This window comes from Alcanivorax nanhaiticus (assembly GCF_000756665.1).
Classification (GTDB): Bacteria; Pseudomonadota; Gammaproteobacteria; order Pseudomonadales; family Alcanivoracaceae; genus Alcanivorax; species Alcanivorax nanhaiticus.
The window spans coordinates 1-57,397 of the sequence record NZ_ARXV01000003.1; the positions used below are offsets into that span (position 1 = coordinate 1).

Annotated in this window: 54 protein-coding genes and 1 pseudogene (1 of these 55 cut by a window edge); 38 read left to right on the forward strand and 17 right to left on the reverse strand. The window is 56.3% G+C overall.

Going from position 1 to position 57,397, the window contains the following annotated elements:
• Positions 1-894: pseudogene (locus Y5S_RS19825) on the forward strand (hypothetical protein); the annotation flags it as partial.
• Positions 895-1,287: 393 nt separating this feature from the next.
• Here Y5S_RS19825 and Y5S_RS04070 read toward each other — a convergent pair.
• Together Y5S_RS04070 and cobB are read right to left on the reverse strand one after the other, a co-directional pair.
• Entirely contained in the window at positions 1,288-2,361 is a 1,074-nt protein-coding gene (locus Y5S_RS04070; RefSeq protein WP_035230729.1) for a 3-deoxy-7-phosphoheptulonate synthase, read from the reverse strand.
• Between the two features lie 371 nt (positions 2,362-2,732).
• Positions 2,733-3,443: a Sir2 family NAD+-dependent deacetylase gene (cobB, locus tag Y5S_RS04075; protein ID WP_035230730.1), complete on the reverse strand. Its 711-nt coding sequence runs from the start codon at positions 3,441-3,443 to the stop codon at positions 2,733-2,735.
• 24 nt (positions 3,444-3,467) lie between these two features.
• Here cobB and Y5S_RS04080 point away from each other — a divergent pair, with 24 nt between their 5' ends.
• The 7 genes from Y5S_RS04080 (at position 3,468) to Y5S_RS04110 (ending at position 8,414) form a co-directional block, all read left to right on the forward strand.
• Entirely contained in the window at positions 3,468-3,842 is a 375-nt protein-coding gene (locus tag Y5S_RS04080) for a hypothetical protein (protein ID WP_035230732.1), read from the forward strand.
• Positions 3,843-3,875: 33 nt separating this feature from the next.
• Positions 3,876-5,411, forward strand: a complete 1,536-nt coding sequence (locus Y5S_RS04085; RefSeq protein WP_035230734.1) for a bifunctional GNAT family N-acetyltransferase/carbon-nitrogen hydrolase family protein — start codon at positions 3,876-3,878, stop codon at positions 5,409-5,411.
• A gap of 6 nt (positions 5,412-5,417) precedes the next feature.
• Positions 5,418-6,017, forward strand: a complete 600-nt coding sequence (locus Y5S_RS04090) for a class I SAM-dependent methyltransferase (protein ID WP_035230736.1) — start codon at positions 5,418-5,420, stop codon at positions 6,015-6,017.
• A 146-nt stretch (positions 6,018-6,163) separates the two neighbouring features.
• A complete protein-coding gene (locus Y5S_RS04095; protein WP_035230739.1) occupies positions 6,164-6,556 on the forward strand; it encodes an MAPEG family protein in 393 nt (130 codons plus the stop codon).
• Between the two features lie 30 nt (positions 6,557-6,586).
• Positions 6,587-7,198 carry a hypothetical protein gene (locus tag Y5S_RS19395; protein ID WP_081939660.1) on the forward strand — a complete coding sequence of 204 codons (612 nt, stop codon included), beginning with the start codon at positions 6,587-6,589 and terminating at the stop codon, positions 7,196-7,198.
• Positions 7,199-7,226: 28 nt separating this feature from the next.
• On the forward strand, positions 7,227-7,847 hold the full coding sequence (locus tag Y5S_RS04105; protein WP_081939661.1) for a DUF1287 domain-containing protein: 621 nt from the start codon (positions 7,227-7,229) through the stop codon (positions 7,845-7,847).
• A gap of 147 nt (positions 7,848-7,994) precedes the next feature.
• Complete coding sequence (locus Y5S_RS04110; RefSeq protein ID WP_035230742.1) at positions 7,995-8,414, forward strand: GFA family protein; 420 nt, start codon at positions 7,995-7,997, stop codon at positions 8,412-8,414.
• Between the two features lie 49 nt (positions 8,415-8,463).
• On the opposite strand, the gene Y5S_RS04115 is transcribed toward Y5S_RS04110, so the two are convergent.
• Entirely contained in the window at positions 8,464-8,694 is a 231-nt protein-coding gene (locus Y5S_RS04115) for a hypothetical protein (protein WP_035230744.1), read from the reverse strand.
• Between the two features lie 226 nt (positions 8,695-8,920).
• Between Y5S_RS04115 and Y5S_RS04120 the strand changes: the two genes are divergently transcribed.
• The 6 genes from Y5S_RS04120 (at position 8,921) to Y5S_RS04145 (ending at position 14,887) form a co-directional block, all read left to right on the forward strand.
• On the forward strand, positions 8,921-9,772 hold the full coding sequence (locus tag Y5S_RS04120) for a metal-dependent hydrolase (RefSeq protein WP_035230746.1): 852 nt from the start codon (positions 8,921-8,923) through the stop codon (positions 9,770-9,772).
• 14 nt (positions 9,773-9,786) lie between these two features.
• Positions 9,787-11,307: a flavin-containing monooxygenase gene (locus Y5S_RS04125; protein WP_035230747.1), complete on the forward strand. Its 1,521-nt coding sequence runs from the start codon at positions 9,787-9,789 to the stop codon at positions 11,305-11,307.
• 410 nt (positions 11,308-11,717) lie between these two features.
• Entirely contained in the window at positions 11,718-13,184 is a 1,467-nt protein-coding gene (locus tag Y5S_RS04130) for a metallophosphoesterase family protein (protein ID WP_035230749.1), read from the forward strand.
• 59 nt (positions 13,185-13,243) lie between these two features.
• A complete protein-coding gene (locus tag Y5S_RS04135; RefSeq protein WP_035230752.1) occupies positions 13,244-13,627 on the forward strand; it encodes a DUF4345 family protein in 384 nt (127 codons plus the stop codon).
• A 67-nt stretch (positions 13,628-13,694) separates the two neighbouring features.
• The gene (locus Y5S_RS04140) at positions 13,695-14,168 is read left to right on the forward strand and encodes a hypothetical protein (RefSeq protein WP_035230753.1); all 474 of its coding nucleotides are present in this window, start codon (positions 13,695-13,697) and stop codon (positions 14,166-14,168) included.
• On the forward strand, positions 14,165-14,887 hold the full coding sequence (locus Y5S_RS04145) for a pseudouridine synthase (protein ID WP_035230755.1): 723 nt from the start codon (positions 14,165-14,167) through the stop codon (positions 14,885-14,887). Before Y5S_RS04140 ends, Y5S_RS04145 begins: the two co-directional genes overlap by 4 nt.
• Here the strand turns inward: Y5S_RS04145 and Y5S_RS04150 are convergent.
• Together Y5S_RS04150 and Y5S_RS04155 are read right to left on the reverse strand one after the other, a co-directional pair.
• Positions 14,872-15,756 carry an oxygenase MpaB family protein gene (locus Y5S_RS04150; RefSeq protein ID WP_081939662.1) on the reverse strand — a complete coding sequence of 295 codons (885 nt, stop codon included), beginning with the start codon at positions 15,754-15,756 and terminating at the stop codon, positions 14,872-14,874. The genes Y5S_RS04145 and Y5S_RS04150 overlap by 16 nt on opposite strands.
• 388 nt (positions 15,757-16,144) lie before the next feature.
• On the reverse strand, positions 16,145-17,800 hold the full coding sequence (locus tag Y5S_RS04155; RefSeq protein ID WP_035230758.1) for an electron transfer flavoprotein-ubiquinone oxidoreductase: 1,656 nt from the start codon (positions 17,798-17,800) through the stop codon (positions 16,145-16,147).
• Positions 17,801-18,316: 516 nt separating this feature from the next.
• Between Y5S_RS04155 and Y5S_RS04165 the strand changes: the two genes are divergently transcribed.
• From Y5S_RS04165 to Y5S_RS04195, 7 genes are all read left to right on the forward strand, one after another.
• Positions 18,317-19,066, forward strand: a complete 750-nt coding sequence (locus Y5S_RS04165; RefSeq protein WP_035230762.1) for an electron transfer flavoprotein subunit beta/FixA family protein — start codon at positions 18,317-18,319, stop codon at positions 19,064-19,066.
• Positions 19,066-19,995, forward strand: a complete 930-nt coding sequence (locus Y5S_RS04170) for an electron transfer flavoprotein subunit alpha/FixB family protein (RefSeq protein ID WP_035230764.1) — start codon at positions 19,066-19,068, stop codon at positions 19,993-19,995. The genes Y5S_RS04165 and Y5S_RS04170 overlap by 1 nt, the downstream gene beginning before the upstream one ends.
• A gap of 376 nt (positions 19,996-20,371) precedes the next feature.
• Positions 20,372-21,148 carry an SDR family NAD(P)-dependent oxidoreductase gene (locus tag Y5S_RS04175; RefSeq protein ID WP_035230766.1) on the forward strand — a complete coding sequence of 259 codons (777 nt, stop codon included), beginning with the start codon at positions 20,372-20,374 and terminating at the stop codon, positions 21,146-21,148.
• 328 nt (positions 21,149-21,476) lie between these two features.
• Positions 21,477-22,916 (forward strand): circularly permuted type 2 ATP-grasp protein, encoded by a 1,440-nt coding sequence (locus tag Y5S_RS04180; protein ID WP_035230768.1) that lies wholly within the window; start codon positions 21,477-21,479, stop codon positions 22,914-22,916.
• The gene (locus Y5S_RS04185; protein WP_035230770.1) at positions 22,916-23,845 is read left to right on the forward strand and encodes an alpha-E domain-containing protein; all 930 of its coding nucleotides are present in this window, start codon (positions 22,916-22,918) and stop codon (positions 23,843-23,845) included. Before Y5S_RS04180 ends, Y5S_RS04185 begins: the two co-directional genes overlap by 1 nt.
• The gene (locus tag Y5S_RS04190; protein WP_035230772.1) at positions 23,842-24,639 is read left to right on the forward strand and encodes a transglutaminase family protein; all 798 of its coding nucleotides are present in this window, start codon (positions 23,842-23,844) and stop codon (positions 24,637-24,639) included. Before Y5S_RS04185 ends, Y5S_RS04190 begins: the two co-directional genes overlap by 4 nt.
• 31 nt (positions 24,640-24,670) lie before the next feature.
• Positions 24,671-25,393 carry a proteasome-type protease gene (locus Y5S_RS04195; RefSeq protein WP_035230773.1) on the forward strand — a complete coding sequence of 241 codons (723 nt, stop codon included), beginning with the start codon at positions 24,671-24,673 and terminating at the stop codon, positions 25,391-25,393.
• Positions 25,394-25,685: 292 nt separating this feature from the next.
• On the opposite strand, the gene Y5S_RS04200 is transcribed toward Y5S_RS04195, so the two are convergent.
• Entirely contained in the window at positions 25,686-27,725 is a 2,040-nt protein-coding gene (locus tag Y5S_RS04200) for an LTA synthase family protein (RefSeq protein ID WP_035230775.1), read from the reverse strand.
• A gap of 188 nt (positions 27,726-27,913) precedes the next feature.
• Between Y5S_RS04200 and Y5S_RS04205 the strand changes: the two genes are divergently transcribed.
• The 3 genes from Y5S_RS04205 to Y5S_RS04215 all read left to right on the forward strand — a co-directional run bounded on the left by Y5S_RS04205 (position 27,914) and on the right by Y5S_RS04215 (position 29,713).
• The gene (locus Y5S_RS04205) at positions 27,914-28,699 is read left to right on the forward strand and encodes an acyl-CoA thioesterase (RefSeq protein ID WP_035230777.1); all 786 of its coding nucleotides are present in this window, start codon (positions 27,914-27,916) and stop codon (positions 28,697-28,699) included.
• The gene (locus Y5S_RS04210; protein ID WP_035230779.1) at positions 28,696-29,328 is read left to right on the forward strand and encodes a 1-acyl-sn-glycerol-3-phosphate acyltransferase; all 633 of its coding nucleotides are present in this window, start codon (positions 28,696-28,698) and stop codon (positions 29,326-29,328) included. Before Y5S_RS04205 ends, Y5S_RS04210 begins: the two co-directional genes overlap by 4 nt.
• A gap of 118 nt (positions 29,329-29,446) precedes the next feature.
• Positions 29,447-29,713 (forward strand): acyl-CoA-binding protein, encoded by a 267-nt coding sequence (locus Y5S_RS04215; protein ID WP_035230783.1) that lies wholly within the window; start codon positions 29,447-29,449, stop codon positions 29,711-29,713.
• Here the strand turns inward: Y5S_RS04215 and Y5S_RS04220 are convergent.
• Together Y5S_RS04220 and Y5S_RS04225 are read right to left on the reverse strand one after the other, a co-directional pair.
• Complete coding sequence (locus Y5S_RS04220) at positions 29,690-30,889, reverse strand: tetratricopeptide repeat protein (protein WP_231552624.1); 1,200 nt, start codon at positions 30,887-30,889, stop codon at positions 29,690-29,692. The two genes, Y5S_RS04215 and Y5S_RS04220, sit on opposite strands and share 24 nt — an antisense overlap.
• 210 nt (positions 30,890-31,099) lie before the next feature.
• Entirely contained in the window at positions 31,100-32,035 is a 936-nt protein-coding gene (locus tag Y5S_RS04225) for a DMT family transporter (protein WP_197055104.1), read from the reverse strand.
• 146 nt (positions 32,036-32,181) lie between these two features.
• Here Y5S_RS04225 and Y5S_RS04230 point away from each other — a divergent pair, with 146 nt between their 5' ends.
• Positions 32,182-32,937 (forward strand): M90 family metallopeptidase, encoded by a 756-nt coding sequence (locus tag Y5S_RS04230; protein WP_035230787.1) that lies wholly within the window; start codon positions 32,182-32,184, stop codon positions 32,935-32,937.
• Positions 32,934-33,245 (forward strand): antibiotic biosynthesis monooxygenase family protein, encoded by a 312-nt coding sequence (locus tag Y5S_RS04235; protein WP_035230790.1) that lies wholly within the window; start codon positions 32,934-32,936, stop codon positions 33,243-33,245. The genes Y5S_RS04230 and Y5S_RS04235 overlap by 4 nt, the downstream gene beginning before the upstream one ends.
• 24 nt (positions 33,246-33,269) lie before the next feature.
• Here Y5S_RS04235 and Y5S_RS04240 read toward each other — a convergent pair whose 3' ends face one another.
• From Y5S_RS04240 to Y5S_RS04260, 5 genes are all read right to left on the reverse strand, one after another.
• A complete protein-coding gene (locus Y5S_RS04240) occupies positions 33,270-35,621 on the reverse strand; it encodes a hybrid sensor histidine kinase/response regulator (protein ID WP_156107572.1) in 2,352 nt (783 codons plus the stop codon).
• 412 nt (positions 35,622-36,033) lie between these two features.
• Complete coding sequence (gene minE, locus Y5S_RS04245; protein ID WP_035230795.1) at positions 36,034-36,291, reverse strand: cell division topological specificity factor MinE; 258 nt, start codon at positions 36,289-36,291, stop codon at positions 36,034-36,036.
• A gap of 3 nt (positions 36,292-36,294) precedes the next feature.
• Complete coding sequence (gene minD, locus Y5S_RS04250) at positions 36,295-37,110, reverse strand: septum site-determining protein MinD (RefSeq protein WP_035230797.1); 816 nt, start codon at positions 37,108-37,110, stop codon at positions 36,295-36,297.
• A 33-nt stretch (positions 37,111-37,143) separates the two neighbouring features.
• The gene (gene minC, locus Y5S_RS04255) at positions 37,144-37,872 is read right to left on the reverse strand and encodes a septum site-determining protein MinC (RefSeq protein WP_035230799.1); all 729 of its coding nucleotides are present in this window, start codon (positions 37,870-37,872) and stop codon (positions 37,144-37,146) included.
• Positions 37,873-38,257: 385 nt separating this feature from the next.
• Entirely contained in the window at positions 38,258-40,714 is a 2,457-nt protein-coding gene (locus tag Y5S_RS04260) for an acyl-CoA dehydrogenase (RefSeq protein ID WP_035230800.1), read from the reverse strand.
• A gap of 240 nt (positions 40,715-40,954) precedes the next feature.
• On the opposite strand from Y5S_RS04260, the gene Y5S_RS04265 reads away from it, so the two are divergent.
• From Y5S_RS04265 to Y5S_RS04280, 4 genes are all read left to right on the forward strand, one after another.
• Complete coding sequence (locus Y5S_RS04265; protein ID WP_035230802.1) at positions 40,955-41,824, forward strand: tetratricopeptide repeat protein; 870 nt, start codon at positions 40,955-40,957, stop codon at positions 41,822-41,824.
• Positions 41,825-42,172: 348 nt separating this feature from the next.
• Positions 42,173-42,511, forward strand: coding sequence for a P-II family nitrogen regulator (locus tag Y5S_RS04270; protein WP_035230804.1), 339 nt, complete (start codon positions 42,173-42,175; stop codon positions 42,509-42,511).
• Between the two features lie 10 nt (positions 42,512-42,521).
• Positions 42,522-43,808, forward strand: a complete 1,287-nt coding sequence (locus Y5S_RS04275; RefSeq protein WP_035230806.1) for an ammonium transporter — start codon at positions 42,522-42,524, stop codon at positions 43,806-43,808.
• 195 nt (positions 43,809-44,003) lie between these two features.
• Entirely contained in the window at positions 44,004-44,390 is a 387-nt protein-coding gene (locus Y5S_RS04280; RefSeq protein WP_035230808.1) for an SCP2 sterol-binding domain-containing protein, read from the forward strand.
• A gap of 243 nt (positions 44,391-44,633) precedes the next feature.
• On the opposite strand, the gene mobA is transcribed toward Y5S_RS04280, so the two are convergent.
• Positions 44,634-45,191, reverse strand: a complete 558-nt coding sequence (mobA, locus tag Y5S_RS04285; protein ID WP_035230810.1) for a molybdenum cofactor guanylyltransferase MobA — start codon at positions 45,189-45,191, stop codon at positions 44,634-44,636.
• Positions 45,192-45,278: 87 nt separating this feature from the next.
• Here mobA and Y5S_RS04290 point away from each other — a divergent pair, with 87 nt between their 5' ends.
• The 6 genes from Y5S_RS04290 to Y5S_RS04315 all read left to right on the forward strand — a co-directional run bounded on the left by Y5S_RS04290 (position 45,279) and on the right by Y5S_RS04315 (position 50,760).
• A complete protein-coding gene (locus tag Y5S_RS04290; RefSeq protein ID WP_052041394.1) occupies positions 45,279-47,264 on the forward strand; it encodes an ATP-dependent DNA helicase in 1,986 nt (661 codons plus the stop codon).
• Positions 47,261-47,947 (forward strand): tRNA (adenosine(37)-N6)-threonylcarbamoyltransferase complex dimerization subunit type 1 TsaB, encoded by a 687-nt coding sequence (gene tsaB, locus Y5S_RS04295; protein ID WP_035230813.1) that lies wholly within the window; start codon positions 47,261-47,263, stop codon positions 47,945-47,947. The genes Y5S_RS04290 and tsaB overlap by 4 nt, the downstream gene beginning before the upstream one ends.
• Entirely contained in the window at positions 47,944-48,378 is a 435-nt protein-coding gene (locus Y5S_RS04300) for an acyl-CoA thioesterase (RefSeq protein ID WP_035230814.1), read from the forward strand. Before tsaB ends, Y5S_RS04300 begins: the two co-directional genes overlap by 4 nt.
• 44 nt (positions 48,379-48,422) lie before the next feature.
• A complete protein-coding gene (locus Y5S_RS04305; protein ID WP_035230816.1) occupies positions 48,423-49,220 on the forward strand; it encodes an undecaprenyl-diphosphate phosphatase in 798 nt (265 codons plus the stop codon).
• Between the two features lie 3 nt (positions 49,221-49,223).
• Entirely contained in the window at positions 49,224-49,949 is a 726-nt protein-coding gene (locus Y5S_RS04310) for a class I SAM-dependent methyltransferase (protein ID WP_035230818.1), read from the forward strand.
• 115 nt (positions 49,950-50,064) lie between these two features.
• A complete protein-coding gene (locus Y5S_RS04315) occupies positions 50,065-50,760 on the forward strand; it encodes an outer membrane beta-barrel protein (RefSeq protein ID WP_035230820.1) in 696 nt (231 codons plus the stop codon).
• 158 nt (positions 50,761-50,918) lie between these two features.
• Here Y5S_RS04315 and plsB read toward each other — a convergent pair whose 3' ends face one another.
• Positions 50,919-53,390, reverse strand: a complete 2,472-nt coding sequence (gene plsB, locus Y5S_RS04320) for a glycerol-3-phosphate 1-O-acyltransferase PlsB (RefSeq protein WP_035230821.1) — start codon at positions 53,388-53,390, stop codon at positions 50,919-50,921.
• A 234-nt stretch (positions 53,391-53,624) separates the two neighbouring features.
• Between plsB and Y5S_RS04325 the strand changes: the two genes are divergently transcribed.
• Both Y5S_RS04325 and ccoM read left to right on the forward strand, forming a co-directional pair.
• Positions 53,625-54,494 (forward strand): Dyp-type peroxidase, encoded by an 870-nt coding sequence (locus tag Y5S_RS04325; protein WP_035230823.1) that lies wholly within the window; start codon positions 53,625-53,627, stop codon positions 54,492-54,494.
• 231 nt (positions 54,495-54,725) lie between these two features.
• Positions 54,726-54,854: a cytochrome c oxidase subunit CcoM gene (gene ccoM, locus Y5S_RS20080; protein ID WP_156107574.1), complete on the forward strand. Its 129-nt coding sequence runs from the start codon at positions 54,726-54,728 to the stop codon at positions 54,852-54,854.
• 109 nt (positions 54,855-54,963) lie between these two features.
• Here the strand turns inward: ccoM and Y5S_RS04330 are convergent, their stop codons facing one another.
• The gene (locus Y5S_RS04330; protein WP_035230825.1) at positions 54,964-56,559 is read right to left on the reverse strand and encodes an aldehyde dehydrogenase family protein; all 1,596 of its coding nucleotides are present in this window, start codon (positions 56,557-56,559) and stop codon (positions 54,964-54,966) included.
• A 299-nt stretch (positions 56,560-56,858) separates the two neighbouring features.
• Positions 56,859-57,397, reverse strand: partial view of an FUSC family protein gene (locus tag Y5S_RS04335; protein WP_035230826.1) — the 3' portion only. It continues 1,558 nt past the right edge of the window; 539 of the gene's 2,097 nt are visible here — the last part of the coding sequence; the start codon falls outside the window, past its right edge; the stop codon is at positions 56,859-56,861.

Consider the following 57,397-nt stretch of genomic DNA (forward strand, 5'->3'; position numbering starts at 1 on the left):
TTCTGCCCTGAAACTGCTCAAGCAGATCTTGGCCCGACCACACCGATCGACTGTCTGACCGAGGCCGGCGGTAACTTTGGTGACGTGCAGGACCTGCTGCTGGGTTCCAACCCGCTGACCGAGCAACTGTGTCCGGAAGCGGCAGCCAACAGCCCGATTGATCCTGCCGCCTGCTTTATGGAAGCGGCTGGTGGTTTCGCTCCGGGTGGCGGTGGTCTGCCGGGGGCTGATGGCAACCCGCTGGAGCCGGTACTGGCACAGTTCTGCCCGGTAACTTCTGGTGCAGATCTTGGCCCTACCACGCCTATTGACTGTCTGACTGAAGCGGGCGAGAACTTTGGCAATGTGGAGGAGCTGCTTCTGGGGCCCAATCCGCTGACAGAGACCTTGTGCCCGGAAGCGGCAGCCAACAGCCCGATTGATCCGGCTGCCTGCTTCATGGAAGCCGCAGGCGGTTTCGGTGAGCTGCCTGGTGGTGATGAAAATCCGCTCGCCCCGGTTCTCGAGCAATTTTGCCCGGAAGTGGCCAATGGCGAAATTGGTCCGACCACTCCACTTGATTGTCTGACGGAAGCCGGCGCAGGTCTTGCCGCTCTCGAAGAACTGCTGGGCCCGCTGAGCGAGCCGAACCCGCTCACCGAGCAGGTTTGCCCAAATACCTCGGCTACCGGTAGCGTGGATCCAACCGCCTGTTTCATCGAGTCGCTGGATGCGGTGGAGTTCCTGGATATCCCGCTGTCTGAGGAGTGTTCTCTGCTGAGCGGTACCAACGATGAGGGCGACTTGTCCCTTACCCTGGGGCTGGGTTGCCTGCTGGAGGAAGCGAGCGGCGTGGATGCGGAAGACAACCCGCTGACCGACCTGTTCGATACTCTACTGGGTGGTCTGTTGTAACACTGCTGCCTAGCCAGAATGAAAAGCCCGGCTTTATGCCGGGCTTTTTTGTGCCGTTTTAAGGACACTGCCGTCTCCCTCTGTGGGAGCGGTCGTTCGACCGCGAAAGACCGATGCCGGAGCATCGCGACGGAACCGTCGCTCCCACAGTGGGCATTCCCAATCCGAAAGCTTTTGCCGTCTCCCCCTTGTGGGAGCGGGCGTTCGACCGCGAAAAGACCGATGCCGAGGCATCGCGGTGGAACCACCGCTCCCACAGTTGGAGCTTGTCCCCATGGCCTTTACGCAGGACTCTGCGTCCTGTTTTTTTCCTCAACCATTCCCGCTAAACCGCGATGAACCACAAAAAAGCCCGGCGCAAAGGCCGGGCTTTTTCAAGGCGCCGCGGGCGTTTTAGCTATTACGCTTGGGCAGCACGTCACGCAGCTTGTCTGCCATGTCGCGGATGGCTTTTTCGGTGGTGTCCCACGCGATACAGCCATCAGTGATGGACACGCCGTATTCCAGATCATCCAGATTAGCCGGGATCTTCTGGTTACCGAATTTCAGGTGAGATTCCACCATCAAGCCGACAATGGACTGGTTGCCTTCCAGAATCTGGTTGGCGATGTTTTCCATCACCAGCGGCTGCAGACCCGGATCCTTGTTGGAGTTGGCGTGGGAGCAGTCCACCATGATGTTGGTAGAAACACCGGCTTTCTCCAGTGCTTTCTCGGCCAGCGCCACAGAGACGGAATCATAATTCGGCTTGCCGCCACCGCCACGCAGCACCACGTGCCCGTACTGGTTGCCCTTGGTGGTTGTCAGGGCCACGCGGCCTTCCGGGTCGATACCCAGGAAGCGGTGTGGGGACTGTACGCTCAGCATGGCATTCACAGCCACATCCAGGCTGCCGTCGGTGCCATTCTTGAAGCCCACCGGGCTGGACAGACCGGAAGACATCTCACGGTGGGTCTGGCTCTCAGTGGTACGGGCGCCAATGGCATTCCAGGAAATCAGGTCCTGCAGGTACTGGGGGGTGGTGGGGTCCAGCGCCTCGGTAGCCGCCGGCAGGCCCAGCTCGGCCACGTCCAGCAGCAGCTGACGGGCAATGTGCAGACCATCCTGTACCTTGAAGGAGTCATTCATGTAGGGGTCGTTGATCAGCCCCTTCCAGCCGGTGGTGGTACGCGGCTTTTCGAAATAGACACGCAGCACCAGGTAGATGGTGTCTTTCACTTCCTCGGCCAGCGTTTTCAGCTTCTGGGCGTATTCCATGGCAGCCTTGGTGTCATGGATGGAGCAGGGGCCAATCACCACGAACAGGCGGTGGTCCTTGCGGTCGAGGATGTTGCGAATGGTCTCGCGCCCTTCAATCACAGTCTGACGGGCATTGGCGGAGAGCGGCAGCTCTTCTTTCAATGCATTCGGCGTGATCAGCAGTTCCTGGGAAGCGATATTGAGATCGTCTACCTGTTTATCGGTCATGATGGTCTTAACTACCTGTCGTTGCGGGAGCCCCCGACCCGTTCTGTGGCGGGCTGCAAAAGCGGGCACTCCTTATATATAGAGGTTCAGGAGTCTAGCGGAAACGGGCGGGTATAGAAATACGGGCGGAGCTGTTGCCGGGATAGCTGAGGATTATGGGTGGAGTTGCAAGTTTCAAGTTGCAAGTTACAAGGCGCGGGCTGTGCCGTCGCAGGCGTCCCAGGCACTGCCCGCGCGTTATCCTTGGTTCGCTCGTCAACACGCGGAAATAGGGTATGGATAAAATTACCCGGCGATTAAGCGCGGGCATGGCCTCGGAAGCTCACACCTGGTCTCACCGCGCCTTGTAACTTGAAACTTGCAACTTGCCCCTACAAAAGCCCAATCAGCTCCTCTACATAGTCAGGCACCAGCTCCGTTGCCAGGCCATGGCGGTGCTCCGCGAAGGCGGTGAGGCGCTGTGATGGCTCCAGGTTCAGCTCAATCGTGTGTGCCCCGTGGCGATTGGCTTCTTCCACAAAGCCTGCCGCCGGGTAAACGTTGCCACTGGTACCAATGCTGATGAATCGGTCGCAATGGGCCAGTGCCCGGTAGATGGTCTCCATCTGCAGGGGCATTTCTCCGAACCACACCACATGGGGGCGCAGGCAGCCCTGCTTGCCGCACAGTGGGCAGGGCAGCGTCGGGGTCAGATCGTGGTCAATCTGCACCAGGCCGCCGCTGGTCTGGCAGCGACCCTTCAGGATCTCACCGTGCATGTGAATCAGCTGCCGGCTGCCAGCCCGTTCGTGCAGATCATCAATGTTCTGCGTCACCACCAGCACATTGCCTTTGGGGTAGGCGGCTTCCAGTTTTGCCAGCGCCTGATGCGCCGCATTGGGCTGGATGGCCGGTGTCTGCAGCTGGTCGCGGCGCTGGTTGTAGAAATTCTGCACCAGCAGGGGGTTGCGGAAAAAGGCTTCCGGGGTAGCCACATCTTCCACACGGTGGTTTTCCCACAGCCCGTCGGAGGCGCGGAAGGTCTTGATGCCGGATTCCGCCGAGATTCCCGCGCCGGTAAGTATTACAATGTTTTCAGCCATTTATTTGTTCTCGAGCTCGTCTTCATGGATACCATTATTGATCGCCAGGAAAATCTGACACTCAACGGCCGTGGCACTGTCACCCTGCTGCATTTTCATCAGGGTATGGTGTTGCTGGTAGGGGAAGACGCGGTTGGTCTCTACCGTGACCGCATTGCCATCGACGACCCCTTGGCCAATGGTGTCATTGGCTACGAAAGCATTCCACCTTCACTGCAACCGCAATGGAATGAAAATTGCGGTTATGTGCGCGAGCACCAGTCCGGTTACGTGGGCTTGAATGAAGGAGGAGTACTATTTATTCGTCCGGATGGCGTTGCCCTCTATCCGAGCGGATCTGATGCATTGCAGAATCGGGCCATGAGCTGGCTGATTCCGTTTCCACCGCTGAATGCGTGAAGCAGGACCACTGAACGCAACTAGGGAGCTGTTATGGCAGAAGAAACAACCCGCCTTCGTCTTCGCACGCTGACGGATGATGACTACCCCGCGCTGGCCAAACTGATGGATCAGGTTTACCACGACATCGGCGGGGCCTGGCCGGAAGACACCATTCGCACCCTGATCCGCATTTTTCCCGAAGGGCAGCTCGTCATTGAAGACAACGGCGAACTGGTGGCCACAGCGCTGACTATCAAGGTGAAGTACGACCGCTTCTCCAATCCCCATCGTTATGAAGACCTGATCACCGATGACAAGGTGCGCTCCCATAACAAGAAGGGCGACGCACTGTATGGGCTCGATGTGTTCGTGGACAAGGAGTACCGCGGCTACCGTCTCGGTCGGCGCCTTTACGAAGCGCGCAAGGAACTGTGTCGGGAAGAAAATCTGCGAGCCATCCTTGCTGGCGGCCGGTTACCTGGCTACACCAATTATGCGGATCAGATGGAGGTCACCGAATACATCGAGCAGGTGGAAGCCCGGGCCATCTATGACCCCATCCTGTCGTTTCAGCTATCAAACGGCTTCGATGTAAAGCGTTTGATGAAAGCCTATCTCCCGGAAGATGAAGACTCCCACGGCTATGCAACCCTGCTCGAATGGGACAACATTCTTTACGAACCGGAAGATGAAGATACCGAATGGCCGCGCCGTACGGTGGTGCGAGTTGGGGTGGTACAGCGTCGAATGCGTGAGGCGCGGGATGTGCAGGACTTGCTCAACCAGGTGGAGTTCTTTATCGACGCGCTATCCGATTATCGTGCCGATTTTGCCGTACTACCGGAATTCTTCAGCGCGCCACTGATGGGCTTGCGCCCGGAACTGAATTCGGTGGAAGCAGTGCGCTTCCTGGCCAGTTTCACCAATGAAGTGCGCGATGCACTGGCCGACATGGCGGTAAGTTACAACATCAATATCGTTGGTGGCTCCATGCCAGTGATCGAGGATGATGACAAGGTCTATAACGTGGCTTACCTGATGCGTCGTGATGGCTCGGTGGAATCTCAATACAAGATCCACATTACCCCTCATGAGCGTCGTGACTGGGTTATTCAGGGTGGTAACAAGCTGCAGGTATTTGAAACTGATGCGGGACGCGTGGGCATCCTGATCTGCTATGACGTGGAGTTCCCTGAGCTGGGCCGCATTCTGGCAGAGGACAAGATGGACATCCTCTTCGTGCCATTCTGGACCGATACCAAAAATGGCTACCTGCGCGTGCGCCATTGCGCTCAGGCCCGTGCCATCGAAAACGAATGCTATGTGGCGATTGCCGGTTCCGTAGGCAACCTGCCCAGGGTGGATGCGGTGGACATTCAGTACGCCCAGTCGTCGGTGTTTTCACCCAGTGATTTCTACTTCCCCCACGATGCCATCATCAGTGAGTCGGTGCCCAATACTGAAATGCTGATGTTTGCGGATGTGGACCTGGAAAAACTCAAGTTGCTGCATCGGGAAGGGTCGGTGACCAACCTGAGGGATCGACGCGAGGATTTGTACAACCTTGCCTGGAAGAAGCAGGACTGAGTCACAGTGAAACCGATCGAAACCGGCAGGAAATACGACACGATTACCCGCCTGTGGGAAAGCGACAAGTTCAATCGTCAAAATGGTATTGAACAGCACCGCCGAGCGATGCAATTTGTTAGCCACAAAGGTAGGGCGCTGGATGTGGGCTGCGGTTGTACCGGTCGCTTTATCGATCTCATGAAGGAAGAAGGTTTTCAGCCGGAAGGGCTGGATATCTCTGAAAAGATGTTGCAGCTGGCCCGGCAGCGCCATCCAGAGGTGGCTTTTCATCATGAAGATATTTGCCAGTGGCAGCGCCCCAACGAGTATACGTTTATTTCGGCCTGGGACAGCATCTGGCATGTGCCGCTTGCCGAACAGAAAAATGTCATCACCCGGTTGGTGACCAGCCTTGCCAAAGGTGGAGTGCTGATCTTTTCGTTCGGGGGTACAGATGAACCAGGGGATCATCGGGATGCCTTTATGGGGCCGGAGATGTATTACTCCTCACTGGGAACAAAGGGGTTTGTGCAGCTGTTGGGTGAACTTGGATGCGCCCTGAAGCATTTGGAGTTTGATCAGTATCCAGAACTGCATGCTTATTTGATTGCCGAGAAGTTGTAGCGAAAGGTATCGGCTTTGCTCTTCCTGAGGTGTTCCTGCAATCCAGGTATCGGATTGTAGGAATTCCTCTTGATAAACAAACCGCGCACAGCGCGTTAACGCCGATCCAGTTACGATGTTTGCTGTGCTCATTAAAGGACCGCTCCATGCAAACTATCCTCTATGTCCTCTTCGCCATTTCCTTCCTGCCCATCCTCCTCGCCTGGGCGGGCGTGTATTTCCGCATCAAGCAATTCAAGCGCTTTGACAACCATCATCCTCGCCAGCAGCAGGCGGCTCTGGAAGGCGCGGGTGCGAGAACGCAGGCCGCGCAAGCCAATGCCTGGGAAGCGCTGATTGTCTTTACCATGGTGTGTTTTATCGCCTATGCCTCAGGGCTGGATCTGAACCGGCTTGATGGTGTGGCGTTCTTGTATCTGGTCGCGCGGGTCCTGCATCCGATTCTCTATATCGCCAATCTGGCCTGGTGGCGCTCTGCTGTGTATGCGGTGGGAATGGGTTGCTGCCTGTACATTGTCTTTCTTGCCGCCAGCCAGTAACGAAAGGGTGGAAGGGAGAAGGAGAGAAGTATGGGGCTGAGCATCAAGCGGGTGGTGCCGCTGGAACAGTTCAAACTGATTATCGAATTCGATGATGGCAGCCTGCGTCAGTTTCCTGGTACCCGTGTAGCAGAGACACCGCTGTGGTTTCTGGCTTTTCCCACCAAACTCAGTGCCTGCGATGTGACGCCGTCCGGTTTGCAGTGGCAACCCGTCGACAAGACCCTGATGTGGGATGACCAGAATGTCTGGGCGCAGGAAGCGTCGCTGGATATTCCGGCCCTGCTGGAGTGGTCGGCTTGTGTCAGTGCGGAAGAGCTGTCCCACGGGCTGCTGACCGTGGCCATGACTAACCAGGCACCCACCGAGCAGGATAGCCGTCACCACGTTTATTCTGTGGGGATAAAACCGTTTTGTGATGGTGCCTGGGTAGTGCTGGGAGAGAGTATTGGTGGCGGATTTGCAGAGCGGGGCGGTTCCGTTGCCCTGGCGGTGGAGAATCTGGACAGCTTCAGCGACTGGCGGCGGCACTGTGTCTTGGCGGGTTGCGATTGGATGGTGCCGCTACTGGAAGCGGATGCCACGGATGCGCAACGCAAGGCTCGCATTCTGGAATGCTATCGGGAATCGCTCGCTGCATAACGGGAACCAACATGAGAGAGACGGATACATGATCAAGGAATGGGGCCGGCTGTGTTTCGGCATGATCGTGTTGCTGTTGGCCAGCCCTGGCAGCTGGGCCGAGGGCTTCGATAGCAAGCTGGTGGCTGCCGCCATGGAGCGTACCCGGCATAATGTGACTTACAACGGAGCCTATTACCGGCTGGCGTATCCGAACGGTGATGTGCCTGCGAATATTGGCGTCTGTACTGACGTGGTGATTCGTTCCTATCGGACATTGGGTATTGATCTGCAAGTGCTGGTGCACGAGGACATGGCCGCCCACTTTGATGCGTATCCTTCCCGACGCATCTGGGGCCTGACCCGCACCGACCGTAATATCGACCACCGTCGGGTGCCCAACCTGCAGACCTTCTTCACTCGTCACGGAATGTCGCTGCCGGTTACTGACGATCCCGAAGACTATCTGCCCGGTGATCTGGTCACCTGGATGCTGCCTGGCAATTTGCCACATATCGGCATCGTGACGGACACCGTATTTGCCGGAAGCGGTAATCCTGGCATCGTCCATAACATTGGTGCCGGGCCGCAGCATGAGGACATGTTGTTCGATTATCGGCTGACCGGGCACTATCGGTACGCTCCAGCGCCTGACGCCGCAATGCAATGAAGGGGCGAGTTGCCTCAGCTCAGACTGAGAGCGTTGCCCTGATTCGATCGCGGTCCCCCTCACGCTGAACAATGTGATCTGCCGACACGTCAGCGCAGCCTGGGGCAGGCTATCCTCATTGTTCTATTGCCATGGAGGTGCATCATCATGAGTCAACGTTCAATCGTGAGCGGCCGTTGCCTGTGCGGTCATGTCAGCCTGACGGCCAAACCCCAAAGTGCACATGTTGGCGCTTGCCATTGTGACATGTGCAGAAAGTGGGGTGGCGGCCCTTTGATGGTGGTGGACTGTGGCGAAGTGAGTATCCAAGGCGATGACAGTGTGGGGGTTTACCCCTCATCGGACTGGGCGGAGCGGGGCTTTTGCAAGCAGTGTGGTACACACCTGTTTTACCGCCTGAAAGAGGGAGGGTTCTATGCGATACCGGTGGGCATGCTGGACGGTGAAGACGATTGGCAGTTTGCTGAACAGGTTTTTATCGACAGCAAGCCAGGCTATTACTCGTTCGCTGAAAAAACCCGCAATCTTACCGGCGAAGAGCTTTTTGCCCAGTTTGGGGCGGAGTAGAACGCCGGCAGTTTTGCCTTGAGCCAATGTGGAAGCGACGATCAGATCTCTACTGGATCTGATCGAGTGCTTCCTGGCTTTTGCTATTCTGCTGCTCTGCCAGGCTATTCACCTGTGCCTCGAACGTTTTCAACTGTTGCGCATTCTGTGGGGCCTGGATGGTGGTGGTATCGCCGCTTTGATCAACGGTAGTCACTGCCGCCGGGGACGTGCTTTGCAGTTGGGTCATGACCAGCCAGCCTACTGCCAGCAGGGCGATCAGTAATCCAATCAAACGCATCTTGTTGTTTTCCTCTGCATTGAGATGTGAGATGACGATGTCAGGCTGCCGTTATCCGGTCAATGACCAAGCGTTTAGCGGTTGGTTTATCAGGGTATTTGAGCAAGCTGCTTGCACCAGATTGATCTGGATCAACAAACCGTTACATTGCCGAATGTAACTATTGATGGTGTCACTAATGCCGCTCTAGGATCGGGTCATACCGATTTTGCGAAGGGGCATGATAATGACAATTCAGGTTGATCCCATCCGCCGAAACCTCAAGTTCGGCCTACCCAAAGACAAGGCCATCAGCTGGAACCCGGCAGGGCTGCACGTTACCCAATTCTTCAACACCCTCTCTATTTTCTTCCCGGCGGGGGAGCGGTTCTTCATTCAAAGCGTGCGTAATTATCGCAAGGAGATTGTGGGCGACGATCTCAAGGAACAGATCTCCGCTTTTATCGGGCAGGAGGGTTTCCACACCCGCGAGCACGAGGAATATAACGATGCGCTGGTGGCGGCGGGTATGCCGATTGAAGCCATGGATAGCCTGGTGGTGAAGCTGCTGGAGCTGGTCAAGAAAGCGCCCAGATCCTTTCAGTTGGCGGCCACGGTAGCGCTGGAACACCTCACCGCCGTGCTGGGCGATGTGTTACTCCGCAATGACGGGTTGCTGGAGGATGTAGACCCGCATTTCTCCGCCGTTTGGCGCTGGCATGCCATCGAAGAAACCGAGCACAAAGCGGTCTGTTTTGATGCCTATGAGCAGGTGATGGGTAAAGGCATTCAGGCCTATGGGCTGCGGGTTGGTGCTTTTGTGTTGGCCAACCTGCTTTTCTGGAGCCTCTATGTGCCTTTCTACACCGTCATGGTGGCAAAAGGCGGTGGCCTGCTGAACCTGAAAGGGTGGGGCAAGGTGCTGAATCTGACCCTGGGCCGGCCCGGTGTGTTGCGCAGAGCGCTACCCGACTGGCTGGATTTCTTCCGTCCCGGCTTTCATCCATGGATGCATGATAACCGGCATTTCCTGGCTATGGCCGATGCCTTGGTTGAGGAAGTCGCCAATTTTGATGTGAATCAGGCCAAGGCGGCTTGAGCAAGGGGTAACTCATGAACAGCAAAGTGAAAATCAGCACCAAAACGATCAATAAGGAAACGGCCATTGTCGGGGCAGGCTTTGGTGGTCTGTGTATGGCGATCAAGATGCTGGAAGCCGGCAACGAGGACTTTGTGATTCTCGAAAAAGCGAAAGAAGTGGGTGGAGCCTGGTACTTTAATGGTTATCCCGGTGCGGCCTGCGACGTACAGTCGCATCTCTACTCGTTTTCCTTCAATGGCAAGGCGGACTGGAGCAAACGCTATGCCCCCCGTGACGAGATTGAAAACTATATTCTCGATACGGTAGAGAAATATAACCTGCGTCGATTCATCCGTTTTGAGGAAGAAGTGAATGAAGCCCATTTCGACGCAGATACAGGCAAATGGACCGTGCGCACCGGCGCGGGCAGCACGGTGGTATGCCGACACTTTGTGCTGGCGTCAGGCCCATTGCATGTGCCGAACAAACCCGACATCAAGGGCTTGAAGCGATTCAAGGGCAAGGTCATGCATTCCGCTGAATGGGATCATGGCTATGATCTGGTGGGCAAGAAAGTCATCTCCATCGGGACAGGCGGCAGCGCCATTCAGTATTGTCCTGAGATTGCGCCGAAAGTGAAAAAACTGTCGGTGTTCCAGCGCTCAGCCGCCTGGGTGATTCCTCGTGATGAACGGGGTTATCCGGCGATACAGCAGCGTCTGTTTGCACGGTTCCCCGGTTGGCGAAAGCTGCATCGCGCACGTTTGTACTGGAGCAACGAATCCCGTGTGGCCCCGGCATCAAGCACCCGTGCCGCCCAGTTTCTTGGCACCCTGTGCAAACAGTTCATTCGCTTCCAGGTAAAAGACAAGGCGTTGGTAGAAAAACTCACTCCGGATTATGCCTTTGGCTGCAAGCGGGTACTGATTTCCAACAAGTGGTACCCCATGTTCAACCGCAAGAATGTGGAACTGGTGACCGCAGGGATTCGTGAAGTCAAAGCTAATAGTGTGATCACGGACGATGGTGTAGAGCACGAAGCCGACTGTATTATTCTGGGCACGGGATTCGTTGTTGATCCCCGCATCTACATGAAAGATTTCCCTCTGACCGGTCTACCGGGCAGGGACCTGCACAAGGATTGGGCGGACTCTTCCGAGGCCTACTACGGCATGACCGTGAGTGGGTATCCCAACCTGTACATGTTGGTGGGCCCCAACACCGGGCTGGGACATAACTCCATCGTTTTCATGATCGAGTGTCAGGTGAATTACATCATCCAGTGCATGAAACTGCTGAAGGCGGAAGGCGCGGATTACCTGGATGTGAAACCCGCAGCACAGCAGGCGTTCAATGACGATGTGCAGCGCCGCCTGCAGGGCACCACCTGGACCTCAGGCTGTACCAGCTGGTACCAGCAGGAAGACGGCAAGAACTTTGCGCTGTGGCCCGGTTCTACCTGGCGTTACTGGCTGAAGACCCGGCAGGTGCGCAGTACCGATTATGAATTCGTTCATGTAGAAGAAACCGAGAAAGAAGCGGTTACTGCCTGAGTGTTGTTGAGAAAATACAGTGGTACATATCAAGGGGCTTCGGCCCCTTTTTTATGTCGCTCTGCGGCCAATACTCTCCATCTTAGGAGCCTGGGCGAGGTATAGCTTCTTGAGAAGCGAGTAACGAGTAACGAGTCGCGAAAATCTTGAACCTACTGAAGAAGAGAAGTTTTGGCCTTTCGAAACTCGCCTCTTTTTGCATCGTCGAGGCTAGGATCGCCTGCAGGCAGGTTCCTACGGGGGGTAGTAGAAAGTTGGCAAAGCGCATGCCTTAAGGTTGTGTGCCCAGGCGGTGATATCTGTTTCCTTCAAACCTGCAAGCGGTTGCTTGTAGCTTGTTGGGGATCAGGGCAATCTTGTTCCCGGATAAAACATAAAAAATGAAGTTCGTTTCAGGGAAGAGGTGGGGAATGACATTGAGTTTGAATACCAGTAAGGGGATGTGGTCCCTGGCGGTGCTGCGGGTTTCACAAACCACGGCAAAGGTGTGGGTTGGGACACTGTTCCATACGTTGAGGAAACCGGAGCAGGCTTGTGTCGAGCTGATTCATCCGGACGGTACACGTATCCGCAAGGATATCGTTAGCAAGGATTGGCAGCGTCCCTTCCGTTACGTCTATCAGCGCTTTTACACCACTGTTGAGTTCGAGGATCTTGAGCCCGGTACTCACTACGAAGTGGAATTTATCCGCCGAACAGATTCTATCTACCGTGATATTGAGGAGTGGCAGGTGCTGCGGCATGGGCAATTTGATACGTTGCCTGCCAGCTTGCCCGTGGCGGGAGAGCGCCCCTTCACTGTGGCGCTCGGCAGCTGTTTTTATGCGCACCGTGACGGTGGGCAGGCGGCGGGTTCCTACCGTGCACTGTATGAGAGAGGGCCTCAATACGCCCGTCCCCATGTGACTTTCCTGACCGGGGACCAGGTGTATCTGGATATTGGTTTTGACTCCCTGTCTTTTGTACGCAGCGAAATTCGTGAGCGAGTGGCCGATGATTATGCCCAGCATTGGCAATTGCTGGGCAGTATTCTCAGTCGTGGTGCCACCTGGATGTTGCCGGATGATCATGAATACTGGAACGATTACCCCTTCTACGATTCCCTTATTCCCACCTTGTTGGCATTGAAGATTGATGATGTTCGCCAGACATGGACCAAGGCCTCCGAGGATGGGGTGCGCCGTATCCAGCAAAGCCCACGGGTTGAGACCTTCAGTATTGATGAGCTGTCATTCTGTATGGCGGATCTTCGTTCCTATCGGGACGATGAGCGCTTTCTCCCTGATGCTGATTTCAAAAAACTGACGAATTGGGCGCGGGGGTTAAAGGGTCCGGGAGTACTGGTGATTCCTCAGCCTTTGATCGTGGCACCCAATCCTCTGGAACGAAACCTGCTGAGTTATCGGGGGCAATATTCCCGGCTGCTTGAAGCGTTGGGGCACTCCGGCCATGACATTGTGGTGATGAGTGGGGATGTGCATTTCGGCCGGATCGCGACTACCTCGCTGGGACCCAATGGCGGCAAGCTGGTTGAAGTGATTGCCTCACCGTTGTCTAACCTGACCTTCCTGGATGGGGTTGCTACATCTACCCCTGAGTTGCAACCCGGCCCATTCCCGCATGCTTCAGTGCGTCCTTCTGGCTGGTCATCTGCGCCGGTGCAGTGTTCTGATGCGAGTGCAGTGAGTGTGCGCAATGGCTGGTTGCTGTCCGCCTACCCAAGAGACCGTACTACTGAACACTTCATGACGGCTGCCTTCCAGCGAAACACTGCGGGAGGCGTTAGCCTGAAAGTGGATGCCTGGCGAGTGCGTGACCGCGATGATGCGAACCTGCCCAAGCGCGACTTTGCGACCTTTGATGTTTCACTAACCTGATTCATAGTAGGAATGATGCGGCGGCAGTGTTGTCGCCAGTCTGGTTCAGGGAGAAGCCTATGCAAGCGTGGCTGGTTCGGATCGTGGCTCTGGTGTTTTTGGCATACGGAGTGGGGTTTGTCTTTGTCCCGGGGCTGTTGATGCAACAGGTCGTCGGCGAGATACCGGTGGCCTCATCTGCCTGGATTGATCTGAGGGCAACCTATGGCGGGCTGTCGTTGGGTGTCGGGTTGTTGCTGGCTGTGCTGTCTATGCGAACGGAAACGCTGCGCGCAGGGACGCTCGGGGTGGTGTTTCTGATGGCTGGAATGGCAGGGGGGCGGATCGTCGGCATGGTTCTGGACGGTTCGCCCAATGGCTACATGATGCTGTATTTGTTGCTGGAGATCGTAACGGCCGCGCTTGCTGTATGGACGTTGCGGGGCAGTCCGAAGCTGATATGAAACCTCGGACAGGGCGCGATATGTACCTGAATGGGCCTTGGCGATTCATCAATCACGGTTTCAAATAATGAATGAAATCTACGATGCGCCGCAAACCCTGACCGCTGGAAAGCAACCGGTCGAGAAACCCAATCTCGCCCGCGTCGGTGCCCTGTCGGCGCTTTATGTGGCGGCAGGTTACAGCCTGGTGTTTCTCGCGGTGATGCTGTTGGTCGGCAAACATGGCGTTTCAGATTGGCTGGTGTGGCTTGTCTTCTTGCTTGCCAGTGCTTTGGTGTCGGTTGTGGTGACGCTGGTGTGGGGTACCGTAGTGAATACCCTGCTGAGTCGTCTTGGTCATCGGTCACCGCTGGGGTTCTGTCTTTCCGTTTTGTTGCTGGCAGGATTGTTGATGCTTGGTAATTTCCTGCCGGGGTGGGACTGGCTGGAAGGCCTGGCTCTTACCGTTGTGCTCTATGGGCTTCCGATTGCCTGGATCGGCAGTAGCAGGCTGTTGCGCCAGGAAAGTCGCTATCGCCAATCTTCGTCTTCATCCTCATGACTACCCGTTACTTCCGTCTTGACCGCTTGCTGAGCGAAAAATTACAAACCAGCCGTTCCAGTTTGCGTGCGCCGTTGGCGGCAGGGTTGGTGCAGGTGAATGGGGAAGTGGAAAAAGATCGGCAGCGGGTGGTGGGGCCTTTTGATGTGGTGAGTTTCAAAGGGCAAAAGCTGCATGGCCAGACCCCGATTTATCTGATGCTGAACAAGCCCCAGGGGGTGGTAAGTGCAACCTCTGATGCGAGGCATACCACCGTCCTCGATCTGGTCTCTGAGGAATGGCGAGAGGGGCTACATTTGGCCGGCAGGCTGGATTTCAATAGTACCGGATTGGTGATCCTGACCAACGACGGTAGTTGGTCACAGAGCCTTAGTCAGCCTGAAACCGGGGTCTGGAAACACTATCGCGTTTCACTGGAAGCACCACTGGGTAGCGATGACGTGGAAGCCTTTGCGGCAGGGATGCGCTTTGAATTTGAAGGCCTGGTAACCCGGCCGGCCCGTCTGGATATTCGTAGTCCGAGGGCGGCTGACGTCTGGCTACAGGAAGGGCGCTATCACCAGATTCGACGCATGTTTGCGCAACGGGGCAACAAGGTGAAAACCTTGCACCGGCTGGCGGTGGGGAATGTGGTGCTGGATAAAACGTTAGCGCCCGGTGAATACCGGGCGCTGACAGAGCATGAAGTGCGAACCATTGCTGATCAGACCAGCGGCTGACCCTTGGCCAGGCGCCGGCGGAAGTCTCGCAGCGGTGTCGTGTATGCCAATTGGCGAATCGGACGGGGTATAACCTTCATCAGCTTGCCGAAGAAACGCACGGTTTTGTCGAATTTGCGCTGGCGCTCCTCATCCCAGTCAAGGCGCATCTTTTCACGTACCTCCGGAGGAAGAAAACCGGTGGTCACAAAGCGGTTGAACCGTCCAAACAGAAACTGGCTGACCGGGGTCAGGAATTTCAGATCGGCAATAATCATCAGAAACTCGTGAACGGTGTCATCGATGTGCAGTTTCTGAATGCCCTGTTGCCAGTATTCATCAAAAGCATCCAGGTCTTCAGGCCACATGTCCTGACGAACCTGTAGCGTGGTTCCCAGTGGGCGCGCCATTCTGTAGAAATCTTCCTGCTCTTTGCGGGTGAGTGGGCGGTGAACTTTCTGATAGGTATCGACAAACCCCCAGTACAGACAAGCCGCCACCCACATTTGCAGATCCGGATCGAAAGCATTGTATTCAACCGCTGAATCTTTGGTGGAATGCACATGCTTGTGAGAACCATTGACTGCACGACGGTACGCCAGTTTTTCTTCTGTGCTTCCCATCATGGCAACCGCTAAATAAGTAAAGGTAGTGCGTGTGCGTTTCAGTGGGCGATGCATGATGGAGCCGCTTGTGACTCGACTCTCGGCCACCCCATGGCCGACCGCCGGATTGGCCAGCTGCATGATGATATTGGCACCGGCGGATAAAAAAACGGTCAGGTCGAGAATGCCCGGGTATTTCTGATCCAGTTGCTTGGCGTTCAGTGGCTCGGGCCACTGATGCTCTAGCCGGGGTTTATTCTGGAGAGGAGAGGCTTGTGCGTTCATATTTTTATTCCTCGAAGGCCGATCAGATCGGTCATACGCTCGTTTGATTGGGATGCTATCGGGGACGGTTTCATCACACAATGATACAAATACAATCTTATGTATCTGCTTGGTGGGTGGGGGTTATTTCTCTGTGTTTTGTGATGTTTTTGCTGGTTTTTCCTGCGTTTTATGCGGTTTTTCGGCGAAGTTTAATGGGTAGACGCAGGTGATTTATTTGTATTTTTGTCGACAAATATACCAATCAGGGTGATTTATTGGCTCAAAGCGCCTGCCGGAAGGAGTCGGAGGCAAGGGGGAGAGGGCAGGCAACGATGGGGGTGTAACCGAACCACACAAAAAAGGCGCCCGAAGGCGCCTTTTTCAGTGACACGAAGGTCGTGGCGAATTACATGTTCGGGTAATTCGGGCCACCGGTACCTTCCGGAGCCACCCAGTTGATGTTCTGGGTGGGGTCTTTAATGTCACAGGTCTTGCAGTGTACGCAGTTCTGGGCGTTGATCTGGAAACGCTTGTCGCCAGTGTTCTCGTCCTCGACCACTTCGTACACGCCAGCCGGGCAATAACGCTGGGCCGGCTCGTCCCACTTGGGCAGGTTGACCTGCAGCGGTACGTTCGGGTCTTTCAGCGTCAGGTGACAGGGCTGATCTTCTTCGTGGTTGGTATTGGACAGGAATACGCTGTCCAGCTTGGCGAAGGTGATCTTGCCGTCCGGCTTCGGATAATCAATCTTCTTGCACTGGTCCGCCGGCTTCAGGGTGTCATGATCCGGGGTGGTGTCGTGCATGGTGATCGGCAGCTTGCCGTTGAACAGGTTGATGTCCACGAAGGCAAACGCAGAACCGATGAAGTTGCCGAACTTGTGCTGGGCAGGGCCGAAGTTGCGCTGTGCGTGCAGTTCTTCGTAGACCCAGCTCTTGTCGAAGGCTTCTTTATATTCGGTCAGCTCGTCGCTGCCACGGCCGCCTTTCAGGGCTTCCGCCAGAATTTCGGCAGCAATCATGCCGGACTTCATGGCAGTGTGGGTGCCCTTGATCTTGGCGAAGTTCAGGGTGCCGGCGTTACAGCCTACCAGCAGACCACCCGGGAAGGTCATCTTCGGCAGGGACTGCAGGCCGCCCTTGGCGATAGCACGGGCACCGTAGGAAACACGCTTGCCGCCTTCCAGGTGCTTTTTGATTTCCGGGTTGGTCTTCCAGCGCTGCATCTCATCGAACGGAGAGACGTGCGGGTTGGAGTAGGCCAGATCGGTGATCAGACCCAGGGCAACCTGGTTGTTCTCAATGTGGTACAGGAAAGCACCACCCGGGGAGCCGGACTCGCTTAGCGGCCAGCCAGCGGTGTGTACCACCAGGCCTTCCTGATGCTTGGCCGGGTCGATGTCCCACAGTTCCTTGATGCCGATACCGTAATGCTGCGGATCGGTACCTTCACGCAGGCTGTACTTTTCCATCAGCTCTTTGCCGAGCTGACCACGGCAGCCTTCAGAGAAGATGGTGTACTTGGCGTGCAGCTCCATGCCAGGCATGTAGCTGTCTTTCTTTTCGCCATCGTGGCCGATGCCGAAATCACCGGTAGCGATCCCTTTCACGGAACCGTCTTCGTTGTAGAGGATCTCGTTGGCAGCAAAGCCCGGGAAGATCTCGATGCCGAGGCCTTCGGCTTGCTCACCCAGCCAGCGGCACAGGTTACCCAGGGAAATGATGTAGTTCCCTTCGTTGTGCATGGTCTTGGGTACGAACAGGTTTGGAACCTTTTGTGCCTTTTCAGGGCCAGTAAGGTAGTAGATCTCGTCGCCGGTGACCTTGGTGTTCACAGGTGCGCCCATCTCTTCCCAGTTGGGGAACAGTTCGTTCAGGGCACGTGGTTCAAGAACAGCACCAGAGAGGATATGGGCGCCGACTTCGGAGCCTTTCTCTACCACAACAACACTGATTTCCTGACCGGTTTCCTGGGCGATCTGGCCCAGACGGCAAGCAGTTGCCAGACCGGAAGGACCGGCGCCGACGATGACTACGTCGACTTCCATAGATTCGCGTTCCACAGCCTTCTCCTCGCTATCGGATTGCGTTTCGGCCCGGAAGCCACTGAGAAAGCTATTCTGAAGGGATTAACGCCCTTCAACCCAGAAAAGCTTTCTCAGCAGCCGACCGTGGCCAGCCTTGGGGTGGCGCGGAGTATATAGAGATAGCAGTATCCGCACCACTGCCTGGGAGTCTCTGATTGACCCTGTTGCCCTGACGGAGTGTCAGGATGGGTACCTGTATAAGGAAGCAGCTGTTGCGCAGCGGCGCCCTGATCAGAGCCGTTTTCAAACAAGTGTTTGGATTATCTCTTGCTAGATGCTTGATTTTCAACAATATGGCCGACCGGGAAGTCACAAATAAACCCATTTCCACCTGACCTATTTGCAGCAAAATCATCTGCTTACAGATTTTCGGCCTATTGACCTGCTGTGGCCGAGCGTTCAAGATAGCGGCTCTTTCGCGGGGGTGGACCCGGCAACGGCGTCATGTCGCCTCCTTCTACAAGTCACCCAATGGAACATTCCGAGGATCCTATGAAGGTTCTTGTACCCATCAAGCGGGTCGTTGATTACAACGTCAAGGTTCGCGTGAAGGCTGACAACACTGGTGTTGATCTCGCCAATGTTAAAATGGCCATGAATCCCTTTTGTGAAATCGCTGTAGAAGAAGCGGTGCGCCTGAAAGAAAAGGGTGTGGTTACCGAAATCGTTGCCGTTTCCATCGGTCCCAAGACCGCTCAGGAACAGCTGCGTACTGCCATGGCTCTGGGCGCTGACCGCTCCATCCTGGTAGAAACTGACGAAGACGTTCAGCCGCTGGGCATTGCCAAGGCGCTGAAAGCTATCGTTGATGAAGAGAAGCCTGAGCTGGTTATTCTGGGCAAGCAGGCTATCGACGGCGATAACAACCAGACCGGCCAGATGCTGGCTGCTCTGACTGGCATGCCGCAAGGTACCTTCGCTTCCGAAGTGAATGTTGCTGATGGCAAAGTGAAAGTGACCCGTGAAATCGACGGTGGTCTGCAGACTGTTGAGCTGACCCTGCCGGCCGTGGTGACCACTGACCTGCGTCTGAACGAGCCGCGCTACGCGTCTCTGCCGAACATCATGAAAGCCAAGAAGAAGCCGCTGGACACCAAGACCGCTGCTGATCTGGGCGTTGACCTGACTCCGCGTGTGACCACCGTTAGCGTTGAAGCACCGGCTGAGCGTCAGGCTGGCATCATCGTTGGCTCCGTAGACGAGCTGGTTGAGAAACTGAAGAACGAAGCGAAGGTGATCTGATGAGTGTACTAGTTTACGCCGAACACGATAACGCCGCGCTCAACAAGGTCACCCTGAGCGTCGTTGCTGCTGCCAAGGCTATTGGTGGCGACATCACCGTACTGGTTGCCGGTAAAGGCTGTGGCGCTGTTGCTGAAGAAGCTGCCAAGATTGATGGCGTTTCCAAAGTACTGTGCGCAGACAACGATGCCTACGAGCATCAGCTGGCTGAGAACGTAGGTGATCTGGTTGCTGAAGTCGCTGCCGATTACACCCACGTTCTGGCTGCTGCCACCACTACTGGCAAGAACTTTGCTCCGCGCACTGCAGCTCTGCTGGACGTGGCTCAGGTTTCCGAGATCTCTGAAGTGATCGACGCGGATACCTTCAAGCGTCCGATCTACGCCGGTAACGCTATTGCTACCGTGAAGAGCTCCGATGCCAAGAAAGTGATCACCGTGCGTGGTACTTCTTTCGATGGCGTTGCCGCTGAAGGTGGCTCTGCTGCCGTTGAAGCTCTGGACGTTGCCAAGAACGCTGGCACTTCTTCCTTCGTTGGTGAAGAGCTGGCCAAGTCTGACCGTCCTGAGCTGACTTCTGCCGAGATCGTGATCTCCGGTGGTCGTGGCATGGGTAACGGCGAGAACTTCGAAATCCTGTACAAGCTGGCTGACAAGCTGGGCGCTGGCGTGGGTGCATCCCGTGCTGCCGTTGATGCAGGCTTCGTACCGAACGACATGCAGGTGGGTCAGACTGGCAAGATCGTTGCCCCGAACCTGTACGTTGCTGTGGGCATCTCCGGTGCCATCCAGCATTTGGCCGGCATGAAAGACTCCAAGGTCATCGTTGCAATCAACAAGGACGAAGAAGCCCCGATCTTCCAGGTGGCGGATTACGGTCTGGTTGCCGACCTGTTCGACGCAGTACCGGAGCTGGACGGCAAGCTGTAAAAACAGCGCGCTATCTGCCTCAACAAAAAACCCGGCCTTGTGCCGGGTTTTTTGTTTTTAGCTACGAGCTATGCTGATTGGATTAATTAAGAAAGGCAGAAAGGTTCCCCCATATGCCGGGATTTCTACGAAGCTGCTGTAGGAGTTCCACTTGAGGGACGAACCGTGCGAAGCACGGAATCGACCGCAGGGCGATCAGACTTTTCCGGGCTCGGCAGGTCGCAAAAGAATGGCCTCCCGTCGTGTTTGATTGTCGAAACTGGCTCCTCGCAACTCGAAATTTTTTCTCCTCGCCAGTGCCCGGATCGCGTGCAGACACGTTATTCGCTACGCTCACCGCTTCAGGGCCGCGTTCCCACAGAAAAATGGAGGATGCATGTTTTCAGGAAAAACCGCCCTTATTACCGGCGCCTCCAGTGGCATTGGCGAGGAAATGGCCCGTCAGTTGGCAGAGCAGGGCTGCCATCTGATTCTAGTCGCACGACGCACGGAGCGAATGCTGGCCTTGAAATCGGAATTGTCTGCCGTGACGGTGGATGTGATCACTGTGGATCTTGCTGAGCTGCAAGCCCCCGTCAGGATTTTCGATCAGGTAGCCGCTCTGGGAAGGCAGGTAGATATCTTGATCAATAATGCCGGCTTTGGTTTTCAGAAGCCGATGCTGGAAATGACGCCGGATGAACAACTGGGCATGGTGGATGTGAATGACCGTGCCCTGCTGGCGTTGACCCGTCTTTTCGCCGCACCCATGGCGGTGCGAGGCGAGGGCTGGATTCTCAACGTGAGTTCCGTTTCCGCCTGGTTTCCGATTCCCGGGATGGCCGTGTATGCGGCAAGCAAAGCCTTTGTGCAAACATTGGGCAGGGCGCTGCATGAGGAACTGAAACCTTCAGGCATTACGGTGACTACCTTGAGTCCCGGTGGCACCCGCACAGAGTTTTCCGCCAAGGCCCGCGGGCAGATGGATCCGACCCTTGAAAAAGCCATGATGCCGGTAGGCCCTGTGGCTCGCGCCGGACTGCAAGCTCTGGCCAAGGGAAAGCCCGTGGTCGTGCCAGGCGCGATATACCAGCTAATGACAGGCCTTACCCGGTTGTTGCCTGGAGCGTGGGTGGTAAAGCTTGCTGGTGCGGTGATGGGCAGGCACCGGTAAGCGTCACCGGTATCTATTCCGTGAGTTAAGAGCAGGGCTCGGCCAGGGAAGTCGCTGAGCAACTGCCTGCCTCAAAAGCAGCTGCGTAACAGCAAAACGCGTCCTCGGCCGCTTAACAGCGGCAGCAACGCCTCCTTCGGTCCGCCCGAAATTGGGCGCTATTTGCACCATGGGCTTTGCTGTGCCCTGTTTTGGATCTTTCCCCCGCTAAGTCCCTCAAAAAGCGCTCTTAAGGTATGCCCATTCTGGCACAGGACTTGCTGTGGTGCTTAAGGAGAAGTGCTGAAGGGGCACGCCTGTAGTGTGCTTCAGGACCAAGGAATACGCCATGCGGTCATTAAAGTTGCCGGCGGTGTCCGGTTTCGATGAGATGATAGCGCCGGGCGGTGGGGCACGGCCTCACTACACGAGTTATCACGATTGGTTGCTGCGACAGGATCGCGGCTTGCTGCAACGCAAACGCAAGGAAGCGGAGCTTCAGTTTCACAGGGTGGGCATTACATTCAATGTGTATGGCGAGGATAGCGGCACTGAACGGCTGATTCCTTTCGATACCTTGCCACGAGTGATTCCCGCCAGCGAATGGGATCTGCTTGAACGCGGCGCTATCCAGCGCGTTAACGCCCTGAACCTTTTTCTTCATGATATCTATCACGACCAGAACATCATCCGTGATGGTCGGATACCTGCCGAACAGATCTTTGGTAACAGCCAGTACCAACCTTGTATGCAGGACGTGGACCTGCACAACCAGGTGTACTCGCACATTAGTGGCGTGGACCTGATCCGTGATGGAGAAGGGGACTGGTATGTGCTGGAGGACAATTTACGCACGCCCTCCGGCGTGAGTTACATGATTGAAAACCGGCGCATGATGATGCGGTTGTTTCCGGAATTATTTGCGGAGCAGACGGTGGCGCCGGTCGAACACTATCCGACTCTTCTTTTGGAAACACTGCAACAGAGTGCCTCGTATAGTCATCCGACAGTGGTGCTACTGACCCCTGGACAGTTCAACAGCGCTTATTTTGAACATGCCTTTCTAGCTCAGCAAATGGGGATTGAGTTGGTGGAGGGCGCGGATCTTTTTGTCAAAGACGGCTTTGTCTATATGCGCACCACCGCAGGGCCACAGCGGGTGGATGTTATTTATCGGCGAATCGATGATGATTTTCTTGACCCGCTCGCGTTTCGTTCCGATTCCATGCTGGGAGTCCCCGGCCTGCTCTCTGTATACCGGCAGGGCAATGTGGTGCTGGCAAATGCGGTGGGCACCGGGGTGGGGGATGACAAGTCTATTTATCCTTATGTGCCGGACATGATTCGTTTCTATCTGGATGAAGAGCCGATCCTGAACAATGTGCCTACCTGGCAGTGCCGCAAGCCGGATGATCTGAAAGAAGTGTTAGAGAGGTTGCCCGAGTTGGTGGTCAAGGAAGTCCATGGCGCGGGTGGCTACGGGATGCTGGTAGGTCCTGCAGCCAGCCAGGCGGAGGTGGAGTTGTTCCGTGACCGGCTATTGGCTGACCCGGAAAACTATATTGCTCAACCGACGTTGTCCCTGTCGACCTGTCCGATCTTTGTGGAAGAAGGGATTGCGCCGCGTCACATTGATTTGCGCCCCTTTGTTCTCAGCGGCAATGAGACACGGGTGGTGCCCGGTGGGCTGACGCGGGTGGCCATGAAGTCGGGCTCGTTGGTGGTGAATTCTTCTCAGGGGGGCGGCACTAAGGATACCTGGGTACTGGAAGGCGGGGAGGAGACCTGATGCTGAGTCGCACTGCTTCCGACCTTTATTGGCTATCCCGCTACTTTGAGCGTGCAGAGAATACGGCGCGGATGCTGGATGTGGTCTGGAATCTCTCGCTGATTCGTTTTGCGGTAGATACTCAGGCGGAAATCGCCGCGCCGTTAGCGATCACCGGGACAGGGGATCACTACGGTTCACGGTATGGGAAAGTCACCATTCAGAACGTGTTGTTCTTCTTCACGCTTGATGCGGATAGTCCCGCCAGTATTTATTCCTGCCTCCGCCAGGCCAGAGCCAGCGCCCATGCGGTTCGCGGCAAGATCACCGCGGAAATGTGGGAAAGCGTGAACAGCACCTGGCTGGAGCTGAAAGACATTCGGCAGATGGGATTGCAGGCCTATGGTGAAACTGCGTTCTTTGAATGGGTCAAGAACCGCTCGCATCTGTTCCGCGGGGCTACCTATGGCACCTTGATGCGCAGTGATACTTTTCGCTTTCTGCGATTGGGCACCTTCATTGAACGGGCGGATAACACCGCACGAATTCTCGATGTAAAACATCGGGAAGGGCAGCAGGAATCCAACACCACGCTGGATTATTACCGTTGGCATGCGTTGTTGCGCTCGGTAGGCGCTTATGAAGCCTTCCGCGAAATGTTCAGTGAAACCATTAATGCTGAGCGGGTAGCGGAGTTGCTGATTCTGCGTCCTGAAGTGCCTCGCTCACTGCTTTCCTGCCTGCAAATGCTGTGTGAATTACTGCCTTCTATTGAAGGAAACGCCGGTCTCGAATCAAAGCGGCTGGCAGCGGTACAGCTTGCCAGGCTGCAGTACGGGGACATGAATCATATCGTCGATATCGGGCTGCACGATTATTTGACCGACTTCCTGCGCCGGGTCAATGAGCTGGCGGATACCATTCAAAGTGAATATCTGGAGCTGGTATGAAACTGTCTATCCAACACAGTACGGAATACCGTTATTCAGAACGGGTAAAGCACAGCACGCAGTATCTTCGTCTCACGCCCAGGCCCTCTGCCAGGCAAAGGGTATTGAGTTGGCAGCTGGATCTTCCCGAGCATGCTGATGAAGGCTCCGATGGGTATAACAACATTCTTCATGTATTGACGCTGGACAAGCCACATCAACAGATCGCGCTGACGGTAAAAGGGGTGGTGGAAATTACCGATGAGGATGGTGAGGACTGCGATCATCGCCTGTCTCCTTTGGTGTTTACCCGGCCCACCTTTTTAACCGAGTGCAATGAATCGCTGCTTGAGCTGGCGCATCGCCATGATGGACAAGAAGAATGCCTGCGGCTTGAGCGGTTGAGTGAATCCATTCTTGAGGGCATGCCGTTCACGCCGGGCGTGACCAGCGTGGCCAGTAATGCGCGGGAGGCCTGGAAACTGGGTAAAGGGGTTTGCCAGGACCATACCCATGTGTTCCTGGCTTGCTGCAGGGCACTGGGCATGCCTGCTCGCTACGTGAGTGGCTATTTGTACAGCAAGGACTCTGAGCATGTGGCCAGCCACGCCTGGGCAGAAGTCTGGCAGGGGGACAGCTGGAAAACCTTCGACGTGACCAATCAGACCTGTCAGCCCCGTCATCATCTCAAACTGGCCGTTGGCATGGATTATATGGATGCCTGTCCGGTCCGTGGTGTACGCTTCGGCGGTGGAGTCGAGTCTCTGGAGGCAGTGGCACTGGTCAACCAGGCCGCATCAGAACGCATGCAGTGACTGGCTGGGAACTTGATCGGAGCGAACAAGCATGACTTATTGCGTGGCCATGTCCCTGGAAAAGGGATTGGTATTTGCTGCGGACTCTCGCACCAATGCGGGGGTGGATCAGATTGCGACCTTTCGTAAATTGCACAAGTTCATGATTGATGGCGAGCGTTCTATCGTCATCCTCAGCGCGGGTAACCTGGCAACGACGCAGAGCGTGATCAGTCTGCTCAACATGCGTCTTAATAGCGATCAGCCCAATCTGTTCGGGGCCCGGTCCATGTATGAGGTGGCGACTATCGTTGGCAGTACTTGCCGTGAAGTGATACGTCGAGACGCGGGACAAAGTCAGGGCAATGTGGATTTTGGCAGCAGCTTTATTGTTGGCGGCCAGCTCCATGGCGAGCGCCATCGTCTGTTTCAAATCTACCCGGAAGGCAACTTCATAGAGAGTACGCCGGATACCCCTTACTTTCAGATTGGTGAAATCAAATACGGAAAGCCCATTCTTGACAGGGTGGTGGATTATCAGCTGCCGCTCAAGGATGCGGCGAAATGTGCCTTGATCAGTCTGGATTCGACGATCCGTTCCAATTTGTCGGTGGGGCTGCCTCTGGATGTGCTGATCTACAAATCAGGTAGTTTTGACCTGTCCAACCACCACGATGTGACCAACGAAGACAGCAACTTTCGCGCCTTGGGTGAAGCCTGGTCCCAAGGGTTGAGAGAGGCCTTTGCTCAATTGCCGGACGTGGAGTGGGAATAACAGACGCCGTCCGCAACAGGCTTCATCCGACAAGCGAAAGCCTTGCGCGTCTGTAGGCGCTCTCAGAGTATCCCTGCAAGCGAATCGAGCCAGGGTAAGCAATAGCGTTTCGAGACGCGAGTTTCGAGTTGCGAAAGGAAAAAACCTTGCTTAGAGGGCTGGGTTTCAGTTTTTGATTTTCGAAACTCGTTTCTCGAAACCCGAAACGGTTTTCTCGCCAGCACCGGAGCCTCGCCCATCGACGAGGTTCCGGTTTGCCTGTTGCATGAAGCGTGTTGAGCGTGGCGTCGCCTCAATCATCCACGTTGTCGTACATCATATAGCGTGCGGTTTCATACTCGCCGCGGGCCAGATTGAAGAGTCGTTCGAAGACTTCGGGATGTTGTGACGCCACATTCTCTTTGGGTGTATCACTGTGCAGATCATGGAGGGTGGCGTTGCTGCCATCGTCATCCATGCGTACCAGAAAATCTTTCGTCACCATGCCGTAGACAGGGTTAGGGCCTTCCAGCAGGACCACGAAACTGGCGCGATCTCCTTCCGGGGCAGGAATCTGGAAGTCCCTTCCAAGAGTCGTGTTGCGATAGTTCAGTCCCACAAGACCTGCCACCGTCGGCATCACATCAATGAGCCCTACCGCTTGGTCGATCACTCGGGGTTGCAGGTAGCGAGGCGCATAGAGGATGTGGGGCACATGGTTGCTTTCCAGGCCCAGCTGCTCCATGGCCGGTGCCATGTGGGGGATCGTGGTAATGCGATTGTTATGATCGCCGAAGAACACAAAAATCGTGTTATCGAAATAGTCACTTTCCCGCGCCCATTTCATGTATTCGCCCACGTTGTAATCCAGCAGCCGTACCGCATTGAACTGGGCGGCACTGCGGAAACCATACTCAGCCAGTTGCTCATCCGACAGGTCGGTACGAGCCTGGAAGTCACCGTTATTCTCTGGAATAGTGAAGGGGCGATGGTTTCCTGCCGTCTGGATAAAGGCAAAGAACGGCTGGTCATTGGGCAGGTCATTGAGAATCTGATTGGACTCCCGGAACAGATCCAGATCGGAAATCCCCCAGACGTCCACATTCGGGGATTGCCAATCGCCTTCCTGATGCAGCTCCAGACCATCAATACTTTGCTGAACCAGACCATCCAGATTAGCCCAGCCCGCGTTGCCACCAATGAAATAGAACTTCTTGTAATCCTTGAACTCATTCAAGACCATACGTTGGTGACTGGTCAGGGGATTGCGGCTGGCACTTTCGGTGGGAGCGACATCGGGGATACCGGTAAAGGTTGCCCAGATAGTTTTTGCGGTCCCGGTAACAGGCACATAGAAGTTTTCGAAGCGCCAGCCTTCGCGACCCAGGGCATCCAGATTCGGGGTGCTCTCAATGGGTAAACCGTAGCTGCTGACACGGCTGGCACCGAGTGATTCGAGCATCACAAAGACCACATTGGGTGGGCGTGTCGTATCCAGTTTGTGTTCCTGAATCTCCACCGTGCGGACATAATTGAGGTTGCCGCGCTGTGTTTCAGGAATGCCCAGATGCTCTGCCATCAGCGGGTAGTAGTCGGTTACGACTTCCTTGTTGTAAGGCGAGACGGGAATCAGCAGCGTATCGCGGAAGTACAGAACCGGGTTAAGCCCCAGCGCACCAATGGCTCTGTCGCCGGAAATAAAGGCCTCGCTCCAGCGCATTGGGATGGGGTTGGCCAGGTTGATGTTGGTCACCCGGCCCAGAATGGCGAAGAAGAACAGTGCAAAACAGACCAGGAACCCCACTGTCGCTTGTACGCCACTGATGCCTGCCGCGCTACGTTGCAGCAGCTTGCGCTCAGCAACGCGTGCCAGCCAAAGGCAGAGTGCCACGCTGAGGATCAACCCCAACAAGATCCAGATCACTGGATAGCTTTCCCACACCATCAAGGTGGAATCCCTGGTGTCTTGCAGGAAACGTAACGCCGTCACATTCAGCCGTTCGCCGAGGTAAGCGTAGTGGCCGAAGTCAAAGATATAAGTCAGCCCCAGCAGAGTCAGCGCAACCAGCTGGTAAGCGTGCGCCAGAAAGCGCATCAGGCCGCTGGTCAACAGGTTGAAACGCGGCAGGTAGGCAAGTGCCGCCAGGGGGAGCATCATCAGTAGCGCCAGGCGCAGGTCAAAGCGTAGCCCAACCCCGAGAGCACTGAGTACCGCCCCTTGATCCACATCGGGAGTGTTGGGGACTTCGGAAAAGCCGAAATAAAAACCTGCACGCAGTATCACCATCAGCCCGAAAAACAGGGCGGTAATGGCCAAAAGGTACTGCAAGCGGCGAGATTTCAACCAGGTCATTCTTTTCTCCAACTGGCGAAACGGGAAAATTGGCGCCTATGCTACCGTTTAGCGGGGAGTTGCGCATGGCAAAATCACCCTGATCTGACGTTACGTCGCAGATGGCGGTGGGTTTGTCCTGATTGCGGGTTTCACCTTGCCAAGCGCAATGCTATTAATCCCCGCAAAGAAAGCGGATGGACAGAGATATGACATTTGATGAAGTCCTTGCCTCAGTTGATGGCAAAGGGAATGGCGTATTGCCGGAAGGCTGGGGGCAGGGCAGAGCCCTGTTTGGCGGGCTAGTGGGCGCTGTGCTGTACGATCACCTGGAAAAGTCGGTTGCGGCAGGACGTGTCTTGCGCAGTTTTTCGCTGTCTTTTGTCGCGCCTGCCGCTCCGGGACCGGTGGCATTGAGCAGTGAGGTGTTTCGGGAAGGAAAGTCTGTGATGCAAGCCATGGTGACTGCTCGACAGGAGGGACAGGTCGTTGCCGCCATGCTGGCCAGCTTCGGTAGTGCCCGTGAATCTACAGTGTATGTGGCAGCCCCTGTCGTTCCACCGATGAAAGCAGCGGCGCAAAGTCAGGCAATGCCAGTGGTTAAGGGGCTTACGCCAGATTTTCTTGCGCATTTCGATATGCGTTATGCCTCTGGCATGCCTCCGTTCTGTGGCAGTGAAGAGGCCAATTTTTCCGGATATATGGGATTCCGGGTCCCCCCGGCCAACATGGGCACCGCCGCCTTGATCGCCTTGGTTGATACCTGGCCTCCGTCGGTGTTGTCTATGCTCAAGGCCCCTGCACCAGCCAGTTCGTTGACCTGGACGATGGAGCTGCTTGACGATCCGGCAACCCGAAGCCCGGAGACGTTGTGGCAATATCAGGTTCGAACAGAGCAGTGTCAGGATGGCTACGGGCAAAGTAGCGCCACCATCTGGGACGCTGAGGGCAAGGCGGTCGCCTTGAGTCGCCAGACATTTACGGTATTTGCATGAAACAGGAACTTCCCGCCATCACGCTGCAGACCATTGCGCCGGCGGTGCCACGCCGGGGCCATTGGTTTCTGGCCGGGCTCGGTCGCCTGATCCTGTCTCTCATGGGGTGGCGGATTGTGGGCACCTTGCCCAATGTGGACCGGGCAGTGTTGGCTGTCGCTCCACATACTTCAAACATTGATGGAGTGATTGGGCTAAGTGCTATTCAGGCGCTGCGGGTCTATGTTCGATTTATGGGCAAACACACCCTGTTTGAGGGCCGGCTGGGCAGGTTGATGTACTGGCTGGGAGGGATTCCGGTGAATCGCGACAACGCCAGGGATTTGGTCGAGCAGACGGCTCAGGCGATGCAACAGGAGCCGTGCTGGCTGGGTATTGCCCCGGAAGGGACTCGTAAAGGTGCGGAGCGCTGGAAGACCGGTTTCTACCGGATTGCAGAGGCCCAGGGGATTCCCATCGTGGTATTGGGGTTCTGCTACCGACGCCGGCAGGTGAGGGTGGTCGGTAGTGTCATGCCCACCGGGGACATGGAGGCCGATTTACAGACCATGGTGGATATGCTGGTCGACATTGTTCCGCGCCACCCTGAACTATTGTCAGCCCCTTTTCGCGAGCGGGTTTCGTCCTGACGATCCCCCAGGGAGTGATTCAAAGGCTCCCTGGTGTTGATTCTCATCGGGACACCGCGCACTATTTCTTGCAACCGGGCAGGCTTGCCCATCACTGTGCTACAGGACAGGAATAACAATGACTGACACCGCACGTTTCGAACAGGCACAACAGGATGTCCAAACCCTGGATCGCAAACCCTCCAACGACGACTTGTTGTTTCTCTATGCGCACTTCAAGCAGGGCAGCGAAGGGGATGTGAGCGGTAAGCGCCCCGGCATGCTGGATATGGTCAAGCGAGCCAAATACGATGCCTGGGCAAAGCTAAAGGGTATGGATGCGGATGCCGCCAAGCAGAAGTATGTAGAGAAAGTGGGCGCGTTACTTGTATCCCACAAGGGATGATTGAGTACGTCCTTCACTGTTTTGCAGCAACTGGGCGATGCCCAGTTGCGCTTCCCCTGCCAGATTACGGTAGTAACGCTTCAGCACAGGAAGCTCGGCCTGAAGTGCGGATCTGACCTGGTCTCTGGCTGCCTGGATAGACTTGTCCAGAGCCATCTTGTCCGCTTCCATCTGTTGCTTACGCTGCTGTAGTTCCGGTGGTAGCGCGGTTGAACCAAGCGAGGCCAGCCGGCTATCCAGGCGTGAAAGTCTTTCCCTGGCGTCATCCAGCCGCTGTTGTAACTCCGCCATCTTCGGGGCGTTAGCCAGAACGCGCTCCAGATCTGCAATTTCCTGTTCGGTGGCTTTCTTCTCGATCTCAGCAGCACGGCGGAAGGCGCCATTGGAGAGATCGCGGGCCGAGGCATGCTCGATAGCGGCATCGAGTGTTTTTTCAGCGGCTTGCAAACACCGCAGCTGGTTTTTTGCTCCGATCAACTGGCGGGTGGAATCCAGCACATTACTGTCGCTATCCCGAACCAGAGCCAGTACCAGTTGATCCATAACGGTGGTGCTATTCCCCGCCACGCTGTTAGTGAGGGCGCGGTACAGGCGATCCGGGTTGTTCTCCAGCTCGTTGAGCGCTTTCATGTTCTCGGTGGCCTTGGTGAGTGCCAGGTTATAGACCGGCAGTGCCTGGGCCGTTGCTCCTTGCTTACGCCAGTCATCACCGGCCAACACCAGGCCGGATACCGCTCGCGGATTGCCCGGGAAGCGAGCGGCAATGCGCAGAAACCAGGCGCGTGCACGCTCTCCATCACCATCCTTGCGATAACTTTCTGCCAGCAAAAGCGCCGCATCCACGGCTGCTGGACTGTTCTGTTCGATCTGGGTCAGCTGTTGGCGGGCAAAGGCGGTATCGCCGTCCTGCAGGGCCAGAGCGGCCAGGCGCAAGCGGGCGTAATTGCCAAGGATCGGTTTATTGATGCCTTCGGTGGTGGTGTTGTACTGCAGCAGTACTGGAGCTTGTTGATCTACAGCGGGCTGATCCAGCAGGCTGACCAGGTTTTGATCAGCACTTTGCAGTGTGACCGAATTTCGGTCGCCTTCCTGGCAAGTGGTCCCGTGGCTGTATCCGCCTGCGCTGATCAGCAGGGCAATCATCAGGCTTTTCACTGGCAGTCTGTTCGCGTCCATGGCTCGACATTTTTATTGTGGTTTTGATGGGTGTGATGGTGCGCCATGTTGATGCAGAGAAAAGGAACTGGATCACACAGTTCGGCCTGACATGTACACCTTCTTGAATATTGGTACCTGGGTGGGGGCGAGACTGTGAACAGGCTGGCACCAATAGCGGTGCCAGCTGTTTGATGCTGATGAAATAAGCTTAGGGGAGGGGTAATGCGGTTATATGAGCCGTATCAGCTTACGCACCGCTCTCCAGCGGTTAACCAGCAAGGAGAGGAAAATCAGCCCACAGCCGCAGACCTGAAGGAGGCTCATGCTCTCGCCAAACCAGGCAGCAGCCATCAATGCTGTCCACATGGGTTCCAGTACCATGATCACTACGCCGTGGCTCTGCAGTGACAGACTTTGGGCATAGGTCTGAACCAGAAACCGCAGGGCAGTGCCTACCGTGGCACTCAGAACAATCCACATAACCAGCCGGCCAGACATCTGCACAAGGGCACTTTGCCATTCCTCGAACAATAGCGAGAGTGTCCCGGTCACCACGCCGACTACGCAGAGGACGACAGTGGTCAGGGCCAGGGCAGGAATGCGGGGTTGTTCTACGGTTTCACCATTGGCTCCCCGGATGGCCAGTGTATTGGCCGCGCGGGTATTGAGATTGAAATAGAGAGCAAAGATGGCCGCGGCAATGATGAACAGCAGCTGGCCGGCTTCCAGATGCAGGCCTTGCTCCAGCGACAACAAAGCCAGACCCGCCACCGCTACAGGCAGGGCCAACCAGGTACTGCCCGGCACGGCTTCGGCAAAGAACAGCCGGGCGATCACGGGCACCAGTACTACGCCAAGGCTGGTCAGGAAGGCACCTTCTCCCACGTGGCTGGCAAATGCCAATCCCAATACCCAGAAACTCATGGCGATGCCGAAGACCAGCCCGACACGGGCGCATCGCCAAAGCTGTTCGCGGTTCAACCGGGCTAGCTGGGGAAATGCTACCAGCGCCAGAAAGAAGGCAGCGAGCAGAAAACGCAGTGACATGAATAGCAATGGAGGCATGGCGAGGACCGCTTCGCGGGAAAACATCCAGCTGATAGCGGCCAGTAATGTCACTACCAGCAACAGGGCATCGGCTTTGTTTGCTTGGCTGAGTGACACGAACGGCGCTTCCATGAGGGTGGGGATCGGATGGTAGCATGACCTGTCATGGTGGCAGGATTCTCTGAGCGCCATAAAAATGGCGAATGTCGCCATGCTCTGTGTTGCTGATATTGCGGGGTGTTTTCAAGGTCCTGAGGAGGCTCATGCTCGAAAGCTGGCGTAATTGGCGGGATGCCCGCCGCGTAAAAAAGATGGGCTACACCCAGGCGCAATGGGAGTCTGCGGTCTCAGACTGGCCGGTGATGGCGCGCTATCAGGGAGCACAACGGGAAGCGCTGATGAATTTGTCGTTTCGCTTCCTCGCCCGTAAAAGCATTGCCCCGGGCGGCGACTTTGTGATCAACGATGCCATGTGCCTGAAAGTGGCGACCATGGCCTGTGTACCCATCCTCAATCTCGGTCTCAACTGGTATGACGGTTGGTACACCGTGATTCTCTATGAAGGCGCCTTTATCCCGAATCGCCCGCATCGCACTGGCGATGGTGTAGTACATGCTCGTGGCCCGGTGCTTTCAGGAGAGGCCTGGCACCAGGGGCCGGTCATATTGTCCTGGGAAGCGGTTACCCAGGCGGGTGGTGCCAGCAATGTGGTGATTCATGAGATGTCGCACAAACTGGACATGCGCCATCAGGGTGCCAATGGTGCGCCCCCTTTGCATCAGGGAATGAGCCCGCGGCAGTGGCATGACACCTTGAGTCAGGCTTATGAAGAATTGCAGCAGGATTATCAGCAACACCGCCCGATGCCTGTGGATGCCTATGCGCTCACCGGCCCCGGTGAATTCTTTGCGGTGTGTAGTGAGGCATTCTTTGAGGCGCCGCAAGCATTACAGCATGACTGGCCTGATCTTTATCGGCTGCTGGCCAGATTCTACCGTCAGGGCGAGGAGGCTGGATGAAGTACATTTTCGAAGTGACAATGAAGCCAGGCTTTACCGTAGAGGAATATGCTCAGGGATGGCTTGAGGCCAGTCGAATCATTCAGGAATCGGCAGGGGCCCAGGGGACTTATCTGCACCGGAAAATTGGTTATCCGGATACGGTTCTGGCGATTGCCCACTGGCAAAGCAAGGCGCATCGGGATGCCAAGGATGATGCTCGCAGCGAGAAGGTCCGGGCTATTCTCGCACGTCATGCTCGCGTGGTATCGGTGAGTGTCGTGGGGGAGTTCGAAGACCCTGAATGGCAGGTTTTACCCAACGGGTAAACATCGGTGTTGTACAGACGAGGTCTATGCCCATTCGCGCAATTTGCGTCTGAGAAGATCCAGTGTCACGGGTTTGGAGACATGATCATCCATACCGCTGGCGAAGCAGCGTTCACGATGCTCAGTGGAAGCGTGGGCGGTCAGAGCGAGGATAGGAATCCGGTCACGTTTCTCGCGCTGTTCAAGCTCCCGGATCAGACGGGTCGTCTGGTATCCGTCCATGTTTGGCATTTCACAATCCATCAGGATCAGGTCGGGTTGCCTGTCAGGGTCTTCCAGCAGGGCCAGGGCTTCAGCACCGCTACTGGTCAGTGTGGTTTTGATGGCCAGTTTCTTGAGCAATGCACCGATCACCATCTGGTTGACAGCATTGTCTTCCACCACTAGCACATGCAGGGATTCCGTGTCCTGGTCTGCTGGTGGTTCGCGCCGGGCCTGATTCATTGCACTGCGCTGCAACGGGATGGTTAAGGTAAAGGTGGAGCCTTTACCTGGTTCACTTTGGGCCTCCAGGCGGCCTTGCATGAGTTCGGCGAGTTGCCGGGAAATCGCCAGGCCAAGGCCGGTCCCGCCGTACTTGCGGGAGGTAGAGCTGTCGGCTTGCTGGAAGGATTGGAACAGCATGCCGACTTCCTGGTTACTCATCCCTATGCCCTGATCCTCAACCTGACAATGCAGCAGTAATACTTCTGGATCTCGGGTACGACCAGCCTCCGCACGTAATGTGACGGTACCGTGCTCGGTAAATTTGATCGCATTGGAGAGCAGGTTCAGCAGAATCTGTCGCAACCGCGTCTGATCCCCTTTTACCCATTCCGGCAGATTGGCCCGCCAGTCGCTGACCAGTCTGATGTCCTTTTGCTCCGCGTTGGCGTGGAAGATCATCAGGCAATCTTCCAGCAGGGTATGGAGATTGAAGCTGCTTACCTCCAGTTCAAGCTTTCCGGAACTGACTTTGGAGAAATCAAGAATATCGTTGATGACATTCAGCAGGCTGTTGCCAGCGCTGTGGATCGTGTCCACGTAGTTGCGCTGGGTGGCGTCCAGACGTGTACCACGCATGAGCTCGGCGAGCCCGAGCACCGCATTCATTGGGGTGCGAATTTCGTGGCTCATTTTGGCGAGAAAATCACTTTTCGCGTCGTTCTCGGCCTTGGCGCGAGCGATTTCCTGTTGGCGCTGCAGGGTTTCCTTCTTCAGGGTCCGTAAGCGGTAGGCCAGTCCGAACGACAATAGCACTTGCTGGAGAACCAGGCCCAGCTGTACACCGATAATGTTCATGATGCCGGGAAGGGTGATAACGCCATAGGCTCCCAGAGACAGTAACGCGACAGCGAGAAGAAACATGCCCCAGCCGAACAGGAAGATTCTTGCTTCGGCGCGTCCCCGATAAAGGCTGTAAGCACCGATCAGTATCAGCAGCACCAGCGTCAGCAGGGCGACGCCCCCCTGCAATGAGGCAATAGTGCCGACCGGCGTGACCAGCATGACAACGATGATGATGGTATGAACAGCAACGGCACCGAGTAGCAATCGGTCCAGCCAGCGCCATTGTTTGGTGCGCAAGAAATCGCGGGCAAACAGCAGACCCGAGAGCAGGGTCAAATAGCCGAATAGATGATTGGCCGACTGTGGCAGCACCATGTCTGCAAACCACAGTCGATGTGCGACGCCTTGCAGACAGGCTATGTAGAGTGTCGAGCAGGCAACGTGCATGACATAAAAACGACTGCTGCGCTCTTTCCCGCCCAACCACAGCACCAAGTGATAGAAGAACAGACCGATGCCTATGCCGTAGAAACCGCCCATCAGCCATTCATGGCTGCTTTGCTGCTCGATGAAATCATCACGTCCACTGAGACTCAACGGCACGGTCATGGCGCTGCTAATGGTGTGTACTCTCAGGTACAGAGTGACACTGCTTTCAGCAGGGAGCGTAAAGGGAAGGGTAAAGCTGCGAAGACGAACAGGGCGGCTATTGAAGGGCAGGGTGTCGCCCATGGCCCAGGAGTGCACGCCCCTCTGGTCTACCAGGAAGAAATCCACATTGTCGAGGACCCCATAATCCACCTGAGCCCACAGCGGGAGTTCCACCGTATCGGTATTGTCCAGGCGAACCCGGAACCAGCAAGCATCCTGACGGTAGCCAAAGTTGATTCGGGCACGCTCAAGAGGCTGATATGGCTGGTGGCGCGCATCATCCAGGGTGGATGTGGCGTTACCGTCACACCAGCTTTCGATATAGGGGCCGAGTTCAATGTTGGGGACGGGGTCGTGCAGTTCCAGTGGGTCTTGAGCCAAGGCGAGCAAAGGCAGAACCAGCCCGATCAACTGGCTCGCCATCAGCATCCTGGTCACAGCAATTCCGTTTGCCAAGATTTCTCCCTGAGCTCCTGCCGTGCCCGGCGAGTTGTCCGGACGCGGCGCAGAATAATCTGTTTTTATTATCTTTAGGGCTGCTATTGGCAGCGGGTAACGGTGAGTGAGGCGTGTAAAGCACCGTCTACAAGGAGAATAATCCGGTCTCCGCAGTGGCGCAAAAAAACTGCCTGAATTTTATACGTGTATTTGCGGGGGAGTTCTATGTGGTCAGAAAAACAGACTGAACGGCATGCGGATGCATAAAAATGAGTATGTCAAAAATCAGGGGAGGATAAATTCCATCGCGACGGAACGGTCGCTTCCACAGTGATTACTGCCCAGCGTGGGAAGCCTCTCTCCGGCGATGCGCCATAAAAAAAGCGAACCATACGGTTCGCTTTTTCACTTCACTGAGTCTGGCAGCAACTCACTGAGCGCCTTCTGGCAGGGTGATATTCAATTCCAGAATTTCGCAGCCGGACTCCCGGTCCAGCTGGATGTTCACTGCATCCTGATCAACCGGTACGTATTTGCGCACCACCTGCAGCAGCTCTTCCTGCAGTTGCGGCAGATAGTCAGGTCCACCGCGGGTGGAGCGTTCCCGTGCCACGATGATTTGCAGCCTTTCCTTGGCAACAGAGGCTGTAGACTGCTTTTTGGGCAGCAGATAACTGAAGATGCTCATTCCTTAGCCTCCAAACAGACGGCCCAGCAGACCTTTCTTGTTCACGGTGATGAAACGATGCGGGATCTGGTCGCCCAGGAAGCGCGCTACCGCGTCGCTGTATGCCTGGCCGGCATCAGAATCGGTGTCGAGAATCACCGGGCTACCGGCGTTACTGGCATTCAAGACTGCCTGGGACTCCGGGATCACGCCCAGCAATTCGATGGCCAGGATTTCCTGAACATCTTCTACCGACAGCATTTCGCCTTTTTCCACTCGCTCTGCGGAGTAGCGAGTCAGCAGCAGGCGTGCCGGAATATCACCATTGCCTTGTTCGGCGTGGCGGGTCTTGCTGGCCAGGATGCCGATCATGCGGTCAGAATCGCGCACACTGGAGACTTCCGGGTTGGTCACTACCACGGCCTCATCTGCGAAATAGGCAGCCATCAGTGCACCTTTCTCGATACCGGCCGGGCTGTCACAGATGATGTAGTCCATCTGCAGGTCATCACGCAGTGCGTTGAAGACCGCTTCCACGCCTTCCTGGGTCAGGGCATCCTTGTCGCGGGTTTGTGAGGCAGGAAGGATGAACAGATTGTCCACCTTCTTGTCCTTGATCAGGGCTTGCTTGATGTTGGCATCGCCATTGATCACGTTCACCAGGTCGTACACGACCCGGCGTTCGCAACCCATGATCAAATCCAGGTTGCGCAGGCCCACATCAAAATCAATCACAGTGGTTTTAAAACCGCGCAAGGCAAGCCCAGTAGCCAGTGCTGCACTGGTAGTGGTTTTGCCGACGCCACCCTTGCCGGATGTCACGACCACGATCTTTGTCACGCTATTTCTCCTTGCCGTCTCAGTCCCTGAACGCTATTTCAGCGCGGTAAAATGCATCGCCTCGCCCTGCAGGGACAGGTGCACAGGCTGATTTCGGTGTGCATCGGGTAGATCTTCTGCCACCCGATAATGCCCGGCAATCGACACCAGCTCGGCGTTGAGCTGCTGACAAAAGATCCGGGCGCTGGTATCGCCCCTGACGCCAGCCATGGCTCGGCCGCGCAGGTTGCTGTAAACGTGAATGTTGCCTTCCGCCATGAGTTCTGCACCGGTACTGACCGGAGCCAAAACAATCATATCGCCACGGCTGTAGACCTGTTGGCCGGAGCGGACCGGCTGTTCCACGACCAGCGTTTCGCTGCTGTCGGGTGCCTTGGTGGTTTCTTGCTTCGGGGTTTCCTGCCGCGGTGCGTCCACGCGACGGGGGATATCCCGTCCTCCGCTCAGGCTCAGTGTTCCCAGTCCTACCAGGGATGCCGTCGCCTCATCGATATGATCGTTGCGGGCCAGGGCCACCAGATTGACGCCCAGGTTGCGCAGGGTGTCTACAGCAGGCATCAAGTCGGCCGTTTCCAGTGTCAGTGTTTCAGGAAGATCGATCACCACTGGGGCTTGCTGTAACCATTCTGCGGCGTCATCCAGACGCTGGCTGATTTCCTGGTGCAGCTGGGCGGCATCCAGGGTATTGAGCTGCAGAACCGTCATCATCAACATGCGGCCCTTGAATTCGAGAACTGATTTTTCTTCGACGACTGCTGTCATTCCTGACCTGTGTAGCTGGGGCGAGGCGCTATGAGCGCGGGTAAAACCCGGAGGGGCAGAATTCTGGCAAAGCGTAGACCAAAGGCGCGGCGCGGGAAAGCGCCAAATGGGTGATAAAAATGTTAAATCTTCATGTACAGGGTGTGACGATGATTCAACTGCCGGAAAAGTCAGTTTTTGACTAAAAAATAGCCGCCGTGATTTTTGTTGAGTTGTTCGTTGATTGAATTTTGAGCTATTCAGTGGCGAGGGACGAGTATCGAAGAGCGAGGGCCTGTGAGCTGAGGGGGTTGGGATTTTGCTCTTCGAAACTCGCTTCTCGTCGCTCGAAACTGATGGGTAGAAAAATCAGGCGGAGCACTGACGTGCCCCGCCATAATCGGGGCTACATCACCGGTCTCTCAGCATGCACCTTGACCTTCTTCAGGTTCTTGTCGAACGCGTCGGTCAGCAGGCAGTCGTAGCGCATGGCGTCGTACTCGTTAACCGCATTCACCTGGGACTCGCTGATAATGCCCTTGGTAGCGGCGTCCTTGAGCTTGTCGAGTACGCTCGTGCCTTCCAGCTGGCCTTTTCCATCAGCTTTCAGGAAGGCCAGCCAGGCGGGCTCTACCTCCAACAGCTTGTTGTAGGTGGCTTCCACGCGGCCGATAGCATCTTCGGGATCCTGGGAAATATAGGCCGGTTCCGCTAGCGCATCGCGAACCGAGCTGGGTTCCATGATCATCTCTCCAAGCTTGCGAATCTGGTCATCGCTGGGCGCTTGAGCTTTGCAGGGGCGTCCGAATGGGAAGAACAGACCCTTGAGCAGATGCCCAATGCCATAAAACCCGAAGTTGCGGTAGAAGGCTTCCAGTGCGTCGTGGGCGCGGCTGAACGCTCGGCGCAGCGCGTAGCTGGCGTGGGCGTCGTTGGCCTCGTCGCGGGGCAGGGTGGCGTGATACTTGAGAATGGCGCAGGCGATCAGCAACTGGCTATGCACATCGCCAAGGCGCGCAGATAACAGCTCGCGTCGCTTCAAGTCGCCACCCAATAGTGCCAGTGCCATATCTGCAGTGCTGGCCAGCACTGCACTATAGCGATTGACGAGCCGGTACCAGGGTGCGCTGAAGGCATCAGCATTAGCCGGCGCATCTGAGAGGTAAGGGCCAGTCAGGGCCTGGAAGATGGCGCTGCTGACATTACCAAGGGTATGCCCCGCATGGGTGAAGAACAGGGCATCAAAATCTTGCAGGCCTTTGTCCTTGTCTTCGGCCTGAATGGCTTGCAGCTCGTCATACAGATAGGGATGACAGCGCATGGCACCTTGCCCGAAGATCATCAGGGAGCGGGTGAGAATGTTGGCCCCTTCCACCGTGATGGCAATGGGGGTGGACTGGTAGGGCAGTGCCAGGAAATTACGCGGGCCGAGCTGGATGCCCCGGCCACCGGCGATGTCCATGCCGTGGTTAATCAGCTCGCGCATCATTTCTGTGGAATGATATTTAGCCATGGCGGTGACGACGGAGGGTGCGCCATCTTCCAGTGAGCGAGTCACCAGATGACGATAGGCCTCCAGGGTATAGGCAATGGCGGCGACCTCTGCAGAGGCCTCCTGAACGCCTTCGAAATCCCCCACTGAAGTATTGAACTGGCGACGAATCCGCCCGAACGCTCCCGTCATGCGGTAACCCATTTCACCACTGGCGGTGGCCAGGGCGGGCAGCGAGACGCCACGGCCGGCACCCAGACACTCGATCAGCATGCGCCAGCCCTTGCCGGCCATATCAGGGCCACCGATGATGGCATCAAGGGACACGAATACATCCTTGCCATTGATGGGGCCGTTCATGAAAGGAGAGCCGGGATAATGGCGGCGACCAATCTCCACGCCCTTGGTATCGGCGGGAATCAGGGCGCAGGTGATGCCGAGCTCTTCTTTCTCGCCCAGTAGATGATCCGGGTCGTACAGTTTGAAGGCGAGGCCTACCACGGTGGCCACTGGCGCCAGGGTAATCCAGCGTTTGGCGAAGTTGAGGCGCATGCCAAGCACTTCCTTGCCGTCAATCTTGCCCTTGCAAATCACACCGGTGTCCGGGATCGCACCGGCATCGGAGCCCGCTTCCGGTCCGGTCAGGCCGAAGCAAGGGATTTCATCGCCCTTGGCCAGGCCGGGTAGCCAACGGTCTTTCTGCTCATCGGTACCGTACTCGGCTAATAGCTCACCGGGGCCAAGAGAGTTAGGTACCATGGCGGTGACCGCTGCGGTCAGTGAACGAGTCGCAATCTTGCTCATGATGCGGCTTTGCGCATAGGGGCTGAAGGCCTTGCCGCCATACTCTTTCGGGATGATCAGGCTGAAGAAGCCTTTATGTTTGAGGAAGTCCCAGACTTCCGGGGGCAGATCCTTGAGATCGTGAAAGATCTTCCACTCATCCAGCATGTCACAAAGTTGCTGAACTTCATTATCAATAAATGATTGCTCTTCATTGGTGAGCGTAGAGAAGTGAATATGGGAGAAGTTTTCCCAGTCCGGCCGACCGGAAAACAGATCGGCTTCAAACCAGGTGGTACCGGCTTCGATCGCTTCCCGCTCGGTATCGCCAATGGCGGGCATGACTTTCCCGAGAGCCTGATACACCGGGCGGGTGATGAACTTCTGGCGAAGGTCTACATGGTTTAGCAGCGTGACACCGGCGGCGAGCAGTACCAGTGGAAACAGGCCTACCAGCCAGGGGGCGAGGAAGCCACTCAGAAGCCAGACGATCACAAACACAATGCTGCCAATTCCGCGGCTGACCTGCTGGTAAAACAAGGTCATCAGGGTGGCAATCAACACTACAATAGCCAGAAGGCTAAGCATGGCGGTCTCCTTTGCCGATAATGAGTTCAGTCCAGCGTACTCAGCGCCCATGCAGTTTGCGTGAAACCTGGGGCACAGGGCTGCAAACGGACACCAGATCAGTCTAACCCGTGATGGTGATGGCTTGCACATCCTCCGACGCAAGTGGGGGGTAATAGGATTGCGACAAGACAACGTCGGATTTTGTTCACTGCATGGCTTACAATTGCGCGCAAAGACAAAAGCGTCAGGAGTGCATCTGTGCAACCGAATAGCTACATCATCGAAGTGACCGAGCAGAATATTCAGCAAGTGCTGGAGCAATCCCGGCAAATCCCGGTTCTGGTCAGCTTCTGGTCAAGCCGGAGTCAGCCTTCCGTGCAAATGGCACAGCTACTTGAACGGCTGGTCAATGAATATCAAGGCAAGGTGTTGCTGGCCACGGTGAATGCCGATGAGCAACAAATGCTGGTTAGCCAGTTTGGTTTGCAGGCATTGCCAAGCCTGAAGCTGGTCTATCAGGGGCAGCTTGCCAATGAGTTGGAAGGACCCCAGACCGAAGAGAGCCTGCGCCAATGGCTTGCCCCCATCGTCGACCCGGAAGCGGCTCAGGCCCAGCAGGAAGAAGGTTTTATCGAGCAGGTGCGCATGGCCATGGAGGCCGGCCACGGGGAGCAGGCAGAGGCGGCCCTTCGCCAGACATTGCTACAGACGCCGGAGAAACATGCCATTCGTGCACTGTTGGTGGAGTACCTGTTGGGCCAGGGGCAGCTGGACGAGGCGCAATCGGTATTGGCGGAAGTCACCGAGGATGCCGAGCCGCTGAGACCGTTTCGCGCCCGGTTCGCGTTATTGGAAAAACTGGAAGGGGCAGGGCAGAGCCTGAAGGATCTGGAAGCGCGTATCAGCCAAGCCCCCACTGCCGAAGATCTCTATGCCCATGGGTTACAGGCGGCGGCGGCAGGCCAATTCCGGGAGGGGTTGGAGTCCTTGCTGGTATTATTGCGTGATCACCGTGACTACAAGGACGGCGTTGCCCGAAGCGCGTTGCTGGAAGTATTTGAGTGCTTGCCAAAAGGTGATCCACTGGCCAGTGAATACCGCCGCAAGATGTTTAATTATCTCTACTGATTGGCATAACTTGCGATTGAAGAGGCACCCCCAGGGTGCCTTTTTTGTGTCCGGGCAATCAGATTCTGCATTGATGTGGTGCGAGGAGGCTTCGTTGCCGAAGGCTGAAAGAGCCTACGGCACCAGAATGGTCTCCGTTTCGAGCCATTTAAGGCCTCCATGTGGTGCAAAACAGTGCCCTGGGTCTCTATCATTGCATCATGGTGGTGCGCTATCGGTGCTATATGCACCTAAGTAACTGAAATAAAAAGACAAGCTATCTGGCCCAATTCTTGTATGCACTCAACCGGTGCAGATTTGCCGGCACGGCTTTGTGTTGGTGCGATTTTTGAGGACCAGGAGACAACCATGAAAATGCTGACTGCGGTGATCAAGCCGTTCAAGGCAGATGAAGTGCGCGATGCGCTGGCCCAGATTGGGGTACAGGGCCTGACGATTACTGAGGTGAAAGGCTTTGGCCGCCAGAAAGGGCACACCGAGTTGTATCGCGGGGCCGAATACGTTGTGGACTTTGTTCCCAAGATAAAGATGGAGCTGGCGGTGCGGGAAGACCAGCTGGATCAGGCCATCGAAGCGATCATGAACGCGGCGGGAACCGGCAAGATCGGTGATGGGAAGATTTTTGTCAGCGATCTGGAACAAGTGATCCGTATTCGCACCGGTGAAACCGGCCCGGAAGCTATTTAAGAGGATAGTCATGAAGAAGTTGCTTGCTGTTTTGTTGATGTTGCCTTCGTTGGCGCTGGCGGATGGGTTGGATACCGGTGACAGTGCCTGGATTCTCACTGCCACGGCGTTGGTGCTGTTCATGACCCTGCCAGGGTTGAGCCTGTTCTATGGTGGCCTGGTACGAAGCAAAAATGTGCTTTCCGTACTCATGCAGTGTTTTGCCATCACCTGTGCGGTGTCACTGGTATGGCTGATTGCCGGTTATTCACTGGCCTTTTCCGATGGCGGCAGCATGAATGCCTGGATTGGCGGGCTGCAGCATGTGTTCTTTGACGGGATTACCCGGGAAACCCTGGAAGGTACCCTGCCGAAGAGTCTGCATGGTCTGTTCCAGATGACCTTTGCCATCATTACCCCGGCACTGATTGTGGGTGCCTTCGCCGAGCGCATGCGCTTTGGCCCCATGCTGGCTTTCTCTATCTTGTGGTTGCTGGCGGTGTATATCCCGGTATGTCACTGGGTGTGGGGCGGTGGCTGGCTCGCCGAGATGGGTGTGTATGACTTTGCTGGCGGTATTGTGGTGCATATCACCGCAGGTGTCGCCGCGCTGGTCGCTGCGCTGGTGTTGGGTAACCGTAAGGGATTCCCGACCCAGGGCATGATGCCGCATAACATGACCATGACAGTAACCGGTGCCGGCATGCTGTGGGTGGGCTGGTTCGGCTTTAATGGTGGTTCTGCGCTGGCTGCCAATGGTGATGCGGCCATGGCCATGCTGGTAACACATATCTCTGCTGCCGCTGGCTCGTTGGCCTGGATCACCATGGAGTGGAAAAAATTCGGCAAGCCTTCGGCGTTGGGCATTGCTACCGGCATGGTGGCAGGCTTGGGTACCATCACCCCGGCATCCGGTTTTGTCGGGCCTGCAGCGGCGTTGGTGATTGGTCTGTCTGCCGGTGTGATCTGTTTCTACGCGGTGATCTTCATCAAACACAAGCTACACATTGATGATTCCCTGGATGTGTTCCCGGTTCACGGCGTGGGCGGCATTCTGGGTACCCTGTTTGCGGGTATTTTTGCCTCCACCGAGCTGGGTTTGTTCTCCGGTTACGGTTTTGCAAAGGAGGGGTACACTATGCTGGACCAGCTGGGTGTGCAGGCGCTGGGTGTAGTTTCCACCTTCGTGTATACCGCTATCGTGACCTGGGGGCTGCTCAAGCTGATCAGTCTGTTCGCGCCGCTGCGCGTGGATGGCGACGAAGAAACCCAGGGGCTGGATATTGCTCTGCATGAAGAGCGTGGTTACGACCTGTAATCACGTCGAGTAAGGCATTTGCAAAGACCCGGCCTCGTGCCGGGTTTTTTGTCCCGGAGCGACCTGCCTGGCACTATTGCCAGCCTCTGGGGCTTTGTATAAGGTACGGGTAAGTTTCGAACGCTCGTTTGAATTGGCCGCCTGGCCGCCTGCGAGGAGGCGTCGAAGCCATAACGATATTTAGGAGAGAAAATAATGAGCCTGGAATTTCTGTCTGACGAGTGGTTTGCCAAGGTAAAAGAAGTGCGTGACGCAGCTGGCGACGTTGAAGTGCCTGCCGGTCTCGCGGATCTGGTTATCAATATCACTGTTTCTGCTGATGGTGGCGACAAGCAGCTGGCCCTGGTTGCCGGCATGATCGAAGAAGGCCATCACGCTGATGCAGGCACCACCATGATCCTGCCGGCCGATCTGGCCAAGCGCATCTTCATCGAAGGTGACCAGTCTGCAGGTATGCAGGGCTTCATGAGCGGCCAGATCCGCATTGAAGGCGACATGAGCAAGCTGATGGTGCTGCAAACTGCACAGCCGTCCGCTGATCAGGTTGCCCTGATGAAGCAGATCCAGGAACTGACTGCCTGATTGTTTCACGCCTGATGCTGGACGGTTGAGGCCCAACGCTTCAACTGTCTGCTGACAAAAAAGCCTGCCCGGTTCGCCGCGCGGGCTTTTTTGTGCGCGGGCAGAAACAGAAGAGCTGGGCTACGGTGGGGAACTGAGTTGCGAGTCTCGAGTGACGAGTTTCGAAAATCTAAACCCTAAAAACCTGTTACATGTGAATGGTTTGGCCTTTCGAAACCCGCTTCTCGAAACTCGTCACTTACATCAAGCATCAGACGCCAGGTGCTCGGCGTGGTTCAGGTTCTGGATCGGTGTAGCCACCGCAACCTCTTGCACCGGCACCTGTTCCAGCCATCCGTACGCGCTACGCCCGCCGTCGTTCAGGTAGTGACCCAGCTTGTCGCGCCATTGCTCGGCGTGCAGGGCCAGGCACAACGGCTGGCGGCGAATGGGGTCCCGTGCCACGGCGACATGCTCGGTAGCCGACTTGTGCAGCAGATCGCTGATCAGGCTGGCGGGAGGTTGCACCAGATCGCAAGGCAGGCAGACACACAGGCCCGATGCGGCTGACAGTGCCGCTTCCAGCCCTGCCATGGGGCCGGGGTAATCCGGGCGCTGGTCGTTGACCACTTGATCGGCCCAGCGGCGATAGATTTCCTGGTTGCGGTTGGCGCTGATAACAATGCGCTCGGGACGAGGTTGCAAGTGCTCGACCAGATGGGCAATCAAAGGCTTTCCGTTGAGCGGTATCAGCCCTTTGTCTGCGCCGCCCATCCTTGAGCCTTTTCCGCCTGCCAGAATGATCAGGGTATAGTCGTTCATCTGTGCCACTTTCGTTGGGTTCCAACAATGAATGGGCTATGCTTCCCGCGCCGCTGAATAATGGCGAATACTGATTCAGGATTGTTTGTGACGAGTGCTCGTTCCCATCTTACCGATTTGACGCGTTTTGCGCCGCTGTTGCCGGGCTATCAGCCCCGGGAGCCGCAGCTGCAGATGGCTGAGGCGGTCGAAAAGTCCATTCGCAGTGGTGGTACGCTGATGGTGGAAGCGGAAACCGGTACAGGCAAGACCCTGGCCTATCTGGTGCCCGCCTTGCTTTCGGAGGGGCCAACGCTGGTATCGACGGGGACCAAAAGTCTTCAGGATCAGCTTTTTTTCAAGGATCTTCCGTTGGTGCGCAAGGCGCTTGGCTTGCCGCGCAAAGTTGCGCTGCTAAAGGGCCGCGCCAACTATCTCTGCCCCTATCGATTGGAGCTGCACCAAGAAGAGGCTCGCTTTCTGACCCGGGAAACCGTGGAGCAGATGCAGATTGTGGCCCACTGGGCGCGTAAAACCCGCACTGGGGATATCGCCGAGCTGCAACAGCTGCCCGAAGATGCGCCTATCTGGCCCTGGGTGACCAGCACCGCTGATAACTGCCTGGGGACGGATTGCCCCAGTTATCAGGAATGCCCGCTGATGAATGCGCGCAAGGAAGCTCAGGAAGCGGATCTGGTGGTCGTGAACCACCATCTCTTTTTTGCCGATGCCGCCCTGCGCGGAAGTGGCGCGGGGATGGAATTGCTACCCAGTGCCAACACAGTGATTTTCGATGAGGCCCATCAGCTGCCGGAGATCGCCGCCGCGTTTTTCGGAGATACGCTCAGCACGCGTCAGGTTCAGGAGCTGGGCCGCGACAGTTTGTCAGAAGCTGGTCAGACCACGGCAGATCTGGCCATGCTCAACCAATTGATCGCCAGCGTGGAAAAGGGCTGTCTGGATTTTCGTCTGAGTCTGGGTGAAATGGAGCGCCGTGCGCCCTGGTCCGAGGTGTGCGAAAACGAGGCGGTGATGCAGGCCGGTGAGGATCTGCTGGAAGCCTTGCGCCAGCTGGATGTTTTTCTCGGTCCACTGGGCAAGGCAAGTCGGGGGATGGAAGCTTGCTCACGGCGGGCCAGTGAGCATGTGGATTGCCTGGCAGCCTACCTGAAGGGGGATCAGCCCAACCGGGTTTACTGGTTCGAGACCTTCAAACGAACGGTGGTGCTGCACAGCACCCCTTTATCCGTCTCAGCACAGCTGCGTGCACAGCGCGAACGTAACCCCTGTAGCTGGATTCTGACGTCTGCCACGCTTTCTGTGGGGGGGCGTTTTGAGCATATCCAGAAACGACTGGGGCTGGATACCGCTGACACCCTGCGGCTGGAGAGCCCCTTCGATTTCAAAAAACAGGCGGTATTTTACGCGCCTGATGGCCTGCCGCAGCCCAATGATCCCGACTATACCCGTGCACTGACTGAAGCCATGGTGCCAGTGATCAATGCGGCGGGAGGGCGGACTTTCTTCCTGTTCACCAGCCATCGGGCATTGCGTGAGGCGGCAGTCATTCTACGTACCGCCGTGGATTTTCCCCTGTTGGTGCAAGGGGAGTCCGGTCGACGTGAACTATTGGACAGCTTCCGTGACAAAGGCAATGCGGTGCTGTTGGGCACCAGCAGCTTTTGGGAAGGTATTGATGTGCGTGGTGAGGCGTTGAGCTGTGTCATCATCGACAAGCTGCCTTTCGGTTCGCCAGGTGATCCGGTAGCAGCAGCCCGCATTGAGCACATCAACCGTAATGGCGGCAATGCATTCCGCGATTACCAGTTGCCTCAAGCGGTACTGGCTCTGCGCCAGGGAGCAGGGCGGCTGATTCGTGATCCCCAGGATACCGGGTTGCTGGTGGTGGCGGATCCCCGGTTGCTGACAAAAAGTTATGGCAAGCTGTTTGTGAACAGTCTGCCCAACATGACTCGCACGCGGAAACTGGATGTGGTGCAACGTTTCTTTGCTTACCTGGCTCAACAGGGGCAGCAAGCACCATCCTCAGTGGCTTCTGCCTCGGGTTCAGAAAAAACATTAGGTCAGGCATGACAAAAATTCTCGCGTTGGAAACCGCCGGTGAATCCTGCTCTGTCGCCTTGCTGGATGACAGCCTGCCAGCAGGTCAGCAGGTTCGGGAGCACTTCGAGATCGCCCCGCGTAAACAGACAGAGCTGGCACTGCCGATGGTGGAATCCATGTTGGCGGAGGCGGGACTTTCTTTAAAACAGATGGACTGCATCGCTTTCGGGCATGGTCCAGGCGCCTTTACGGGTGTTCGTGTTGCCGCTGCGGTGGCTCAGGGGTTGGCGTTCTCCTCTGATCTGCCGGTGGTTGGCGTTTCAACGCTGGCAGCCTGCGCGTTGGGCGTAGCCGGAGAGGGGGATGCTTCTCGGGTTATTGCCTGCTTTGATGCGCGCATGGGCGAGTTGTACATGGGGGCTTATCAGTTTGCTGGCGACCAGATAGAGACGGTCCAGCCGGATGGCTTGTTCAAGCCTGATGCGCTACCCGTACTGGAGGGTAAATGGTGTATCGCAGGCTCGGGCTTGGTGTATCAGGACGCCCTGACCACTGCCTATGACGCAAGCGCCTGTTTGCCCGACGCTCACCCCCATGCGCAGGCAGTAGCAAGGCTGGCATTATCGGCTTACCAGCGCGGAGAAGCGGTAAGCGCTGAACAGGCCCAGCCTGTTTATCTGCGCGATCAAGTGATTCAGGGAGCTGTGCGATGAACTGGGATTTACCCAACGTCCATGTACTGGAATTTGTTGTGCCCGCTGAAGCTATCGATGTGATGGGGCACGTCAACAATACCGAATACCTGCGTTTCATGGAGCAGATTGCCTGGGATCACACTACAGTGCTCGGATTAGGCTGGGATCTGTATCAGAAGCTCAACCGTGCAATGGTGGCTCGTCGCACCGAGGTGGACTATCTGGCGCCGGCCTTTGAGGGTGAAAAGCTGATCATTGGCACCTGGATTGTGAACAATGATGAGCGTATCAGTATTACCCGTCGCTACCAGATTATTCGTGAGTCGGATGGCGTGACGCTGTTGCGTGGGCGTACTCAGTGGGTGTGTGTCGCGCTGGATTCTGGCAAGCCGAGACGCATGCCGGCGGAATTTATCAAGGGTTATCAGGTGACTGCCTCTGAGGCTTAGGGCTTAGCCATCACCATCACCATTTACCGCAGTAAGGACTCTCCATGGACTGGTTTCAGGCGCTGATTCTGGCGTTGATTCAGGGACTCACCGAATTTTTGCCGATCTCCAGCTCGGCCCATTTGATTTTGCCTTCCGAAGTGCTGGGCTGGCCTGATCAGGGACTGGCCTTTGATGTGGCTGTGCACCTTGGCACGTTGCTGGCAGTGATGGCGTATTACCGCCGTGATATCGGCGCGATGCTGGGTGGGGCCGGGCAGGCAGTGGCCCAGCAGAAAATGAATGAAGATTTGCGGCTGGGTTTGCTGGTGGTCTTGGCCACTATCCCGGCCGTCGTGTTTGGATTTCTCGGTGATGACTGGATTGAGCGGGAGCTGCGTTCCGCGCTGGTTATTGCCGTTACCACACTCGTGTTCGGTGGGCTGTTATGGCTCGCCGATGTCTACGGAACCCGGTCGAAGCCATTGACCCAGCTGGGCATTGCGGGGGCGCTATTGATTGGCTTTGCCCAGGCTCTGGCCTTGATACCCGGGACTTCACGGAGCGGCATTACCATAACAGCGGCTCTGGCATTGGGATTTCGTCGCGAGGAGGCTGCCCGATTTTCGTTTCTGCTTTCCATACCGGTGATCCTGGGGGCGGGGCTTCTGAAAACCAAAGATCTCATCGAACTTCAGGTTCCCGTGGATTGGGGCTTGATGGCACTTGGTGCAGCGGTGAGTGCGGTCACTGCCTACCTGACCATTGTTTTCTTCATCCGTCTGCTTGAGCGGGTAGGGATGTTGCCCTTTGTGGTATATCGCCTGGCACTGGGGATTGCCTTGCTGGTGTGGCTGGCCTGAAGCATGGCGATTGACGTCGGCTTGCTGAACGATTGCCCTGCGGGTTTGCCCGGGGTGAGCGTTGAGAGCGAAGACGCAGCCAAAGAAGCAGGCCTCAAACTGGTGATGGGATACCACCAGGGGCACTTGAGCCTGTGGGTTCCTGGCGGCAAGGAAACGCCCCTGTCGGTGGATTTTAGCCACGGCAAGCAGGGCTATCGTCTAGATCATGATCGGGTTCGCCATGAACGGCTGGTCAAGGCGCTTGGTAAACCCCGTGAAGACCGCCATCGCGTGGTCGATGCAACGGCGGGCCTTGGCCGTGACGCGGCGCTGATGGCGCAGGCGGGCTTTCAGGTTACCCTGATTGAGCGCTCCCCACTGATTCATGCCCTGTTGGCTGACGGACTTGCTCGTGCGCCTGCTGCACTGGCTGAGCAGATGACCTTGCTGCCATGTCAGGATAGTCGGGATTTACAGGATAGCGCTCTCCATGCGGTGTACCTTGATCCCATGTTTCCCTCCCGGGAAAAAAGCGCCGCGGTGAAGAAAGATCTTCTCTGGCTGCAATGGATCAATGATTACCCTTCCCTTGAAGAGGAGCAGGCCATGATGGAATGGGCCTGGGCCCTGTCTCCCCACCGTATTGTTGTTAAGCGGCCGGCCAAGGCTCCCTACCTTGCTGGGCGTGCGCCAGGCTTTAGCCAAAAGGGTAAGGCTGTCCGCTTTGATGTCTACCCTCTGGGGTAGGTGGTCTCAATTCCAAAAACCCTCTGCCGGGTAATGTTCAGGCTTCCCCCGCTTTCCCCATAGTTTGCTTGGGGCTTCACTTTGTTAACTGGGTCACTTTCTCAAGGAGTGGGAAATGAAGCATTTTGCGTTTTTGTGCGTCCTGTTGGCGCTTTCCGGGTCAGTTTTTGCCGGACCATTTGTCCGTGTTGGATACGGCTATTCAGACTTTCGTAGCCAGGATATGTCTATCAAGCATGAGGGGTATCCCGAGATTTCTCTAAGCAACTATGATCCAGGTGCTGCGGACCAGGTGTTATTTAGCGCAGGCTATTTCGTCAATCCTCACTTTCGTGCTGAGTTGGCTCTGGATATGGGATTGGCCAGTGAGGATACCGACAGGGTTACCTACTCACGGGTCAATTCTGTGACAGGCGAGATTTCCGCAGAGGTCTACAGCCGCATTTTTCTGGTAAATGGCTACTTTCACTTCAAGGATATCCGCGGCGCCGGAAAGTTTGATCCCTACATGGGAGGAGGCATTGGCCTTGCCGTGAATCGTTTTGAGGGTGTCAGTAGTTCCATCCCCACCACCAGCGCCACGATTGCTGACAGTGATGATACGGATTGGGCATTCAAGCTGGGCGGCGGCGTGATGTACTGGCTAACGGACAACTTCAGTGCAGACCTCTCCATCTCCTATACCAATGCGGGTTCGGTGACGACGGAGGATAAAGCTTATCTGAAAGGGGTATCTGTCCCGTTTGCAGAAGGCCTGGAGCTCGATTTGGAAAGCTTTAACTACGGCCTCGCGGTGCTTTATCAGTTCTGAGAAAGATCAAATGAGCGCCGGTTGGCGGTGGTTTGAGAGCCGGCCTTGTTTTGCTATGCCCAGTGGGTTCGACCGCCAAGCGGCGTTTCAGAGTGACCTTGACACATTGCGGCGGGACCGCCGCTCCCACAGGGGAGGGCGGTTCTCTTGTCTGATCTTCAGATTTGACTGGCTACCCGGGTAACCCGTTGAATTGCATCACTGATATCCGGGCTAAGAATCCGGTTGGCTTCGTCGTCCAGGGATTCCAGTTTGTGGTCGAAAACCAGCGCGCCAGCGCCGTCGGTGGTGACCAGCCCGGTGCTGAACAGCTGGCTGATAAAGTTCTTGAGTACCACCTTGTCGAAGAATTCCGGTGAATTGAACTCGTACAGAAGTGACAGCCGCTGAGCGGTCTGGTGAGCCAGCTCGCCAAGCTGCTCAGCGTTGAGCATGCCAGATCCGTACTGCACCAGAAGGCGAATGGTCAGGTAGTAGCGCTCCAGTGATGGCATGACGGTCTGACCCAGATGTTCAAGCATATCAGCTTCATGGGTATGGACCGGGGCACCCATCAGGTTGTCACCTTCGCGGCTGATCAGCTCCCGTTCTTCCAGAACCGCAAGCATGGCATCCACTGCATTGGCCAGCTCTTCGCCTTCTTCCCAGTGCAGGAAATACTCATTGCGCAGGAAGGGGTAGAGGAGTTGCACCATGCCTTGCAGGGTCGCCCGCGGAATGGCTCGGGCATTCATCACCAATGAGCAGATCAGCCCCGGCAGAATAAACAGGTGAACGCTGTTGTTGCGGACATAGGCCATCTGCAGGGCCGTTTTCTCGTCAGTCGTGACCACGTCACCCAGTTTGTGCTGAATGCGGTCGAGGAAATCGTTCTCCAAACCGTAATCAATCAGGGCTTGTGCATCCTCATTGGCGATAGCCGCACAGCGGCTGTAAGGCGCCTGTTTGAGCAAGGCAATATACAGCCCCAGCTGCTCACGCAGCTGGGCAATATCCATGGTGTGTTTGGGCGATGCCAGCAGTGCCAGGCTAAGCAGGTTAATTGGATTGGCTACCGCAGCAGCATTGATGGACTCAACCACCTGTTGCCCCAACTCATCGACCACATGCTTGAACCAGGGCGGAGTTTCAACGCCCACGGTGGGTTCCTGTCGCCAGTTACCATGGTGCTGATCGAGGAAGTCCACCAGTTTGATCGGTTCGCCGAAATTCACATGAACCTGACCGAAGTAGCTGCGCAACACCGCCAGGGATTTCATCAACCCGCCAACCGATTCCTTCTGCTTTTTCTCGCCATGCAGCTCACCGATATAAGAGCCTGACTCGATCACTTTTTCATAGCCAATGTACACCGGTACGAAGGCGATGGGTTTGCGGGAATCACGGAGAAAACTGCGCAGGGTCATGGCAAGCATGCCGGTGCGAGGCCTGAGCATCCGGCCACTGCGGCTGCGACCGCCTTCCACGAAGTATTCGATGGAAAAGCCGCGGGCGGTGATGGTGTGCAGGTATTCACTGAACACGCTGGCATAAAGCGGATTGTCACGGAAGCTGCGGCGCATGAAGAAGGCGCCACCACGTCGCAGGATGGTACCAACGACAGGCAGGTTCAGGTTGATCCCGGCTGCAATATGGGGCGGCACCAGACCGTTGCGATAGACCAGAAAAGACAGCAACAGGTAATCGATATGGCTGCGATGGCAGGGTACATAAATTACCTCATGGTCTTCGGCGACCTTGGTGAGGTTGTCCATGTTGTAGACACGCAGCCCGCCATACAGCCGGTTCCATACCCAGTTCAGGAACAATTCCAGAAACCGGATGACGGTATGGGAGTAGTCTGCCGCGATCTCCATCACATAGTTGCGAGCCTTGGCTTCCAGCTTTTCCGGGCTGGTTTCCTGGCGCTTGGCTTCTTCGCGGATAGTTTCCTGCACCGAAGGCGCCTCCACCACGGTATTTGCCAAGGTGCGGCGGTGCGACAGATCCGGGCCGATGGCCGCTTCGCGCTGCCGGCGGAAGTGCACGCGGAGAATACGTGATGCCTTGCGAACCGCCTGTTCATCCGTCTCGCACTGGTCTACCAGAGTACGCAGGGACATGGGCTGGTTGAATTTCACATAGAGCTGACGGCCCTGGGTGATAATGATGAAGAATTTCTTGATGAAGCCTGCGGGGGACCAGTTATCGGAAAACAGCAGACGCCAGAAAGAGCTTTCTTTCTCCGGGCGACGGCCCCAGAACACGGAGACCGGTACCAGTTGAACGTCTGCCCCGGGATTTTCCCGCAGCGCGGCTACCATTTTCTCCAGCCGGGGAGGGGAGATGGGGGCGCTTTGACGTCGGTTGCTGAACTGACGACGGTATAGCTGGAAGTAGCTATGTCTGAGCCGGGTTTTGCCCAGTGTCAGCCCTCCCAGCGCAGAAGATAGCCCCAGCTGGCGGGCAGATTGATCCGCCGCTGCAGCGTCAGAAGCTGAACGATCCCGCAGCACATAGACCACCGGCGTATTCGGAGCCAGCTGCAATTCGGCGGGGTCGGCGGGGAGTGCGTTTGCACGTGTGCACAACCGGAGAAAAATGCGGATCAGGACAAAAGCCAGACGATCCAGTCCAAACCAAGGGTTCATATCAATTGTCAGTTAACTAATGTGTGCCAATCTTATCGGATGCTCCGTTGGTGGGACACCATCGGATATTTCAATTTGTTTCAAAACGCAGCAGAGCTCTGGCTCTGAAACCATCCCTTTCTGTCCAGAGGGGAGTTTTTGCAGGATAATCCGGAGTCATTGATGGCCGGAGTTGCTAGACTTGCTAAAGGGATCAGGCAACACCCAAGGACCAAAAAACATAAGGAGTGCCAGGTGTCGACACCGCAGGCGGGCATTTTCGACCGCAGTTTCCAGTATCACCTCTTTTTCGAATTCAGCCTGACCAGTGGCCTCTCAGATACCGCGGTGAGGGATCTGGTTCATCGCGTCAATGTCCTCAAGCAGGCGGGTACACCGGTGATGCTCGCCTTCGGGCCTAATCTGTGGTCGCGGCTGGATAATCGCTTCTCATTTCCGCCTTTCTCGCTGGAAGGCCATGTGCCAGCAACTCAGGGAGATCTTTGGGTCTGGGTACAGGGCAAGAGCCGCAGTGACGTGTTTGATACCTCCATGCAGGTGCGCGATGCGGTAGGGGATGATCTGGCCCTGCAGCTGGAGCTGAATGGTTTTGTCTATCACGATATGCGTGACATGACGGGCTTTGTGGATGGCATCGGTAACCCCACTGGTGAAAAGGCGGAACTGGCTACCTTTATCCCTGACTCGCACCCTGGCGCGGGAGGGAGTTGGTTGCTGACCCAGAAATGGGTTCACAATCTTAAAGCGTTCAATGCGTTACCTGTGGAAGAGCAGGAGAATGTGTTTGGTCGGACCAAGGCAGATGCGGTGGAGTTCGACGAGGACAAGATGCCTGCCGATTCCCACGTAGGACGCACGGATGTGGATCGTGATGGTGTGCCCCAGAAGATGTGGCGGCGTTCCGTTCCGTTTGGTGATACCTCCGAGCATGGTCTGTACTTTGTAGCCTTTGCCTGTGAACTTGACCGGCATGATTATCTGCTGCGCCGCATGTACGGGATCGCGGATGACACGATCAAGGATCGACTGCTTGAGTTTTCACGGCCGGTGATGAGTTCCTGGTGGTATGTGCCGACTCAGGATTGGCTAGATGGGATCAGTTAACAGTGAATAGTTAATAGTGAACAGTGCGCGGGATTGTCTCGTGCCAGCTTTAACGCAAGAGGCCGCGCCCAGCCATTGGGCGCGGCCTCTCTGTTTTTGCGCTTGCGGCTTGAATCCTGGGAGCCCGCCTGCAGGCGAAATTACGCCTAAATTGCTTGATCTTGATGTAGGTCATGACACTGCTTGCCGGCAAGCCTATGCTGGAAAAACCAGCCTAAAGGAGAGCCAGCCATGTATACCGACCCAATGGTAATTGCCAGCCTTGGCGTAATCGGCGGCATTTTTGTTTTTGCCGGCTGTTTCGCCCTGTTCATCTGGCTGGATGCCGCCAACGACGAAGAACCCAGCGACCAGAAGTAATTTAGCCCAAATCTACAACGCAAGAGGCCGCGCTCAATGCTTGGGCGCGGCCTCTTGTCTATCAGTAAACGCGAGCGAGGCCCGCGCACTATTCACTGTTAACTGCCCTTCAGGTTTTCCAGCGGGTGAACATCTTCTTCACCAGGAAAGGTGTGAGCTTCAAGGATGCGCTGAGCAGCTGGCCAATCCCTTTCGGGAACACAAAGTGCAAGGCGTTCTTGATGCCGTTGTAGGTGGCCTCGTCGAAGGGGTACCAGAAGATGTTGCGCTTGGAGGGCAGGATGTCCCAGTTTACCGCCTTGGCCTGGGTCATTTCTTCCAGCCCTTCCGGGCCGTGGGTGCGGCCGATGCCTGATTCCTTCCAGCCTCCCCAGGGGGTCTCAGACAGGCCGTGGCTGTAGAGGTGATCGTTCACGGTGGTCACACCCGATTGCAGGCGGGCGCCAATGGCACGGCCGCGTTTGTTGTCCCGGGTCCACACGGAGGAGGTTAGCGCCAGATGGGAGGCGTTGGCCTTCTGGATCGCTTCTTCTTCGTTGGCAACGCGCTGTACCGCTACAACCGGACCAAAGGTCTCGTCGCATACGGTGAGCATATCGTCGGTGACTTGCGTCAGCACCGTGGCAGGGAAGAAGAAACCGTTTTCCACATCACCCACCGGGCGGGATTGCGCTTCGATACGCGCGCCTTTGGACAGGGCGTCTTCCACATGTTGTTGTACGGTGCGTAACTGACCTGCGGTGGTCAGACTACCGATGTCCACATCAAAACCCTTGCAGCCCACACCGTGGCGCAGCTGGCGGGTCTTGCGGGAAAGCAGGTTTACAAACTCATCGTAAACCGCATCTACCACATAGATACGCTCCACGCCGCCGCAGCTTTGCCCGGCGTTCTGGAAGCCAGCCCAGGCCGCCCCGTTGGTGGCACGCTCAAGGTCAGCGTCTTCGAGTACGATCATGGGATCGTTGCCACCCAGCTCCAGTGACACCGGAGTCAGGGTTTCTGCAGCCTGAGCCATCAAGGTCTTGCCGGCGGGCACGCTGCCAGTAAAGAACAGTTTGTTAACGCCATTCTCAAACATGCCGGTGGCGACTTTGGAGCCTGAGCCCACCACATGGTGGAACAGGCCTTCAGGCAATTCGCCAGCGGCGATAATGTTTTCGATGGCGCGGCCAACGGCCGGTGTTGCAGCTGCGACTTTGAGAATGATGGCGTTACCCGCCATCAGGCCCATGACAATCTCGCCAAACGGAATGGAGAGCGGGTAGTTCCAGGGGCTGATGATGCCCACTACTCCCAACGGTACCCGCAGCATGTGTGTGCGTTTGTTGAAGAACAGGATGCTGCCGCCGGGGCGGTTTTTTTCCTTGAGATGCTTCTCGGCGTTTTTGGCATACCACTTACAGGCCAGCGCACAGGGCAGCACTTCGGTGGCGAGGGCATCGGTCAAGGTTTTGCCGTTGCTTTCACTCACCGTGCGGGCCAGATCATCGGCCCGGTCAACGATGTATTCGCGCATCAGCTGGATGTGGCGAGCGCGTTCGCGGAACGATTTGGCCGCCCAGATGGCCTGTGCCTCACGGGCCTTTGCAAAGATGTCCGGAAGGGTTGAGAGATCCGTTTCTTTTACCTCTGCCACAGCAGTGCCGGTGGCAGGGTTGGTGTCGACGACGACACCCGTCTGGATTTGTTCCTGAGCGGTCATGGCAAGTGCTCCATTACGTCGGGCCGCGCATTGCGACCCGCAGGGGGGATTAGACTCCGAGGGTTGTCTAGAAAACCATAGAGTAGACACTATGGCTAGGGCTGTATGGGCCGTTTTTCCCGTTCCGGCAGCAAGGCTTACAACGGTTTTCGTGTCAGCGCGTTTGCTATGGCCTGTGGGGGCGACCGCGAAACGGCGTCTCAGGCGGCCCGGCGCATCGCGGCGGAACCGCCGCTCCCACAATGGCCCGGTAGGTGGCCCACGCCCCCGTCTGCAATCACTTTGCTGGCATGTGGTGTTCAGACGGTAGGGCTCGATGATGTTGCCATGTCATCAGGTTGCCAGTCCGGAGCCAACCGTTCAGCGAGTCGGGGGAAGGTCAGATTAATGCGCTCCAGGGCACCCGCAATCTGCTGCTGCTGACGATGAGTAATGGATGGCGTGTTTGCCATCGCAGCCAGCAGGGTGTCGCTGGCCTGCTTGAAGTGCTGGTCGGTTTTGCCGAAAGCCGATAATTGATAGGCGGTCGCCAGGGCATGTTGCCAGTCAGCCGCTGCAGACTGGAGGGCGGGTGACGGTTGCGCAGGAATGCGGCTGTGTATCCACAGAGACACTTGCCCCAGGTTGAGCCCGGTCAGGCCCAAGTCAGTGTAATGTCGGCGGGATGCCGGTAATGCCTTGTCACATACGGTGAGCCAGCGCAGTCGATCCGCCATTCTGGAATTCAGCCACTCCTCGCGAAGATTGGCGGGTTGGCCCAGCAAGGTGTGCAGATCAATGGCCGTATCGCGTACCAGGCGTCGGCGGAGCCCCGGCCCATTTGGCGGTGTGATCAGTC

Coding starts and splice junctions, on each gene's coding strand:
- Y5S_RS04070 (WP_035230729.1), bottom strand. CDS start 2,361: ATGACCGATAAACAGGTAGACGATCTCAATATCGCTTCCCAGGAACTG.
- cobB (WP_035230730.1), bottom strand. CDS start 3,443: ATGGCTGAAAACATTGTAATACTTACCGGCGCGGGAATCTCGGCGGAA.
- Y5S_RS04080 (WP_035230732.1), top strand. CDS start 3,468: ATGGATACCATTATTGATCGCCAGGAAAATCTGACACTCAACGGCCGT.
- Y5S_RS04085 (WP_035230734.1), top strand. CDS start 3,876: ATGGCAGAAGAAACAACCCGCCTTCGTCTTCGCACGCTGACGGATGAT.
- Y5S_RS04095 (WP_035230739.1), top strand. CDS start 6,164: ATGCAAACTATCCTCTATGTCCTCTTCGCCATTTCCTTCCTGCCCATC.
- Y5S_RS19395 (WP_081939660.1), top strand. CDS start 6,587: ATGGGGCTGAGCATCAAGCGGGTGGTGCCGCTGGAACAGTTCAAACTG.
- Y5S_RS04105 (WP_081939661.1), top strand. CDS start 7,227: ATGATCAAGGAATGGGGCCGGCTGTGTTTCGGCATGATCGTGTTGCTG.
- Y5S_RS04110 (WP_035230742.1), top strand. CDS start 7,995: ATGAGTCAACGTTCAATCGTGAGCGGCCGTTGCCTGTGCGGTCATGTC.
- Y5S_RS04115 (WP_035230744.1), bottom strand. CDS start 8,694: ATGCGTTTGATTGGATTACTGATCGCCCTGCTGGCAGTAGGCTGGCTG.
- Y5S_RS04120 (WP_035230746.1), top strand. CDS start 8,921: ATGACAATTCAGGTTGATCCCATCCGCCGAAACCTCAAGTTCGGCCTA.
- Y5S_RS04125 (WP_035230747.1), top strand. CDS start 9,787: ATGAACAGCAAAGTGAAAATCAGCACCAAAACGATCAATAAGGAAACG.
- Y5S_RS04130 (WP_035230749.1), top strand. CDS start 11,718: ATGACATTGAGTTTGAATACCAGTAAGGGGATGTGGTCCCTGGCGGTG.
- Y5S_RS04135 (WP_035230752.1), top strand. CDS start 13,244: ATGCAAGCGTGGCTGGTTCGGATCGTGGCTCTGGTGTTTTTGGCATAC.
- Y5S_RS04140 (WP_035230753.1), top strand. CDS start 13,695: ATGAATGAAATCTACGATGCGCCGCAAACCCTGACCGCTGGAAAGCAA.
- Y5S_RS04145 (WP_035230755.1), top strand. CDS start 14,165: ATGACTACCCGTTACTTCCGTCTTGACCGCTTGCTGAGCGAAAAATTA.
- Y5S_RS04150 (WP_081939662.1), bottom strand. CDS start 15,756: ATGAACGCACAAGCCTCTCCTCTCCAGAATAAACCCCGGCTAGAGCAT.
- Y5S_RS04165 (WP_035230762.1), top strand. CDS start 18,317: ATGAAGGTTCTTGTACCCATCAAGCGGGTCGTTGATTACAACGTCAAG.
- Y5S_RS04170 (WP_035230764.1), top strand. CDS start 19,066: ATGAGTGTACTAGTTTACGCCGAACACGATAACGCCGCGCTCAACAAG.
- Y5S_RS04175 (WP_035230766.1), top strand. CDS start 20,372: ATGTTTTCAGGAAAAACCGCCCTTATTACCGGCGCCTCCAGTGGCATT.
- Y5S_RS04180 (WP_035230768.1), top strand. CDS start 21,477: ATGCGGTCATTAAAGTTGCCGGCGGTGTCCGGTTTCGATGAGATGATA.
- Y5S_RS04185 (WP_035230770.1), top strand. CDS start 22,916: ATGCTGAGTCGCACTGCTTCCGACCTTTATTGGCTATCCCGCTACTTT.
- Y5S_RS04190 (WP_035230772.1), top strand. CDS start 23,842: ATGAAACTGTCTATCCAACACAGTACGGAATACCGTTATTCAGAACGG.
- Y5S_RS04195 (WP_035230773.1), top strand. CDS start 24,671: ATGACTTATTGCGTGGCCATGTCCCTGGAAAAGGGATTGGTATTTGCT.
- Y5S_RS04200 (WP_035230775.1), bottom strand. CDS start 27,725: ATGACCTGGTTGAAATCTCGCCGCTTGCAGTACCTTTTGGCCATTACC.
- Y5S_RS04205 (WP_035230777.1), top strand. CDS start 27,914: ATGACATTTGATGAAGTCCTTGCCTCAGTTGATGGCAAAGGGAATGGC.
- Y5S_RS04210 (WP_035230779.1), top strand. CDS start 28,696: ATGAAACAGGAACTTCCCGCCATCACGCTGCAGACCATTGCGCCGGCG.
- Y5S_RS04215 (WP_035230783.1), top strand. CDS start 29,447: ATGACTGACACCGCACGTTTCGAACAGGCACAACAGGATGTCCAAACC.
- Y5S_RS04220 (WP_231552624.1), bottom strand. CDS start 30,889: ATGGACGCGAACAGACTGCCAGTGAAAAGCCTGATGATTGCCCTGCTG.
- Y5S_RS04230 (WP_035230787.1), top strand. CDS start 32,182: ATGCTCGAAAGCTGGCGTAATTGGCGGGATGCCCGCCGCGTAAAAAAG.
- Y5S_RS04235 (WP_035230790.1), top strand. CDS start 32,934: ATGAAGTACATTTTCGAAGTGACAATGAAGCCAGGCTTTACCGTAGAG.
- minE (WP_035230795.1), bottom strand. CDS start 36,291: ATGAGCATCTTCAGTTATCTGCTGCCCAAAAAGCAGTCTACAGCCTCT.
- minC (WP_035230799.1), bottom strand. CDS start 37,872: ATGACAGCAGTCGTCGAAGAAAAATCAGTTCTCGAATTCAAGGGCCGC.
- Y5S_RS04260 (WP_035230800.1), bottom strand. CDS start 40,714: ATGCTTAGCCTTCTGGCTATTGTAGTGTTGATTGCCACCCTGATGACC.
- Y5S_RS04270 (WP_035230804.1), top strand. CDS start 42,173: ATGAAAATGCTGACTGCGGTGATCAAGCCGTTCAAGGCAGATGAAGTG.
- Y5S_RS04275 (WP_035230806.1), top strand. CDS start 42,522: ATGAAGAAGTTGCTTGCTGTTTTGTTGATGTTGCCTTCGTTGGCGCTG.
- Y5S_RS04280 (WP_035230808.1), top strand. CDS start 44,004: ATGAGCCTGGAATTTCTGTCTGACGAGTGGTTTGCCAAGGTAAAAGAA.
- mobA (WP_035230810.1), bottom strand. CDS start 45,191: ATGAACGACTATACCCTGATCATTCTGGCAGGCGGAAAAGGCTCAAGG.
- tsaB (WP_035230813.1), top strand. CDS start 47,261: ATGACAAAAATTCTCGCGTTGGAAACCGCCGGTGAATCCTGCTCTGTC.
- Y5S_RS04300 (WP_035230814.1), top strand. CDS start 47,944: ATGAACTGGGATTTACCCAACGTCCATGTACTGGAATTTGTTGTGCCC.
- Y5S_RS04305 (WP_035230816.1), top strand. CDS start 48,423: ATGGACTGGTTTCAGGCGCTGATTCTGGCGTTGATTCAGGGACTCACC.
- Y5S_RS04310 (WP_035230818.1), top strand. CDS start 49,224: ATGGCGATTGACGTCGGCTTGCTGAACGATTGCCCTGCGGGTTTGCCC.
- Y5S_RS04315 (WP_035230820.1), top strand. CDS start 50,065: ATGAAGCATTTTGCGTTTTTGTGCGTCCTGTTGGCGCTTTCCGGGTCA.
- plsB (WP_035230821.1), bottom strand. CDS start 53,390: ATGAACCCTTGGTTTGGACTGGATCGTCTGGCTTTTGTCCTGATCCGC.
- ccoM (WP_156107574.1), top strand. CDS start 54,726: ATGTATACCGACCCAATGGTAATTGCCAGCCTTGGCGTAATCGGCGGC.
- Y5S_RS04330 (WP_035230825.1), bottom strand. CDS start 56,559: ATGACCGCTCAGGAACAAATCCAGACGGGTGTCGTCGTCGACACCAAC.